General features: G+C 49.2%; 46 protein-coding genes (1 of these 46 only partly in view). 17 read left to right on the forward strand and 29 right to left on the reverse strand.

Annotation, left to right across the window (positions count from 1 at the left end):
* Positions 1–117 precede the first annotated feature (117 nt).
* On the reverse strand, positions 118–858 hold the full coding sequence (locus J3491_RS04895; RefSeq protein WP_075101483.1) for a hypothetical protein: 741 nt from the start codon (positions 856–858) through the stop codon (positions 118–120).
* A gap of 209 nt (positions 859–1,067) precedes the next feature.
* Here J3491_RS04895 and J3491_RS04900 point away from each other — a divergent pair, with 209 nt between their 5' ends.
* Positions 1,068–1,670, forward strand: a complete 603-nt coding sequence (locus J3491_RS04900; protein ID WP_207969372.1) for a LysE/ArgO family amino acid transporter — start codon at positions 1,068–1,070, stop codon at positions 1,668–1,670.
* 103 nt (positions 1,671–1,773) lie between these two features.
* On the opposite strand, the gene J3491_RS04905 is transcribed toward J3491_RS04900, so the two are convergent.
* The 4 genes from J3491_RS04905 to J3491_RS04920 form a co-directional block, all read right to left on the reverse strand.
* Positions 1,774–3,156 (reverse strand): NAD(P)-binding domain-containing protein, encoded by a 1,383-nt coding sequence (locus J3491_RS04905; protein ID WP_075101481.1) that lies wholly within the window; start codon positions 3,154–3,156, stop codon positions 1,774–1,776.
* 123 nt (positions 3,157–3,279) lie between these two features.
* On the reverse strand, positions 3,280–3,921 hold the full coding sequence (locus J3491_RS04910) for a MarC family protein (protein ID WP_075101480.1): 642 nt from the start codon (positions 3,919–3,921) through the stop codon (positions 3,280–3,282).
* Between the two features lie 139 nt (positions 3,922–4,060).
* Positions 4,061–4,939 carry a carboxylating nicotinate-nucleotide diphosphorylase gene (gene nadC / locus J3491_RS04915; RefSeq protein ID WP_207969373.1) on the reverse strand — a complete coding sequence of 293 codons (879 nt, stop codon included), beginning with the start codon at positions 4,937–4,939 and terminating at the stop codon, positions 4,061–4,063.
* 164 nt (positions 4,940–5,103) lie between these two features.
* A complete protein-coding gene (locus J3491_RS04920; protein ID WP_207969374.1) occupies positions 5,104–6,153 on the reverse strand; it encodes an NUDIX hydrolase in 1,050 nt (349 codons plus the stop codon).
* Positions 6,154–6,653: 500 nt separating this feature from the next.
* Between J3491_RS04920 and nadA the strand changes: the two genes are divergently transcribed.
* From nadA to J3491_RS04935, 3 genes are all read left to right on the forward strand, one after another.
* Positions 6,654–7,793 carry a quinolinate synthase NadA gene (nadA, locus tag J3491_RS04925; RefSeq protein WP_207969375.1) on the forward strand — a complete coding sequence of 380 codons (1,140 nt, stop codon included), beginning with the start codon at positions 6,654–6,656 and terminating at the stop codon, positions 7,791–7,793.
* Position 7,794: 1 nt separating this feature from the next.
* Positions 7,795–9,699, forward strand: a complete 1,905-nt coding sequence (gene nadB, locus J3491_RS04930; protein ID WP_207969407.1) for an L-aspartate oxidase — start codon at positions 7,795–7,797, stop codon at positions 9,697–9,699.
* Between the two features lie 132 nt (positions 9,700–9,831).
* Positions 9,832–10,734 (forward strand): phosphatidate cytidylyltransferase, encoded by a 903-nt coding sequence (locus J3491_RS04935; RefSeq protein WP_207969376.1) that lies wholly within the window; start codon positions 9,832–9,834, stop codon positions 10,732–10,734.
* Positions 10,735–10,779: 45 nt separating this feature from the next.
* Here the strand turns inward: J3491_RS04935 and J3491_RS04940 are convergent, their stop codons facing one another.
* The 3 genes from J3491_RS04940 to J3491_RS04950 form a co-directional block, all read right to left on the reverse strand.
* On the reverse strand, positions 10,780–11,604 hold the full coding sequence (locus J3491_RS04940; protein WP_207969377.1) for an SDR family NAD(P)-dependent oxidoreductase: 825 nt from the start codon (positions 11,602–11,604) through the stop codon (positions 10,780–10,782).
* A 170-nt stretch (positions 11,605–11,774) separates the two neighbouring features.
* Positions 11,775–13,019 carry a patatin-like phospholipase family protein gene (locus J3491_RS04945; protein WP_075101473.1) on the reverse strand — a complete coding sequence of 415 codons (1,245 nt, stop codon included), beginning with the start codon at positions 13,017–13,019 and terminating at the stop codon, positions 11,775–11,777.
* Entirely contained in the window at positions 13,009–15,660 is a 2,652-nt protein-coding gene (locus tag J3491_RS04950) for an alpha/beta fold hydrolase (protein ID WP_207969378.1), read from the reverse strand. Before J3491_RS04950 ends, J3491_RS04945 begins: the two co-directional genes overlap by 11 nt.
* 196 nt (positions 15,661–15,856) lie before the next feature.
* Between J3491_RS04950 and J3491_RS04955 the strand changes: the two genes are divergently transcribed.
* The gene (locus tag J3491_RS04955; RefSeq protein WP_207969379.1) at positions 15,857–16,768 is read left to right on the forward strand and encodes a LysO family transporter; all 912 of its coding nucleotides are present in this window, start codon (positions 15,857–15,859) and stop codon (positions 16,766–16,768) included.
* Positions 16,769–16,870: 102 nt separating this feature from the next.
* Here J3491_RS04955 and J3491_RS04960 read toward each other — a convergent pair whose 3' ends face one another.
* The 3 genes from J3491_RS04960 to J3491_RS04970 all read right to left on the reverse strand — a co-directional run bounded on the left by J3491_RS04960 (position 16,871) and on the right by J3491_RS04970 (position 20,578).
* On the reverse strand, positions 16,871–17,833 hold the full coding sequence (locus J3491_RS04960) for a COG2958 family protein (protein WP_207969380.1): 963 nt from the start codon (positions 17,831–17,833) through the stop codon (positions 16,871–16,873).
* Positions 17,834–17,927: 94 nt separating this feature from the next.
* Positions 17,928–19,181: an FAD-dependent oxidoreductase gene (locus J3491_RS04965; RefSeq protein WP_207969381.1), complete on the reverse strand. Its 1,254-nt coding sequence runs from the start codon at positions 19,179–19,181 to the stop codon at positions 17,928–17,930.
* Between the two features lie 101 nt (positions 19,182–19,282).
* Positions 19,283–20,578 (reverse strand): FAD-dependent monooxygenase, encoded by a 1,296-nt coding sequence (locus J3491_RS04970; RefSeq protein ID WP_424108348.1) that lies wholly within the window; start codon positions 20,576–20,578, stop codon positions 19,283–19,285.
* A 552-nt stretch (positions 20,579–21,130) separates the two neighbouring features.
* Between J3491_RS04970 and J3491_RS04975 the strand changes: the two genes are divergently transcribed.
* Both J3491_RS04975 and ybeY read left to right on the forward strand, forming a co-directional pair.
* The gene (locus tag J3491_RS04975; RefSeq protein WP_207969383.1) at positions 21,131–22,234 is read left to right on the forward strand and encodes a PhoH family protein; all 1,104 of its coding nucleotides are present in this window, start codon (positions 21,131–21,133) and stop codon (positions 22,232–22,234) included.
* A gap of 257 nt (positions 22,235–22,491) precedes the next feature.
* The gene (gene ybeY, locus J3491_RS04980; RefSeq protein WP_207969384.1) at positions 22,492–23,097 is read left to right on the forward strand and encodes an rRNA maturation RNase YbeY; all 606 of its coding nucleotides are present in this window, start codon (positions 22,492–22,494) and stop codon (positions 23,095–23,097) included.
* An 84-nt stretch (positions 23,098–23,181) separates the two neighbouring features.
* On the opposite strand, the gene J3491_RS04985 is transcribed toward ybeY, so the two are convergent.
* Complete coding sequence (locus tag J3491_RS04985) at positions 23,182–24,057, reverse strand: mechanosensitive ion channel family protein (RefSeq protein ID WP_207969385.1); 876 nt, start codon at positions 24,055–24,057, stop codon at positions 23,182–23,184.
* A gap of 122 nt (positions 24,058–24,179) precedes the next feature.
* A complete protein-coding gene (locus tag J3491_RS04990; RefSeq protein ID WP_207969386.1) occupies positions 24,180–25,067 on the reverse strand; it encodes a TonB family protein in 888 nt (295 codons plus the stop codon).
* Positions 25,068–25,448: 381 nt separating this feature from the next.
* Between J3491_RS04990 and J3491_RS04995 the strand changes: the two genes are divergently transcribed.
* Positions 25,449–26,222, forward strand: a complete 774-nt coding sequence (locus J3491_RS04995; protein ID WP_105246581.1) for a hypothetical protein — start codon at positions 25,449–25,451, stop codon at positions 26,220–26,222.
* 103 nt (positions 26,223–26,325) lie between these two features.
* Here the strand turns inward: J3491_RS04995 and J3491_RS05000 are convergent, their stop codons facing one another.
* The 14 genes from J3491_RS05000 to ndhC form a co-directional block, all read right to left on the reverse strand.
* Positions 26,326–27,144, reverse strand: coding sequence for a ferredoxin--NADP reductase (locus J3491_RS05000; protein ID WP_424108349.1), 819 nt, complete (start codon positions 27,142–27,144; stop codon positions 26,326–26,328).
* A gap of 222 nt (positions 27,145–27,366) precedes the next feature.
* Positions 27,367–28,845 (reverse strand): NADH-quinone oxidoreductase subunit N, encoded by a 1,479-nt coding sequence (locus tag J3491_RS05005; RefSeq protein ID WP_207969388.1) that lies wholly within the window; start codon positions 28,843–28,845, stop codon positions 27,367–27,369.
* Positions 28,846–28,848: 3 nt separating this feature from the next.
* On the reverse strand, positions 28,849–30,474 hold the full coding sequence (gene nuoM, locus J3491_RS05010) for an NADH-quinone oxidoreductase subunit M (RefSeq protein ID WP_075101462.1): 1,626 nt from the start codon (positions 30,472–30,474) through the stop codon (positions 28,849–28,851).
* 1 nt (position 30,475) lies between these two features.
* The gene (gene nuoL / locus J3491_RS05015) at positions 30,476–32,350 is read right to left on the reverse strand and encodes an NADH-quinone oxidoreductase subunit L (RefSeq protein WP_207969389.1); all 1,875 of its coding nucleotides are present in this window, start codon (positions 32,348–32,350) and stop codon (positions 30,476–30,478) included.
* 4 nt (positions 32,351–32,354) lie between these two features.
* Positions 32,355–32,663, reverse strand: coding sequence for an NADH-quinone oxidoreductase subunit NuoK (nuoK, locus tag J3491_RS05020; RefSeq protein WP_075101564.1), 309 nt, complete (start codon positions 32,661–32,663; stop codon positions 32,355–32,357).
* Between the two features lie 98 nt (positions 32,664–32,761).
* Positions 32,762–33,469, reverse strand: a complete 708-nt coding sequence (gene nuoJ, locus J3491_RS05025) for an NADH-quinone oxidoreductase subunit J (protein WP_207969390.1) — start codon at positions 33,467–33,469, stop codon at positions 32,762–32,764.
* On the reverse strand, positions 33,466–34,014 hold the full coding sequence (gene nuoI / locus J3491_RS05030; protein WP_198335865.1) for an NADH-quinone oxidoreductase subunit NuoI: 549 nt from the start codon (positions 34,012–34,014) through the stop codon (positions 33,466–33,468). Before nuoI ends, nuoJ begins: the two co-directional genes overlap by 4 nt.
* Before the next feature lie 55 nt (positions 34,015–34,069).
* Complete coding sequence (gene nuoH, locus J3491_RS05035; RefSeq protein WP_207969408.1) at positions 34,070–35,062, reverse strand: NADH-quinone oxidoreductase subunit NuoH; 993 nt, start codon at positions 35,060–35,062, stop codon at positions 34,070–34,072.
* A 52-nt stretch (positions 35,063–35,114) separates the two neighbouring features.
* Positions 35,115–38,186, reverse strand: coding sequence for an NADH-quinone oxidoreductase subunit NuoG (nuoG, locus tag J3491_RS05040; protein ID WP_207969391.1), 3,072 nt, complete (start codon positions 38,184–38,186; stop codon positions 35,115–35,117).
* A 10-nt stretch (positions 38,187–38,196) separates the two neighbouring features.
* The gene (gene nuoF, locus J3491_RS05045) at positions 38,197–39,621 is read right to left on the reverse strand and encodes an NADH-quinone oxidoreductase subunit NuoF (protein WP_207969392.1); all 1,425 of its coding nucleotides are present in this window, start codon (positions 39,619–39,621) and stop codon (positions 38,197–38,199) included.
* Complete coding sequence (nuoE, locus tag J3491_RS05050) at positions 39,618–40,127, reverse strand: NADH-quinone oxidoreductase subunit NuoE (protein ID WP_075101455.1); 510 nt, start codon at positions 40,125–40,127, stop codon at positions 39,618–39,620. The genes nuoF and nuoE overlap by 4 nt, the downstream gene beginning before the upstream one ends.
* Positions 40,128–40,299: 172 nt before the next feature.
* On the reverse strand, positions 40,300–42,090 hold the full coding sequence (nuoC, locus tag J3491_RS05055; protein WP_075101454.1) for an NADH-quinone oxidoreductase subunit C/D: 1,791 nt from the start codon (positions 42,088–42,090) through the stop codon (positions 40,300–40,302).
* Between the two features lie 145 nt (positions 42,091–42,235).
* On the reverse strand, positions 42,236–42,904 hold the full coding sequence (locus J3491_RS05060) for a NuoB/complex I 20 kDa subunit family protein (RefSeq protein WP_105244960.1): 669 nt from the start codon (positions 42,902–42,904) through the stop codon (positions 42,236–42,238).
* A gap of 122 nt (positions 42,905–43,026) precedes the next feature.
* Complete coding sequence (gene ndhC, locus J3491_RS05065) at positions 43,027–43,650, reverse strand: NADH-quinone oxidoreductase subunit A (RefSeq protein WP_192994816.1); 624 nt, start codon at positions 43,648–43,650, stop codon at positions 43,027–43,029.
* Positions 43,651–44,676: 1,026 nt separating this feature from the next.
* Between ndhC and J3491_RS05070 the strand changes: the two genes are divergently transcribed.
* The 6 genes from J3491_RS05070 to J3491_RS05095 all read left to right on the forward strand — a co-directional run bounded on the left by J3491_RS05070 (position 44,677) and on the right by J3491_RS05095 (position 52,096).
* On the forward strand, positions 44,677–46,710 hold the full coding sequence (locus J3491_RS05070) for a UvrD-helicase domain-containing protein (RefSeq protein ID WP_207969393.1): 2,034 nt from the start codon (positions 44,677–44,679) through the stop codon (positions 46,708–46,710).
* A gap of 163 nt (positions 46,711–46,873) precedes the next feature.
* The gene (gene mgtE, locus J3491_RS05075) at positions 46,874–48,277 is read left to right on the forward strand and encodes a magnesium transporter (protein ID WP_207969394.1); all 1,404 of its coding nucleotides are present in this window, start codon (positions 46,874–46,876) and stop codon (positions 48,275–48,277) included.
* A gap of 128 nt (positions 48,278–48,405) precedes the next feature.
* The gene (gene dut / locus J3491_RS05080; protein ID WP_207969395.1) at positions 48,406–48,870 is read left to right on the forward strand and encodes a dUTP diphosphatase; all 465 of its coding nucleotides are present in this window, start codon (positions 48,406–48,408) and stop codon (positions 48,868–48,870) included.
* A 103-nt stretch (positions 48,871–48,973) separates the two neighbouring features.
* Positions 48,974–50,872 carry a phosphohexomutase domain-containing protein gene (locus tag J3491_RS05085; RefSeq protein WP_207969396.1) on the forward strand — a complete coding sequence of 633 codons (1,899 nt, stop codon included), beginning with the start codon at positions 48,974–48,976 and terminating at the stop codon, positions 50,870–50,872.
* Between the two features lie 63 nt (positions 50,873–50,935).
* On the forward strand, positions 50,936–51,847 hold the full coding sequence (argB, locus tag J3491_RS05090; protein ID WP_075101447.1) for an acetylglutamate kinase: 912 nt from the start codon (positions 50,936–50,938) through the stop codon (positions 51,845–51,847).
* Positions 51,848–51,865: 18 nt separating this feature from the next.
* Positions 51,866–52,096, forward strand: a complete 231-nt coding sequence (locus tag J3491_RS05095) for a hypothetical protein (protein ID WP_075101446.1) — start codon at positions 51,866–51,868, stop codon at positions 52,094–52,096.
* Positions 52,097–52,161: 65 nt separating this feature from the next.
* Here J3491_RS05095 and J3491_RS05100 read toward each other — a convergent pair whose 3' ends face one another.
* Together J3491_RS05100 and J3491_RS05105 are read right to left on the reverse strand one after the other, a co-directional pair.
* Positions 52,162–52,521 (reverse strand): hypothetical protein, encoded by a 360-nt coding sequence (locus tag J3491_RS05100; RefSeq protein WP_075101445.1) that lies wholly within the window; start codon positions 52,519–52,521, stop codon positions 52,162–52,164.
* Positions 52,522–52,675: 154 nt separating this feature from the next.
* Positions 52,676–53,056: an arsenate reductase gene (locus J3491_RS05105; protein ID WP_075101444.1), complete on the reverse strand. Its 381-nt coding sequence runs from the start codon at positions 53,054–53,056 to the stop codon at positions 52,676–52,678.
* Positions 53,057–53,310: 254 nt separating this feature from the next.
* Here J3491_RS05105 and leuS point away from each other — a divergent pair, with 254 nt between their 5' ends.
* The 3 genes from leuS to J3491_RS05120 form a co-directional block, all read left to right on the forward strand.
* A complete protein-coding gene (leuS, locus tag J3491_RS05110) occupies positions 53,311–56,043 on the forward strand; it encodes a leucine--tRNA ligase (RefSeq protein ID WP_243456141.1) in 2,733 nt (910 codons plus the stop codon).
* A gap of 169 nt (positions 56,044–56,212) precedes the next feature.
* Positions 56,213–56,899 carry an LPS-assembly lipoprotein LptE gene (locus J3491_RS05115; protein ID WP_243456143.1) on the forward strand — a complete coding sequence of 229 codons (687 nt, stop codon included), beginning with the start codon at positions 56,213–56,215 and terminating at the stop codon, positions 56,897–56,899.
* Positions 56,900–56,989: 90 nt separating this feature from the next.
* Positions 56,990–57,671: the 5' portion of a DNA polymerase III subunit delta gene (locus J3491_RS05120; protein ID WP_207969398.1), read on the forward strand. Its footprint extends 410 nt past the window's final position; only the first 682 of its 1,092 coding nucleotides appear in the window; it begins with the start codon at positions 56,990–56,992; its stop codon lies beyond the right edge, outside the window.

The following is a 57,671-nucleotide window of genomic DNA, read 5'->3' on the forward strand; positions in this document are numbered from 1 at the left end:
CCTTATTTTATGGCAAGTTTTTTGGCCGTTTTTTTTGGCAAAATGGTTGGCAAGCACCGCGGTATCAATGTCGGTATCAATGAGAGCAGGTTCGCAGTCACAACCGCCGCCCTTAGCTTAGCTTTGCGTGCGGCTTTTGACATAGCGATGCGTAGAAGCAAGGCGGCTCATCACGGTGTTGTGCAATTCATCGAGCAGCTCATCAAGCTCGTAGTCAATCTCTAAAAACAAATCCGTCAGCATATCGCCTGCGCTCATCTTGCCTTGTGCTGTATGGTTTCTAGTACGGTGCGGGCTAAATCGTTGCAGCTGCTCATAATGATGCAGCGCCTCGGGGATACTCTCAGACACCAGCTTGTCGATGACAAACTGTCGCTCGTTATGCTGTTGCTGCTGCTCATCGTTGAGCTCATGACTCCACTCACGGTAGCGCTTTAGCTTACCATTGATTCTATCGAGTATCGCCACCGCCTCGATGGGCATAGCGTTTAAGGTGGCTTCATCGACCACATCTACAAGCTCAGTCATAATCGGACAACGTCCATGTTTGAGATACCATAAGGTATCAGGGTCAAAAGGGGGTCTATTAGCTGGGCGCATTTGTGCATGATTGGCCAAATAGCGGTCGGTGAGCGGTGTGGCCGAACGCGCATCACCCACTTGCGCCAATGCCGCACAGATACGGTCGGCACGCTCAGGTGGCGTCAGCGTAGTACGCGGGTTCTTGATATTGTCGTCATCTGCCTGCTCGCCGCCTTTGCTCTTTGTTTGGCACTCATAGTGACTCGCTGTCTTTTGCGCCTGTAAGGCCGCTTGCGCTGGCAGATCGTCTTGGGCTTGCCCAAATGACTGTAGCATTCTTGTCAAACTTACCACCATGACCGATCTTACCTCTCTGTTATACACGCCTCTTGTTACATACCCATTTTACAGTAAGGGGCTTTGCTTTATTGCATCGGTGCAATCAATAGCGTATCTTAACAGCTTTTTGTGATGCTGCCAGTACGCAAAATGTCAGCGCCGCTGGCACTATCCGCCCCGCTCCACCACCGATTAAGCACTTAATTATGTATGCCCCTGACTTTCTTTCTGGCTTCTTGCTTGGGCTATCGCTTATCATTGCGATAGGCTCGCAAAACGCCTTTGTACTCAAACAAGGGCTAAAGCGCGAGCACATCTTTTTTGTCTGTTTGTTTTGTGCCCTTAGCGATGCCATCTTGATATCAGCAGGCGTCGGCGGCTTTGGCGCCGTGACAGCACGCTATCCGCACATCGTCGATGTCGCAAAATTCGCCGGCGTGGTGTTTTTGCTCGGGTATGGCCTACAAAGCCTATATGCCAGTGTGCGCCTATCACAGTCACTGACCGTCGAGGGTCAAGTGGTCAGCAGCCTAAAAAAAGCGCTGCTGCTGTGCTTTGGCTTTACATGGCTCAACCCGCACGTCTATTTAGATACATTGGTGCTCGTCGGCATGGTTTCAACAGGCGCTAATAGCAAAGTGGTGTTTGCCGCTGGTGCTGTCAGCGCGTCTTTCTTTTTCTTTTTTGCGCTGGGCTATGGCGCGCGCTTACTCAAGCCGCTGTTTGCCAAACCAAAAGCTTGGAATACTTTGGATGCCCTCGTCGGTATCTTGATGCTCTATCTGGCATGGCATCTGTATCAAAGCTAATCATCAAAGCTAGTCACCAAAGATGGATGGCCTAACCTAAAAAAACCAAACCCTCACTTGAAGGTTTGGTTTTTTACAATAAACACTTATAAATAAAAACTGCTTATGAGGCTTTTTTGTGCTTTTTGGGCTGGACAAATGCCAAGTTTAAAAAATGCTCAAGCGAGTCATCTAACACATCCAGCCACGGCTCTGGCAACTCAGGCGCCAGCGTGCCCGTCAGCGTCGAGCGGTAGGCCTTTTCTCTAAAGGTCATGATATTCTCTGCTTTGTCCTTTTGCCACTGCTTTAGAATATCGCCTTGTTTTTCTACCGCAAACTCAGGATAGTCCGTCGCATCGGTCAAGTCGCGAATGTAAGCGGCTTGAAAGTCGATGGAGTCGTCGACCGTGACGCATTTGGCATAGGTTTCCAGCCATTTTTGCTCGTCGGCCTCACGCGTTGCCAAATCCGGCAGCGCCATCTCACCCATGATGACATCACGCGCATACCACGCTTGGGCGTCAAACATATTAAAGGTAAAGTACTGATCTTGCATGCCTAAATAGATAAGCTTGGGATTGGGCTGCCAAAAGATACCTTTATAAAGGTTGGCAGGGTACAAGCAATTATGCGTTTGCAAACGCAGCTCATCCGGCAAGAATGGGAAATGGAACAAGTAGCCGGTACACATAATGATGGCGTCGAAGCTCTGGCTGGTGCCATCAGCAAAATGCGCCACATCGCCTTCAAAATGCGTCACCAGTGGCACTTCTTTGATGCCCTCAGGCCACTCATAGCCAAGTGGCTGGCTGCGATAACTGATGGTTACTGATTTGGTGCCATACTTATAGCACTGCGTACCGATGTCTTCGGCGGAGTAACTGCTACCGATAAGTAAAATATCTTCGTTTTTAAACTCTAGGGCATCACGGAAGTCGTGAGCATGTAAGATACGGCCAGGGAAGGCTTCGAGACCTTCAAAGTACGGCATGTTTGGCGTCGAAAAGTGCCCTGTCGCAACCACAACATAATCAAACTCTTCGACTTCTTGCTCGTCGGTTTTATGGTTCATCACCGTGACGGTGAATTTTTGCGTGTCATCATCGAAAGCCACCCAGCGTACTGGGCATTCAAAGCGAATATATTTTTGAATGTCTTGTTTGTCGATACGGCCCATGATGTAGTCTTTTAGGACTTCACGCGGAGGGTATGAGGGGATAGGCTCACCAAAATGCTCATCAAACGAGTAGTCTGCAAACTCCAAGCATTCTTTTGGGCCATTTGACCATAGATAGCGGTACATACTGCCGTGGACGGGCTCACCATTTCTGTCTAGACCTGTGCGCCAGCTATAGTTCCACATACCGCCAATGGCGTTTTGTTTCTCATAACAAACTATCTCAGGTAAGTCTTTTACACCTGCCAAGCGCGCTGCTTCAAAGGCACGCAACTGCGCCAAACCACTTGGACCTGCTCCTAAAATAGCAATTCTTTTCTTACTCAAGATCAACTCCTGTAAAAAATAGTGAATCACTACTATAACATATTTTCATTAATGGCGTTTTTTGCCAGCGCCTTTGGTGATTAGTCACACAAACATACAGGCCGCCACGCGTCAGATAAGCGGTTATACCAAGGCAGGAAACAAGGTACGCAAACCATTGACGATGATTTCGATAGACACTGCAGCCAAGAGCATGCCCATGATGCGGCTCATGATATTTAGTCCAGTATCGCCCAGCAGCCGGCTAATACGGCCTGCCGCCATCAAGGCCAAGTAGCAAAACAAGCTGATAAACAATCCAGCGATAAGAATGGCCGAGACTTGCAAAATCCCAGAGACTTGCGAAGAGTAAATGATGACGGTGGAGATACCGCCAGGGCCGATCATCATCGGAATAGCGAGCGGCACGACAGCAGAAGCAGTACTTGGTGCCGCGTGTTTATCATACTCGACATCGAAATTTTCTTGATCGGGTTTGACGGGGTTACCTTCCCCATTCATCATGTTGAGCGCAATCAAAAACACCAAGATACCACCCGCTAGCTGAAACGAGCCGATAGAAATACCCAGCAGCTTAAGCAAGGTCTCCCCTGCCACAGTAAAAAAGCTGATGGTAATAAAAATGGTCAAGCAAGCAACACGCGCCACTTTGCGCCGATTATTCATCGAATAACCGCGGGTCAAATCCAAAAACAACGTCAATGCGCTAAATGGATTGATCAGCACCAAAAAGGCTAAGATTATCTTGATTATTTCAGTGTTCACTCAGTCTCGCTTATCTGTTGCAGCAATGATGCTAAAGTCAGGTCATCACGGCGCACAGCGATGACCTGTTAGGCGGCTAACCACCGCATAAGCGCCATTGTAGCATAGGCAGATAAGCCAATAAAATCATTAACTTTGCTTAATTTTCCGTATTATCACTGACCATAAAATCCAGACCGATATCGAGCGCGGTAGTACTGTGCGTCAGATAACCCATGGCAATAAAATCCACCCCTGTTTGGGCGACCGCTTGCACCGTCTCAGGGGTGATGCCTCCTGAGGCTTCTGTCTTGGCGCGGCCTTGGCACATAGCCACCGCTTGCGCCAAAATATCAGGCGTCATATTGTCCAGCAATACCAAGCTTGCACCGGCATCAAGTGCCTGCGCTAACTGCGCTAAGGTGTCTACTTCTACCTCAATTGGAATCAGATGACCGGCAAAGTCTTGCGCTTGCTTGATGGCAGTTGCGATATCGCCTGCAATCGCAATATGATTGTCTTTGATCAAAATCGCATCGTCCAGCCCTAAGCGATGGTTGCGCCCGCCGCCGCAGCGTACGGCGTATTTTTGTACTGTCCGTAGGCCAGGAATGGTTTTGCGCGTACAGGTGATTTGCGCAGGGTATGCAGTCACACTATCGACGATCTGCCGTGTCGCGGTCGCGATACCGCTCAGATGTGTCATAAAGTTGAGCGCGGTACGCTCAGCAGTGAGCAAATGACGCGCATTACCGCACACGGTCGCCAGCACTGTCCCCGCCTCAACCCTCTCACCATCAGCGACCTGAGCATCAAAACCAATCTGCGTATCGACCATATCAAAGGCCAATCGCGCCAAATCCATGCCACAGATAACCCCTGCTTGGCGCGCTTTAATCTGTAGCTGTGCTTGCATATCGGCTGGGATGGTTGCTTGTGAGGTGACATCGCCGCGCCTGCCTAGATCCTCTGTGAGAGCGGCCTCTACTAATGGGCGTAGCAACACCTCATTTAATGCTGGTTCTTGTTTGCCTGTCATCGGTTATCCTTATCGTTGCCCATTTGCCTGATAAATATGCCATCGCCAGTGATATCACCACAAATAGCAATCATATCACTAGCATCACGGTCCCTTATTAGACTCAAAATGAGCATAAATATAGCGTAAAGCACCCTGCCCTGCAATAAAATAATGTCATTTAATTATTTGCGTTTGGGTAGCTTGCTATCCATAAGCAGGCTTTGTAACTCGATATCGTGCCGAAAACGATACAGCTTGGCGGGACGGCCGCGCTGAGCGCTACTGCTCTCTCCTGTTTCCATCACTAGGTTTTGTGCCTCAAGCAGACGGCGAAAGTTTTGCTTATGCAGGCGCACACCTGATAACGCCTCTACGCTCTGCTGTAACTGCGATAAAGTAAACACCTCGGGCATCAAGCCAAAAATCAGCGGCCGATACTCTATTTTGGCTCGTAATCGAGAGATGGCAGTGGCGATCACGCGGCGATGATCGTAATACATCGGCTCGCCTATCAACTGCGACCAGTGTTTGGGCAGCTCGGTGGACACATTGGCTAAGTAGCTTGGCGGATAGCTTGGCGCTTCAGGTATCAACCCTGCTTCATAAAGCATCTCATAGCGCAGCAATACATGCTCGGCGACCCATTCTCTATTTTCTGGCAGCTGCTCCCGACTGGCCGCGCTGGCAACCAAGCTTGGCGGTTGTTGGCTTGTCACATGCGCTTCACCGACACCCCAACACAGCTCAATACGCTGACGTCGCCGCTGCTGGGTGATAGCATCATCTGCTTCCTCTGCCCATGCCAATAACGCTGGCACAATAAACGAGGTAATGATAGTTGGCGCGCCATCTAAGTGGTTTTCCCACGGGAAGTAATCATACCAATCTCGCCATAGCGCTTGGCTGGGCAGCTTTGGCATCTGTGTCTCCTGCACCAGCCCCAAATAACTGACATACACTAAAGCATGACCATCGACGTTGCGTCTATTGGTATCGACAAAGGTATAAAGCTGCTCTAAATACCCAAGTGGCTGCTGCGTCTGCTCCTCCACCCATTGACGCACCCCTGCTTGCAACGAGCGATGCAGCGGCATCAGTGGCCCATTGGGCAATAGCTTGCCCTGATCGACCGTTAGGACACGGGCGGTATGCTCGGTAATTGCAACGAGTACGGCAACCACTTCAGTGGTACCACTGCCTTGCTGATGCGCATGTGAATAAGACAACGTCATAAGTGTATTTATCATCCTCGGTAGAAAATCAAACGTAGTACAAAAACACGCTGAGTACAAAGACAAACTCAGTATACAATCAAAACAGCCATGCTAAAGCAGTCGTTAGCACCGTTTATCTACATAATATTACCCTCCTAGTATAGCTCGAATCTAAGACGATCACAGTCTGTCGCTGTAACATCAGCCGAGCTGCACGCCTTAATATAGTTAATGTACTTTAAACAGGTACAGCGCTACTGGTATTCATTTTCCTTGCGTGCTGTGCCTACGCCGACAGAGGCTGCGCAAAATAAATACCAGTAGCACGTGGCACAACATAGTATCTAGCATGCCAGTTTTATTTAGGATTGACTATAGTTAGAAAAATCATAAAAAAACTCTTGTTTTTATGCTCAAAATGAGCATAATTAAAACAATTTATGATTTTGCTTTAGCGAGTCATTCCAATATTACAACATATGATGTGTCACTATCGCACCAAAGGAAAGGTTGCAGCTATGAAAACTTATCCGTACGACGCCCCTACCATGAGTACCGACCAGCGCATCGCCACTCAGATGACCACCGAATACGCCAAAGCAAAAATACCTACCGAGTTGCCGCGCTCTGAGCGGCTGGCGGTTGAAGAAAACATCAAGCACTTGCTAAAAACGCATAACGCTGTGCTCGTCGCTCATTATTATGTCGATCCTTTTATTCAGGATTTGGCATTGGCGACTGGTGGCTGTGTCGGTGACTCGCTTGAGATGGCGCGCTTTGGACAAGCCCATGAAGCGCAGACCTTGGTGGTGGCTGGCGTGCGCTTTATGGGCGAGTCAGCAAAAATCCTAAGTATGGAAAAGACCGTCCTAATGCCTGACTTAGCAGCGGAATGCTCGCTTGATTTGGGCTGTCCTGCAGATGAGTTTGCCGCATTTTGCGACGCCCATCCTGAGCGTACCGTGGTGGTTTATGCCAATACCAGTGCCGCGGTCAAAGCGCGTGCCGACTGGGTGGTGACTTCCTCTGTCGGTATCGATATCGTCCGTCATCTACACGCGCAAGGTGAGCCTATTATTTGGGGGCCTGACCGTCATTTGGGCAAATATATCGCTCGTGAGACTGGCGCAGACATGCTGCTCTGGCAAGGTTCTTGTCTTGTGCACAATGAGTTTAAAGCGACCGAGCTGCTGCAATTAAAAGAAGAGCACCCTGACGCCAAAGTGCTGGTACATCCAGAGTCGCCTGATAGCGTGGTCGCGCTCGCTGATGTCGTCGGCTCGACCAGTAAGCTGCTCAGCTCGACCTATGAGATGGATGCCGAGACCTTTATCGTAGCGACCGATTTGGGCATCTTGCACGAGATGCAAAAACGCTCGCCAAACAAGCGCTTTTTGGCGGCACCGACCGCTGGTGAAAGCGCCAGCTGTAAGAGCTGCGCGTTTTGCCCGTGGATGGCGATGAATGGCCTAAAAGGTATCGAGCAGTGTCTGACGCAGCGAAGCGGTGAGATCATGTTGACGCCTGAGCTGGCAGCCGCTGCCAAAAAACCTTTACAACGCATGCTTGATTTTGCCGAAGCACAAAAGCGGCGCGTCACTGCAAGCGGTGACATTGTCAAAGACCGCACGCTCTTTGCCAATGTGGGAGCTGCCTAATATGAGTGAGGCGCATACAGCCGCTAATACAAGCACCCCTGCTGATGATGCCCATGGCGTCAGACACACAGACGTGTTGATCATTGGCGCAGGTCTTGCAGGACTGAGCACGGCGCTGGCCTTACCGCAAACACTGAACGTGACTGTATTAAGCAAAGCGGCGCTGGACCTTTGCTCCAGTCATTATGCCCAAGGCGGTATCGCGGCAAGTTTGGATGCCAAAGACTGCACCGCCGATCATATCGCTGATACGCTCATCGCTGGCGCAGGATTGTGCGAGGCAAAAAACACCACAGAGATTCTAAGCTCAGGCGAGCAAGCGGTGCAATGGCTGTACGAGCAAGGCGTGCCCTTTACTCAAATTCCTCAGCAAGAATCAAAAAGTCATATAAAAGCGGGTTTTGACCTCTCTTACTTACACTTGACCAAAGAAGGCGGCCATGGCTGCCGGCGCGTCGCTCATGCTGATGATGCCACTGGCCGACATATTATGGAAGCCCTCGTTATAAAAGCGCAAGCGGCATCCAATATCACCATCCTGCCCTATCATGAAGCGTTTCATCTGCTAAAAAATACTGACAATCGTTGCCAAGGTGCACTTGTTTTTGATCACGTTCATCAACGACAGCTAACCTTGCATAGTCGCGCGGTGGTGCTGGCCAGTGGCGGTTTAGGGCAGTTGTTTAAACGTGCCAGTGCGCCCAATGTCTGTGTCGGTGATGGCGTGATGATGGCTTGGCAAGCAGGCTGCCGCTTGGCAAATCTGGAGTTCATCCAGTTTCATCCGACAGGCTTGGCGCTTGGTGACAGTAGTTTTTTAATCTCTGAAGCCCTGCGCGGTGAAGGCGGACGGCTGTACTGCCCGCAGACAGGTAAACGCTTTATGCTAGATATTGACGCGCGCGCAGAGCTGGCACCAAGAGACATCGTTGCTCGTGCTATCGCCGAGCAAATTAACATCAATGGACTTGGCTACGTTCATCTCGATGTCAGTCACTTACCAGCGGCATTTCTCCAAGCGCACTTTCCGCAGATTTATCAGACACTATTAGACCTTGGCATCGACATCACCACCGACCCGATCCCAGTAGCCCCCACCGCGCATTATAGCTGCGGCGGCGTGGTCACTTCTGCTAATGGCTTGACCGATGTGACAGGGCTTTATGCGGCAGGAGAAGTTGCTTATACAGGCTTACACGGCGCTAATCGCTTGGCCAGTAATTCGCTGCTTGAGTGCGTGGTGGTCGGGCGCCATATCGCCGCCGATATCCCGCGCTATCTACACGCAACTAAAAAACCAGACGCCACGTCCATTTATATTAACTCAGAGCAGTCCATCTATGATATTTGGACCCCGCCGATGCTGGCAGACTATCAGCGTATTACCTTGCCATCGCCCATTGAATACCAACGCCATGCTAATGACCATCACAATGCCAATATCCACACCAGTATAAATAAGGACATTGCTGGCATAACCACCCAATTAAAAGCGTTAATGACCTCGCATCTGGGCATCACTCGTAGCGCCGAGCAGCTTGAGCAAGCGCTGGGGCAAATCTGTCAGTGGCAACAGCAGCTCGGTGGTAGAAGCTTTGATCATATAGATACTAAAAGCCAAGACCACGTCATCTCTTACCATACGCTGCCCTACGTTCAATTAACTAGGCAGTTGCAGTTAGCGGCTTTGATTATGCAGTCGGCTTATCAGCGTCATGAGAGTCGCGGCGGTCATTATAGACAAGACTATCCAAACTTAGCGAGCAAACCTTTGACCAGTATCATTGAGCCGCCCTCGCTGACCGCATTTGCTACTATTGACGATATAGACACGACAGCCCATATAACAACAGCGGATGTGCAAAAAACAACTGTACCACCTTTAGCCATGCGGGAATCTGGTTAATATCAGCTAATACCATATATTTTATCAACTATAGTTAGGATTAAAGAAGCATTTACGCTATCATAACAACTCAGCTGTAAACGTTGCGACATAACCCGCGACATAAAATGGTGGCATTTGGATCTTAAAGGTATGGCTTCTGATATCGTCTTTGTGATCGCGCTGATGGGGGTGGTTAGCGCGGTATGGGGAGCGCTGGCCATACCACGCCTGCGCAGACGCCTACCGAAGATTTATCTGATCGCACGCTCATGGTGGTTTATGCTGGCGGCGCTTTTTGGCTGCTATGCAATCGCAAAGATAGCAGATCGCCATGCCGAGCTTTTGACGTCCAGATATCCCTATCAATGGCTGCTTATTGGTTTTTTTGTGCTGATTGGTCTGCGCGGTGGCTACGAAATCAAACGGATATGGTGCCTACCTAGTAGAGCGCGACTGATCCATAAGCTGCAAAGCCGCGGCCTGCAGGCAAGCGTCACTCCCACCTCTTCTGCTGACCACACCGCTAGCGCGACCACTCCACACTACACGCGCCCAACGGGTTTAGATGGGTTATTAAGCATGGCATTTGTCGCCTTGATTGTCAGCTTAATTGCCCTCCAGCAGCTGACGTGGCAACGCGAGCAGTATGGTGTCTTATTGTTTGTCTTATTTGCCAGTCAATTTAACGATATCGCGCAGTATCTATGTGGTCGCCTACTTGGTCATCGCCTGTTTTCACGTGGCCTAGCGCCACGCATCAGCCCCAACAAAAGCATTGAAGGCGCTGTCTTTGGCAGTATGTGTGCCGCGCTACTGGCATCACTACTGGGGGTTTGGCTGACGGGGTTTGAATGGTGGCTTTGCTTGCTAGCCGCATATGGATTGGCAGTGAGCGGTATCGCAGGCGATCTGCTAGAGTCTGCGTTTAAACGTCAGCACGGTATCAAAGACACAGGTACCATGCTAGCAGGGCACGGCGGCGTATTGGACCGTATCGATAGCTTGCTGATTGGCGTGCCTATCTTTACCATCCTTTATTGGCTGCTGGGCTAAATAAAGCCTGTTGCAAAGACAGTTTTTTTACTCATTTTTCATTACTCATTGTTTTTTATCAAGCTGGCTGCGTAATACCCAGTCTAATAACGGCTTGGGCACACTGTTTAAGGCATAAATAATATAACGCATCGCCCATGGAAATATGGCAAGCTCGGTATCATCAGCGATCGCTTGCATGACATGCTGGACGGCGGTCTGTGTACTGATGATAAATGGCTTATGGCTGGCGTCACCGTCATTTAGATCACGCAGCGCTTGGGTATCGATATAGCCTGAGGCGATGCCGTTTACTTGAATATCATACGGGCGCAGTGCCAAGCGATAGGCGCTGGCCGTGGCTATCATCGCGCGTTTGCTTTTGGCATAGAGGCTGGCATAAGGATAGTTCAACGCCCCAGCGACGGAGGCAATGCAGATGAGACTTGGCTTGCCATATTGCCTCATGTCAAACGATGTCGGCTGCTGTTTTAGCCGCTCACTTGCCCACCAAAACACCTGCTCAAATGCTTGTAAGTTAATCGCTAGCATGCGCGTGCTGTCTGCCGCATTGAGCGTCCGCACCCGCTCGTTGGTATAACTGCCCGCACTATAAATCAGCCGATAAAACGTGATGGCAGATAAGCGCTGCAAAAACTCATGCGTTTGGGCGCGGTCAGTCAGATCACAGCGATAGGTGGTGATGTGCGGATATTGACGATTGATCTGCGCTATTTTTTGGCGATCATGACCCACCACACTCACATGCCAGCCCAGTTGCTGGTGATGACGTGCCAATGCCAACCCCAAACCACTGGTGCCACCGACGATGATAACGTGCGGTGCATCAGCGGTGGCAGGCTTTAAGGCGTTTGGTTTAAGATCTGTCATATCATCGGTTCGGCATAAATCGCGGTATGCGTATATCGTCAGTTCAAAATACCATCGTTATAAGTCTAAGCGCGCTACTGGGATAAATGCGGCATAGCCGCTGGCGGTATAGGCATAAGCAAAGGTATAAACACAGTACGCCTGTAAAACGGTAGCGCGAAAGTAGTCAACTATAGCGTATGCTGCCGAATATAGCTGCTCGTTCGCTGATAGCCATATTGCCACTGCGCCTGCATTTGCTGCACAAAACCATCATAATCACGATGAATCAACGCTACGGTCATTTGCTTTATACTAAAGCGCTTTTGCACGCTTTGACCTGCGAGCTGCTCGGCATTGTCAGCAAACGGCAACCAATGCAGCGGCTCGGTATGGCGAGGGCTTGCCTCTCTCTGATAGCCATGCACCTGTGCCAAACGAGCATTGGGATCAAAACCAAAGACACGCTTAATCGCTGGGGCAGCAAGCCAGGTATCATAACCCGCTTTGCTCTCGGCAAATACCGTTTGCCCCAGCTGACAGGCCAGCTCAACGGGCGTGAGGTTGATGACGCCGCCTAAGCACCAACCGAGCGCTGAAATATGGGTGGGTGGTAGATAGTACATATCGGCCATAGACGCACGTATCGCGTCCGCAAAACTCCACTGGCTCACTATCTGTACATGCGGCGGTATGCGCCCATCAGCAAACGCATGCGCAGGTGATCGTATCTTATTGTCAGTTGCGCCTTGCATGGCGGCGGCAAGCGACATCATAGTCGCCACACGCGGCGAGGCAAATAACAACTCTTGCAATACTGCTGCTGGACCCGCCGCCGTATATGAGGCAGGTGGCCACGCGCTGTCAACCCCAGAGGCTTTTTGCAGACGGCAGGCGATGATGGCAACCTCAGGTATGGCTGGCTTGGTGCTTTGAATACAATTATGACCACAGGCACTCTTGTCTCTACGCTCATTACGCTCATTGGCAACACCAGATAGCGCATCGAGCCAATACCGCTCATCATCGATACGAAACATGGCCAATTGCTGCAGCTCTGCGAGTAGCTGCTCATAGCTGGCTGGCGATGAGCGTTGCGGTTTGGCGCTTTGCTTGCTTGCTAAGCGCCAACGCTGTATGGCCTGCGTTATATAGCGCATTTTTGATCGTCTATTTGCTTCATCTGGCCTGACATGCCTGATTGCACAAATGGCGGTATACAGCTCATGACTATACAGCAGTGCTTGCAAGTCTTTTGGCTCAGGTGCAAGATGTACCAAATACGCCGAGAGGCTGCCGCCGCAAGTACCTATGATCATATCTGGCCTCAAATCATGGGCGACCAGCGCGGCATAACTGCCCAGATAATAGGCAAAGCGCGAGCCGCCTCCCGAAAACAGCTGCACGCGCTCATATGTTGTGTGCTTATTTGTCATCAAGCGGGGCGACCTTTACCGCCAGCGACACTGTAAAGATACCAAAACGATCGATACGCATGCTGACTTTTTGAAAGCCTGCCTGCCTGACCAGCTGGTCCATCTCCGCTTGGGAGCGGCAACGCATCACCCAGTCACGGCCGCGATGGTTGTTTAAGGTTTTACTGATAAACTCTTGCTCAGGGTGCCATGGTTGATTGGTATAAATTAGGTAGCCATTTGTGTTTAAGTTATCATAAATACCTGCTAATGCAGTCTCGGGTAAGCGGTTGTCAGAAAACAGCTCAAACAATCCAGAGACGATAGCGATATCAAACCCTGCATCAGATTTTGCGTTATTTGATGATGGCATATGTAGTGATGACGCGGTGGCACTATCCTCCTGCACGGCCTGCGTATAACTGGCAGGGTCAAAAGCGTCCTGCTGCCTGACCACCACTCGATCAGTGATACCTAAGCGTTCAGCTTTTGCCTGTAGCGCTTGAATATTATGCACCTCATAATCTCGCAGCTCAGCTTGTAGCCCCGTAAATTCCGTCAACAGATCAAATGCATAATAACCATGGCCACTGGCGATATCTAGCAGCTTTGGTTGATAGCGCTCAGAGCTACTTGGTTTTTTCCCTTGGGGGTTGTTGTCTTCGATAGCTGTCAGTGCGATACGCGCCAGCTCTAATATATGCTCGCGGCGGATACGAATGCCTTGCCAGCCGATGTTGTTAAGATAAAATTTATCGACCGCTTGACCAAACTTGTTTTGGCCACTAGGCTGGTTTTGATAGACATGATCGAGCGAATGCCCTGAGTCAAAGCCATGCTCAAGCCCTGTGGCAATCGCATCGCTGACATGACCAAATGTTTGCATCGCCAACCGAGTCAGCGCAAAGCTTGGATTAAATGGCTTGATGGCCAGTCGATCAACCTTGTCTTTGCTGGCGCTATGCAAATGCGCCGCCCTTAAATCCGCTGTTTGTACCGGTGTGCTAAATACCTCCTCGGCAAACGCTAGACAGTCGGCAAACACGTCGGCTTTGTTGGTCTCATGAAAGATGGCATGGTAGCTATCAGGATACAGCTGCCAGCGTTTGCTTGGGCTATTGATCGCCTCATAAAATGTCCGCTCTGCTTGCTTATCCACCACATAGTCTTTGCCAGCACACAAGACAAAGGTCGGTACGGTGATGGCCTCTGCATCATCGAGCAGACGCTGACCGGTCGCGTGCGTGTCGATCAGCAGGTCGGTTGAGATGCTGCTAGAGATCAGCGGGTCGGCATTATAGGCGTGCTGCGCGTCTTGGTCATGGGTCAATACTTGCGCTTTGACGTAGCTGCTGACGCGTGACATCAGTCCAAGCGTACGCGCTACCTTTAGCGACGGTATGGCAAAAGGCAAATACAGACGAATCTTGAGCGCAGGTGTGCCGAGTATCATGCCGCGGATGTTGGGCGCATAATCATGCACCCACGCGGCGGCGAGCACGGCACCGATACTACTGGCGACGATTAGTGTGTCGTCGATGGCGATGCCGGTTTGTCCCATCACCAGCTGAACAAAGTCATTTAAATCGCGCTCAAGCTCGGTGACGCTCTCGGCATGATCTTTGATACCGCCTGATCGGCCATTGCCGCGCGCATCCCACGCAAACACCTGATAGCCTGCCGCTGCAAACTGCTGCCCCAGCTCTGCCAGACGTCCTGAATGCTCATGACCACGATGCAACAAAATCACTTGCCGTAAGCACTGATCGGCGTCTTTTAACTGCTCAATAGGCATCGTTAGCCAATAACGGTAATAAATCGCCGTGCCATCATACGCGTTATAGCAGCTCTCGCCTTCTATCACGGCAGCTTGTAATACTTCCGTAGCCGCGCTAGGAGAGGCTGGCATATCCTGCGCCGCTGTATCATTTATATTTATAAAATCAAAAGACATGGTCTGGGACTCCAAAGTAGTATGGGCTGAGCGCGGTACAGGCGGCTGATGCTGTAGATATAGTGCGGCCATATAGCGCAGACGATTGAGGCACGTTTTTAGCAGTAGTATTTCTATTAGCATAAAAAACGGACTTGCTGAGCGATGAGACAATGATATCGGTACGCTAAGGCTTTTTGCCGCCCCAAGCACGCCCAGCACAAACGCACGGTCACTTTTGCCCAGTGGCCCTTGATTGGCTCGAGCGCCCACCGCAGCATCGCAGGCGATGGCTATCAGCTCAGTGCTGACACTCAGTATCATCAGCCCAAAGACATGACACTGCTGATGAGCCTGTTGGTCAATCACATTTTTAGATGGACAGCTTGGCTGAGCGCTATGAGGTAGCAAGCTGCTGATGAGCGCCGTATCGGCAATAATGTCACCTGCTTCATTGAGCACACCGCCCAGCGCAGATGCCTGTGCATGCTCACGCGCCATCATGCCATCGATGGCGTTGAGCGCCATACGCACAAACAGCGACGACGGTAGCAGCGCCCAAAGCGCCTGATGGTGAGCCGCAGGCTTGGCAATCACATAGGCTGTCCCTAGGCTGAGTATCACAGCAGATATCGTCACTTGATTGGCGCTGCATCCTGACTTAGCCAGTGTATCGCTTATGGGGCGCAACTGGTCTTGAAACTGAGATTTGAGCTGATAGAGCGACATAGGGCTGACCACAGAGGTTGAGTGCCTTAATGTAGCAACAAAAGTTGGTCAGGTAAAGATAAGCCAAGCATATAAAAGTACTATTCGCGGCCAGTATCGTTCTATTTTATGATGAATATCATGCGCGGATAGCCGTATTTATAAATGAATATGATACAATCTTCGGCTTGTTTAAAACCGCTGCGAGCCTGCCGACATGCAAAGCCTGATTACCCTTGTACTGGTATTAATGCCAATGTTTATTGGCTTTGCCATCCCCTCGAATCCCAAAATGACCAAGCTTGCGGATAAAGGCTTGTCGTACTTGGTGTTTATTATCTTGGCGCTCATCGGTATCGAGCTGTCACAAGTGGAAGGGCTGGGCAGTCAGATAGGTGAGATTGCTCTATATGTCACCATCTTATCGATACTGACCATTGGCAGTGGTTTGTTTGCGCTCATGCTTTTTGACCGTCTGCGCCCGTGGCATGCCAAAAAACCCAGCGTCAAATCCAAAGAGCACCGCGTCAGTATCCGCGGTAGCTTGGCACAAGTGGTTTGTGTCGTGATTGGCATGGTGATTGGTTATTTTTTACCGGCAGGTTATATGCCGCCTGAAAACACCATGACCGTCATGCTGATGATATTAATCTTACTAGTCGGTATCGGTCTCAAAGGCTCAGGCATCACCCTAAAAGAAGTACTGCTCAATAAGCGCGGGGTGGAGATGAGTATTATCTTTACCCTATCGATATTGGTAGGCGGCCTTGTCTTTGCGCTGATGTTTAGCGATGTATCGTGGACCAAAGGCTTGGCGCTGGCGTCTGGATTTGGCTGGTATTCGCTATCGGCCATCGTCATGACCGATGCTTATGGGGCGATTTGGGGCAGTGTGGCGCTGTTCAATGACTTGATACGTGAGTTTTTTGCGCTGTTATTTATTCCCGTCTTTATGCGTAAGTATCCATCAGCAGCGGTCGGCCTTGGCGGTGCGACCAGTTTAGACTTTACCTTGCCGATTATCCAACAATCTGGCGGGTTAAAAGTGGTGCCACTGGCGATTAGTTTTGGCTTTATTATTAATATTGTCTCGCCTGTACTGATGGTGGCGTTTTCGGCGTTGGGGTGATTAAATTATCGTTTAGAATATAAAAGATATAGTGAGCTTGCTGACTACAAATAAAATCTAAGCAAGCTCACACTGGTAAAAGCAGATTTAGAAAAACAAGACCTACTTGTTCACTTTATCATTCCACAAACTCTTAGTGACTCTACCTGTTTGAATATATATACCAACTTGATCAACAAATGATTCGAAGTCTTTATTCTCCTCAGTAATTCGATTCACTGATAACCAGTCTATATTGTTACGTTCTCGCGCTGGGATTAATATTTGACTATCAAATAGTGACTGAGTGTTTAGTATTAATACTCCCACACCATGTAATCCTGAGAGCATTTGCAGCTCTCCTTCTACTGCCGAATCTAGACCAGTTGCGACCAAGTAAGCATAATTAGCCCAACTAGAATTAGAAACTGCTTGAAAAAAGCTTCTACGCACATTGCTTTTATTTAAGTCTTTTTTTACCTCAAACGACCAAAGCCGCACAAAAGCATCATTACTATTACGTACGCAGTCTCGCACAACGCTAGACCAATTTTTATCTAGTGTTTCTAGAGCTACGATATCAGGATGTAACCAGTGATTTCCACCCGCACCCTGCGTATTACGTGATTTTCGTTCATCAATTCGCTTGCAAAACAACCCCTTTTCTTCTGCAAGAAACTTGATTAATAATGGATATAGGTCATGCTCACTTAAGTTAGGTGTAAGAGTACTGTCACTTTTAGACTCAGATTGAGTCTGAATTTTTAGCCCTGCAAAGGTAGCTTGTGTTATTGGCTCACTTGTAGCAATAGGCTTGTCTGACCAATAATATAGCCTCGGCCTTGGTTTATCTTGAGTAATTATATTTGGACACTTCTTTTTAGCTGCCTGTGTACGACTCCCACCAATTTCGGCAGCTAACTGAGTTACAAGTTCATTATAGTTTTTATAACGTGGATTTTTTTGCTTCTCCTCCATCTCAGCCGGATAACGACTTATAAAAAACTCTGCAAGTTCCCGAGCAGTGAAAGTGCGTTCAGGGTTCTCTCTAAGTGTTTCAATGATCATTTCTACTCTGGTTTTCATACTATCTCTTATTAAGCTTATTAATGCTATCTGTAACTACCACACTTGCATCAAGTAAAACATTTCGAATCAATCGAATTAAAAATAACCATCCCTAAACTCCACTCGCCTGCTTCGCAAACAATCGCATGAGTGGTTTTATCTTGCCAACGCGGTACATGCCTTCGCTGCGAATCTGCTGAATCGGACGCATCTGCGCAAGCGAGCCTGCAAACAGCCAATTAAGCGCCGAAAAGCTATGCATCATCAGGCTATTATGCGGTCGGCGTAAACGCTCATAGCTACGCAAAGTTTGGTTACTGCCCCACAGCTTATTGCCGCTACGCGCATAGTCGTGCATCAGCTGCTCACTTAGCGCCTTCACATCGAGCATACCCAGATTTAACCCCTGACCTGCCAGCGGATGCACACCATGGGCGGCATCGCCTATTAGCACCAAATTGTCCTGTACATAACGCTTCGCTTGCTGCGCGCTCAGTGGAAAGCTGGCGATGGACTCTATCTGCTCGATTGCGCCCAGCTCATAGTGACTAGCAGCAGCCAATTTATCAGCGATCACGCGCTCATCTTCCTCGAGCAAAGCCAGTGCGTAATTGCGCGGCAGTGTCCAGACAATGGACTGCCAATGCTGCGGATTGGCTTTATCTTCATCGGTGATATCCGCTAATGGCAACAGAGCCAGCGTGCCGGTCGGTAGCATGGCTTGGCGTGCGGTCGCTTGATGGGGTTTGGCAGTCTGAATCGCACAGCAAATCGCGGTTTGGTTATAATCAAGCGTGTCCAGCCCAATCACCGCCTGCTGACGGACAAACGAGCCACGACCATCGGCACCGACGAGCAGATGCGTATCGATAGCAGCGCCGTCCGCTAGCATCACACGGTAGCCCTGCTGCGTCCCGCGCCAGTCCATATTGACGACTTTTTGCCCTGCGATGACGGTCAGATAATCACTGACATCATCCTCAGACAGACGCTGCCACAAGGCATACTCGATGACCGCTGGTTCAACCATACTGCCAAGCAGCTCTGGCGCACTGCGGTCACTATCGCCAAATAATAGCTCGCCCATACCATTGAGTTGCCATACCTGCATCTGCGAGTAATCCGCCTTGCGCCCTGATAGCGCTACCTTTTGCCAAGCGCCTACGTCTTTTAGCAGCTCAATGCTGGCGAGGCTCAGCGCATAAACACGGGCATCACGGCGGCGTAGCACCTGTTTCCATGCAGACTCATCTCGAGCAGGACGCGCATCGATTAAGGTCACGGGCATTTTGGCCTGTGCCAGCTTTAGCGCCAGCGTCGCACCGACGATACCACCGCCGATAATGAGTGTATGGTTGTTTGTCATAAGTTAGCTCTCGATATCAGGACGTGATAAACATTTAAAAATAAATACTGCTACTGGCCAAAGTACTGATAAAAATGCTTGTATCATTTTAGTTATGGATATTACGATTTTAAGCCCATCGCATAATTTGCCACCAGCGGCTTGATATTGGGCAATTTATCAAACGCCACCAGTGCCATGTTACGCGCCAATTTGATGGCGGGATTAGGGTGGGTAAAGCCATGGACGACCGCATCACAAAAACGAATGACGCGTTTTTGGTCGGTTTGTCGGAATTTTTCGTAGCGCGTGAGCAATGCTGGACTACCGATATCCTCGCCTCGCAGCACTTGCGCACTCAGCATTTTTGCCAGTACCTGAGCATCGCGCATACACAGATTAAAGCCTTGACCTGCCACGGGATGCAAGGTGTGGGCGGCATTACCCATGATGACGCAGCGGCCAGCGACTTGTTTATCTGCCAGTACGCGCGTCAGCGGGTAGCCACCGCGGCGACCAGCGTTGACAAACGTGCCAGCACGATCGCCAAATGCTCCCTGCAACGTCGCCAAGAAATGCGCATCATCTTCTAGGTATCTTGTCTCTTCGCCTTTTGGGCAGACCCAAACCACCGAGCGTCTGTAGCCTTGTTGATATTCCTCATTGCCATCGCCTTCTGGGTCGGTCAATGGCAGCACCGCCAGTGGCCCTGCTGGACTAAAGCGCTCAATGGCGACATGGTCGTGCGGCTTATCCGTCTCTACCACTCCGACGATGGCGGTCTGCTGATAGTCATACGTCGTCGTGCCAATATCCAATAACTGGCGCACGGTAGAGTCGCGACCATCGCAAGCGACCAGTAGACTGGCCTGCAGCTGCTGCTCGTGCTCTTCTTCGCCGTAGTAGCTAAAGCTGAGCGTCACGCCATCAGGCTGCTGCTCGACAGCGATGACGTTGGCATTATCAATGATACTAATCAGCGACTCCTGCTGCGCGGCCAGTAGTAGCTTACGCCCCAGCCAAGCGTTTTCCATCACCTGCCCAAACGACTCGACTTGCTCGTCCGCCTTATTTAATTGCGCGCGGCCAAAGCTGCCTTGCTCGCTGATCTGTACCGCATCGATACGGCAGGCATGGCTTTGTAGCTCATCCCACAGCCCAATCTCTTGATAAATCTGTACGGTGCGCCGCGACAGAGCAGTGTTGCGACTGTCCAAATAATGACTGCGCGTGCGGTCATCTTGCGGGCTGATGGTTGGGTAACTGTTTTTTTCAAGTAAAGTACTTTTGATGCCGTGATGCGCTAATAGCAAGGCAAAAGATAAGCCGACGTGACCGCCGCCGGCGATCAGCACTTGCTGGTCGGTGATTGCTGCTTTTTTTTTGACAGTTGATGACGTTGCATTGGTATTTTGCATCATGCTATTCCTAATCATATTGCTTTTAATGGTGTGCTTTCTTATTTTTCAGGCGTTATTTATTAATGCCCTAGATTACCACAGTTTGCTTGAGTTTCTGTGCCCTGACACGTATGCAAAGCGTGTACTCACCTGTTTGCGGTCATATCATAAAAGACTGACATAAGGGTGAGCTACGCCACAGCATACCTCACCATTGCAGCCGTTTGCCCACCAGCCTGTGGTTGCAATCTACATACAAAAACCCCGCCATCTGGGCAGGCGATGGCTTGAATTTTAAAAACTATCTACCATAATGAAGACAAGACATTAATTTATCATCAACCCCAAAACCAATAATAATTTACCGTTATCTATATCGCTAGCAGATAGGCCTCCTGCGTGTTAAAAGGCGCGTGACACACTGCCCGCCCAGACACTTTGACGAACGATTTTTATTACCCATTTTATTTTTTATCATTTTATTTTTTATCTCTGAAGCCCGTAGCGCTCTCCATGTTGATCTCATCAGACTAGGCGATAGCAGCGGGTACACAACACAAGGATAATCGCTTGACTGATTCTATGAGCCGCCGTATAAAGTTTGAATCATTAACCCCAGCACAGCTCAAAACCGTGCTTGGTGAATACAACAACCACATGAAATACCTACAAGATCGCCTCGATATCAAGATCATTCAACGCCAAGGTGACTTTTGCCTGAGCGGTGATGTGACTGCGGTCGAGCGCGGCGAACGTATCATCTATAAGCTGGTTGACGAAGCCCAAAATACTAAAGACATTAGTGCAGAAGAGCTGCATCTTATCATTCAGTCTAGTATCTCGCGCGAGCAAGATATGGAAGATGAGCAAGAATCTGCCGATGATGAAGACGATGCAGCCGATTTGGATTCGGCAAATGATTTTACCCCTGTTAGTCTACGTACTCGTAAAGGCAAAATCATCCCACGCGGTGGCAATCAGCAGCGTTATGTAAAAAACGTGCTCAGCTCCGATGTGTCATTCGGTATTGGGCCTGCCGGTACGGGTAAAACTTATCTTGCGGTGGCCTGCGCGGTCGATATGATAGAGCGTAATGAGATCGAGCGTATTTTACTGGTTCGTCCAGCGGTAGAAGCTGGGGAGAAGCTAGGGTTTTTACCCGGTGATCTCACACAAAAGATTGACCCCTATCTGCGGCCACTCTACGATGCCCTCTATGAGATGCTTGGCTTTGAGAAGGTCGGCAAATTGATCGAGCGACAAATCATCGAGATTGCGCCGCTGGCTTATATGCGTGGCCGCACCTTAAACAACTCATTTGTCATCTTGGATGAAGCGCAAAACACCACACCTGAGCAAATGAAGATGTTTTTGACGCGTCTGGGCTTTGGCTCACGCGCGGTCATCACCGGTGACATCTCACAGGTCGACTTGCCACGCGGTACCAAATCAGGCTTGGCACAGGCGATGGATATTTTAAGCGGTATCGAAGAGATTCATATTACTAAGTTTGACTCAAAAGACGTGGTACGCCATCAGTTGGTACAAAAAATCGTCGAAGCCTATGATGTGTTTGATGAAGAGCAAATCGCGCTACAAGAAAAACGTAAGTTTGAGCGCATCAAAGAGCAAGAGCGCAGACAGGCGGTGGCAGATGCAGCCTCTAAACTGTAGCTAAACGTCGTTCAACCGTTATGTCTAACCCAAAAGACCGGATTACTAAACATAGTGATCTGGTCTTTTCATTAGGCATGTTGAACATTCAAATGTGGCGCTGGCGGCGGCTATTTTTCAGACAATACGCAGTGAAATTTTCGCAGCCTCTGTCGGCGTAGGCACAGCACGCAAGAAAAGTTTATACCAGTTCCACGTTGACATACAATCTATCTGTTTTATTTAGAATCGACTCTATCTCTCCTTAAGGTGACGCTATGAACCAATCTAACAACGATAATATAAACGCCCTAAAGATAAATAATCTAGACAAAGTTGAGCTTGATGTCAGCGCTCTTGATAGTATCGATGAGGGGTTAATCAGTCGTTACTACAGTGCAGATCGTCTATTGCCAATCATGGCTGCAACTTTGAAATATATAGATAGACGTATAGAAAACGGTCTGATGCTCCCTTATTTTACAGATATTAGCCTTGAGACGTGGCAGCACAAAATCAAAGCGCTAGATATCTATATTACCGACAAAATTGAAGGTCGTGAATTAAATCTAGAGGCGCGGGGCAAGGACTATGCGACCAATATCTTATCCTATCCAAGCGACTTACCCGTCGCTATTATTGACTTGATGCCGACCCTACCACTCGGCGAGCTGATCATCTGTCATGAAGTCGTGGTACGAGAAGCCGCCGAACAAGACAAGAGCGTCGCGCAGCATATCAGTCATTTATTGGTACACGGTATGCTGCATTTATTAGGCTTTGATCACGAGCTTGGACAAGCTGAGCAAGAGGAGATGGAAGGGTTTGAGATAGAGATTTTGGCAAGTCTCAACCTACCAAACCCCTATCTACCAAACGCTTGAATTTGACGAGATGGTTTTTGACCGAACCAATCCCTTAGAACAAGCACCGAATAACCAACCATTATTCACTCTTTAGTCGTGGGCTCAGTCTTTAGTCATGGGCAGTTTTTGCGACTGACCCATTTGATTAATCATCTGATCCAAGCCTTTGACATGGACGCTACGCTGCGGGAATGGAATCTCAATATTCTCATCATCTAAAGCGTATTTAAACTGCTCAAGCAAATCACACTGCATCGTCCACCAATCAGCATTGGTCGTCCAGACATTGAGGGTCAAATCTACCGAATTGTCGCCCAGATTGGTCACGCGTACGATAGGCTCAGGGTCGGTAAAGGCCATTGGGTTGTTTCTAGCCAAGCTCAGCATCACCTCTTTAGCAGTTTTGATATCGGCATCGTAGCCGATCCCAACCGTGATATCGACGCGGCGATTGGGCAGCGCCGTATAATTGGTCACCGCAGAGGTGGTGATATCGCCATTTGGGATGATGATATCGTGGTTGTTGATCGTGGTTAGGTGGGTGTTGATCAATGTAATCTCGGTCACCGTCCCTGTGTAGCTGCTAATCTGTACATAATCACCGCGCACAAAGGGGCGAAAAGTAACGATCATGATACCAGCGGCAAAGTTTGATAGCTGATCCTTTAACGACAGACCAATCGCGACCGCTGCACCGCCCAGTATGGCAACGACCGATGTCGTTTGGACCCCAACCTTGCTCAGCGCGGCCAACACCACTACCACCAGTAATACGCCATAAAGCAAGCGCCCTAAAAAGCTGGCCACCGTATCATCTAAATGACTGCGGCGCATAATACCATGAGCAAAGGTAACGGCCTTTTTGGCCAGCCAGCGCCCGACCACAAATATAACGATGGCAAAAGCCACTTTGATTACCAAGCTCAATGCGTTACTGGTCAAAGCAGCAACATCGACTGTAAAACCTAAAAATTCCATACTGACTCTTTTTGTTTAAGTGTATTGTGATATCTAAGCGCCGGTTCGCCTTTGCTGACAAACGGCTTTTATTTGATTTGCTGTATCGCTTATTGATACGTCGCTTATTGATACCTCATCCGCTAATACGTCACATTGACTGTATCGCTGTACTGATAAGTGCGTATCAAACGCAGCTCTACAATATCGTTCATGTCCTCGGTAAATTTGCCAAAGGGTGCCGCTTGACGCACTGACTGCTTTGCCGCTTCATCCAATATCGTCGAGCCTGAGCTCTCTAGCAAACGGATGGCTTTGACATTGCCATCACTACTGATAACCACCATCAAGCGTACGTCGCCGGTGATACCCTGCGCCCGAGCTTGCGCTGGATAATGCAGGTTGCCGACCCGCTCGACATGCTCACGAAACGTATTGATATAATCCGCTGCAGCGCCGCGCGTCGTTGAGTTACTATCGACCGTCACCACTTTTGATTTGGTCGCATAGACCTGCTGACGCTGGGACAACTGCGCCTCTAATGTCGCGATTTGTTTGCGCAGACGCTCTTCCTGCGCCATGATATCATCTTGCTCTTGCGTACTGTCATTATCAGACTCGACGGTTGCCTGTCGCCAGCTCAAGGTGGTACGCAGGTAGCTTTCTTGATAGCGCTGCTGACGGGTCTGCCGCTGCAAATTGATCACATCTTGTGTCTCGCTCATTTGCTCAGCTGACAGCGGGCTGACCTGATCAGTTTCTTGCCTGAGCTGCTCTTCTATCGTGCCGCCACCGACCTGCGAGGCGTTGGCGATAAAGTGCGCGTCCTCATTTGGCTGCATGTTGTCCGTCAAGGCCTTGGCCACATCCTGCATCATCGCTGCCGGATCTTGCCCCATAGAAAAACTGATACCAAAAATAATCAGCACATGCACACTCACAGCGATGACGATCGCCATAAGCAGACTTCTATCGCGCTTAGGAGCTTGCGCTGAAAAATGATAACTTTGTGAGTCTTTAATATAGGCCACAGTTGCTCTCAGCTTAAGGGTATGAGCGGCGCAGCACAAGTCTGCCGCTCATCTATGTATCAATGAATAGGCACCACTAAGCGGTTGACTCATGCCGTGCCGAGGCTATCATAACATGACATAGAATTGCGTCGCCAGCATAACCGCCAAACAGGCGCGCCATCCACACTGCAAACAAATCATTTACGATAAAACGCCTGTGTTCATTTTGAAGCCACGATATTTGTTATATACTGCTTTATAAATGCTATAGTCGAGATACTATAAAACAAACACCCTATCATTGGGATGCTTGCTTTCAATAATATGCAGGAACACAACAAGAAGTGCATACTTTAATAGCGCACTATAAGGATAATACGTTTGAGTGGCTTTGATAACATGAGTGATAACGTAAACAATTCAGACAGTTTTGATGAGTACTTTGAAAACATTGGCTATCGTTTTGATGAGTCATTTAGCGACGGCTGGGAGCGGCTCACCCAATCTGTTAAAAACCTTTATAACAAAACCACCGATAAGTTTGAAAACGAGCTATCGCTGCCTGTGGCGCAGCAATACGTCAACGATGCGTTGCAAAAGTTTGTCACCGACAATGTAAAGGCCATCTTAGAGCTGCGCGTTGAGATGCACGACGACTGGTTTCGCCTATACTGTACTATTGACATCTCAGGCATCTATATCGAGGTCGCCAGTAACTTTAGCTTGATTCATGTACAGCTCGATCGCAATGTGCAGCGTTTTGTCTTTGGCCAGCAGACCTATACCGATGTGCTAAACCTGCGCTGCGAGTCTTTTATCAAGCGCCAAGGTATCAAGCTTTTTATCTGGTTTTATCATCGTATCCTCAAAAAAGACCCGCTCGGCTTTATCTTATCGTATATCAACATTGCTCGTGCCAAAGATGAGGTGATCTACCTCGATATCAACCGCTGGCTAAAAAAGAACAAAAAAATCATCAGCACACTGCACAAGGTGCAGGTCAATTACGGCGAGCTTGAAGAAGAGCAGATGATCTTAAAGACCCAGATCAACTATCGTGACCTACTGGCCGCCAGTAGCAATGAAGACATCATTAGCGACGCCGATGAGCCTGAGCTGATGCAAGGCCCGATCAACCCTGTCGCAGATGCCACCGAGCCCAGTCAGGTTTGATATCCAACTATATGGGCTATCAATCGTACGTAATAGACCATTAAAACGCCGCTACTTTTCGTCTATCAAGTAGCGGCAGCTTTTATCAATACATCAATAGCTTTTACCAATAGTTCTCTACCGCGATATTGCCCTCGCCGCGGCGGTTCATCACCAGCCCTAATGTCTTTAGGGCTTCTTTGGTGTCCTCTACCATCTCCGGGTTGCCGCAGAGCATCACATGGGTGCTGTCGACATCCAGCGCAATACCCGCACGCTCTTGTAGCGTACCGTCCAATAGCAGCTTTGGCAGGCGTTCCGTCAATGCGCCATCGACGGACTCGCGGGTGACAATGGGGATAAAAATCAGCTTGGCAGGGTTGTCCACCAACGAGCCAAAGTCTGCTTGCAAGCGTTCAATCAGCTCAATATAAGCCAGCTCTTCTACCGAGCGCGCACTGTAGGCCAGTACGATATGCTCGTAGTCTTCCCATGTCTTTAGGTCTTGGAGCATCGATAAAAACGGTGCCAAGCCTGTACCTGTCGCCAATAACCATAAGTCTTTGGGCAAGGGTTTTTGGTAGCGAGCCAACGTCAAAAAGCCAAATGGCATGGTATTGAGAAGCAGCTCATCACCCACTTCTAAGTGCTGCAACTGCGAGGTAAAAGCGCCATCAGGAATGACAATAGAGAAAAACTCTAACACCTCATCAAATGGTGAGGAGACAATTGAGTAGGCACGAAATATGTCTTCGTCCAAGGCTGCTAATGCCTCGTCCTGCTGCTGATAATACTTCAGCCGACTGGGGTTGACCCCCAAACGCACAAACTGCCCTGCAGTAAACTTAAAACTATCAGGACGGCTGACTGTAAAGCTAAATAAATTGGGTGTCCACGTGGTTTTACTGAGCACCGTTACTGTCTGAATATTGTCACTCATAATAGTTAATCACTCTCGTTTTTATTAGTCGTTTTCTTTTAATACTTCTATTGATGGTTGTGTTTATTTGTTTTTAAAGGGGTCAAACCAAAAGATGCGCCAAACTTATCATAAAGCTGGCGCATCTTGGGTGGTTTACCATCACAGCGGACGTGCGGCACGATAGATTGCTGCACTGTAGCGGTTTATTTGCTACCTATCTATCAGCATATTACTATCAGTACATTACCAGATACGTGCCATGCTTGCCCACTCAATCATACTGTTTGGCAAGATACCAAAGAACAAAATAATCGCTGTGACGGCGATGACCATGATACCACCCGTGCGAATACCCCACTGTCCCGCCACATCAAACTCAATAAACTGCTTAGGACGTTTAAACAAGGTAAGCAACACGCGCAAGTAATAAAACAGACCGATGGCACTGCCTAGGATAATCATCGCAGCCAAGAACCAGTTGGTCCCTTGTACCGCTGCCAATATCGCAAACAGCTTGGTGATAAAGCCTGCGGTAAGCGGAATACCCGCCAGTGACAGCATCATAATGGTCATGACCGCTGTCAGCACGGGACGACGCCAAAACAGCCCTTGATAGTGAGTCAGCTCATCGGCCTCACCTGCCAAGCGATAAGGACTCGACATCAAGGTCACTACCCCAAAGGCACCGATAGAGGTAAAGGCGTAGACCGCCATATACATGCTAGAGATGCTATCGGCTGCGGTACCGATACTGACAATAACGATCAGCACATAACCCATATGCGCAATGGATGAATAACCCAATAAACGCTTGAGACTGGTCTGACGTACGGCTAGTAAGTTACCTACCAATATCGATAAGGTCGCCATCACCATCAGCAGTATCTGTACAGACGGCAGCGCCAATAACGCGGTATCTATTAAGAAACGCACGGCCAAAGCCATCATCGCCACTTTTGAGACAGACGCCAAAAACGTAGCGATAGGAGCTGGTGCACCCTCATAGACATCGGGGGTCCACATGTGAAAAGGAGCTGCTGAGAGTTTAAAGGCAATACCGAACAGCATCATCGCCGCCCCAAGTATCAAGAGTGGCGACTCAAACACATTACCCAATACCAAGCTGATCGGTTTGAACGCCAGCGCGCCCACCTCAGCGTAGATAAAGGCCATGCCCATCAGTAGTGTGGCCGATGCGGTCGCTGATAACACCAGATACTTCAGCCCCGACTCAAGCGAACGATTACGCATATAAGTATAGGCCAATAAGCCATATAGCGGTATCGATAGCATCTCAAGACTCATAAAGAACGCCGCCAAATGCTGGGCACTGACCATCAGCAGCGCGCCGATTGTCGATAGCAACATCAGCAGATACAGCTCATCTTTATTGTCTTTTAGGTTGGCAAGATAAGCATAAGACAGCGTACAGCACGCCAATGCACAGATAAAAATCACCACCATATTAAACTGGGCAAAATTATCGATGATAAATAACTGCTCAGCGCTAGGCGCAGCCTCGCCGCTACTGACGATACCAGCTATCTGCGCCAGCAAGGTAAATAGCCCAACGTTTAAGCCCACCACCGTAACAGTACCTGTCACCATATGTGAGCGTTTTACCGCGATGGCAATCATCACCACCAACACCGTAATCACTACGGCGATGATCGGTGCGTAAGGTAGCAATCCCATCAAATCATTCATCGTAATATCATTCATGACTTAACGTGCCTCCATTGCATCAAGCAGTTGCATGGCATCTACCTGTGTGACTTGACTGTATATATATGCATTATTGATCCACTGCATGGCGTGACTTGACGTATCGAGGAATGGCTGCGGATACAATCCTAGCCAGACCAAACCTGCTGCTAACATAAGCAGCAACGAAAGCTCACGTTTGCCCAAATCTTTTAGTCTACGCGTCGGCAGACCATGCGATTTGGTTTCGTGTATCGCCAGCGCTTCGATATTGTTTTTACCAAACAAGGCGCGGTGAATCAAAATGAGCGAGTATAGGCCTGCAAGTACCAAGCTGAACGTAGCAAAAACCACAAACACAGGATACTGAGCAAATGAGCCAAATAAGATCATAAATTCGCCAATGAAGTTACCCGTACCCGGGATACCCAATAAAGCGGCGCAAAAGAACATCAGTATCGGTGCATAGTAGCGGAACTGACCCCACATACCGCCCATCAAAGTCAGATCGCGCGTATGTAAGCGCTCATACAGCTGTCCTGCCATGATAAACAATGCCGCCGAGCTAAGCCCGTGCGCCAGCATCTGAATCATCAGGCCTTGTAAGCTGATGAGCGTCCCAGCATAGATGGCCAATACCACAAAGCCCATGTGCGAGACACTGGTATATGCCAATAGACGCTTCATATCGGTCTGCATAAAGGCGAGCCACGCCCCATAAAAGATACCAATCGTCCCTAAGGTAATGGCAATCGGTGCAAACTCTTGCGACGCGGCTGGAAACAATGGCAAGACAAAACGAATCAAACCATAGGCGGCAGTCTTAATTAAAACCCCAGCCAAATCCACCGAACCTGCTGTTGGTGCTTGAGCGTGCGCATCGGGCAACCAGCCATGGAAAGGTACAATCGGCAACTTCACCGCAAAACCGATAAAGAAGCACAGCATAATGGGATATTCCCAGCCGCCAAGCGAGGTACCGAGCAAGTCATTATAATTAAAGCTGACCACCCCAGTTTGCGCATAGCTGATGATGACCAACACCAAGATACCGATGAGCATGATTAGCCCAGACGCTTGGGTATAGATAAAGAACTTGGTCGCTGCGTACTCTTTGGTTTTGCCCACCACATCATGACCCCATAGCGCGATCAAGAAGTAGATAGGAACCAGCATCATCTCCCAAAAGAAGAAGAACAAAAACAGATCAATGGCTAAGAACACACCGATGACGCCGCCCAAGCTCCACAATAAGTTGAGATGGAAAAAACCCACACGGCGCTGAATCTCGTTCCACGAACAAGCGACAGCGGCAATACCGAGCAGCCCTGTTAGACCCACCATTAGCAGCGACAAGCCATCTAGCGCCAAATGAAAGCTGATACCAAAGCTTGGTATCCACGGCACACTAAACTCAGCGACCCATGGCACGTTTGCATCTGGCGCGATCACCTGCTTACTCATACCGCTATAGTCGCCGTACTGCCATAGCACGAGTGACAAAGCAAAGGTTATGATCATCCCGATTAAGGCGATCCAGCGCGGCAGACGCTTATTAATCCGCTCTACCAGCCAGCATAGCAACCCTGCAATAAAAGGAATTGCAATCAATGCTGGTAGCATCCACGTTTGTTGTAACTCAATCATCTTATACCACCGTTATCATTACCAGCACGAGCAATACAGCAACGCCTAAGCCAAAGCTTGCAGCGTAACCTCGAAGTGACCCTGTTTGCGTCGCAGACAATACCTTATTACCTGCTGATGCCAGCTTAGGTAAGACATACCACGTTTTATCGATAGGGTCGGCTTTTAATAAGCGGCCGATGAACAAAAAGGGTTTTACAAAAAGTAAATCGTATAGCGCATCAAAACCTAGGCCGTGATAGCACCAGTGATACAGCGCGCCGCCGACACGCGAGCGCTTAAAACTGGTAAGCAGACGACCTTTATTGACCACATATAACAGCGCGGCCAATACCAAACCTGCCAGCATCGCACCCATGGCGATATACTCTGCGGTATGCTTGGCCTCTGCTTGACCAGCCACTTCTAATAGATGCCCAACACTCTGGGGCAACACACCTTGTAGTGGCGGCGTAATCCACGCACCGACAGCGGTCGATAGTACCAAAAGCACAGTAAGCGGTAGCCAGTAGGACACCCCTGACAGCTTATGCGCATGGGTCTTTTCTTCACCAAAAAAGACAATCCAGATCATACGGAAGGTATAAATTGCCGTTAAGAATGCACCAAACACACCCATGTAAAATAGTACTAAGTGACCGGTGGCATAAGTTTCCCAAAGAATCGCTTCTTTAGAATAAAAACCAACGGTGACCCAAGGAATCGCAGCGAGTGCACCGCCACCGACGATATAACACCAAAATACCAAAGGTATCTTTTTGCGTAAGCCGCCCATCTTAAAGATGTCTTGCTCATGATGTACCGCTAGAATGACCGCACCTGATGCCAAGAACAACAGCGCCTTAAAAAAAGCATGGGTCATCAAATGAAAGATAGCCCCTTGCCATGCGCCAACGCCTAAGGCCAAAAACATATAGCCAATCTGACTCATGGTCGAATAAGCAAGGATACGCTTAATATCGGTTTGCGCCAGCGCACAAAATCCAGCGACCACGAGCGTCAACGCCCCGACGCCGCCGACCCAATACAATAAAATACCAGGGGTCAGCTCAAACAATGGATGCAGACGGGCGATTAAATACACCCCTGCGGTGACCATCGTCGCGGCGTGAATCAATGCCGATACTGGCGTCGGACCTGCCATCGCATCAGCAAGCCATGTATGTAGTGGCAGCTGGGCGGATTTACCCATCGCGCCGCCCACCAGCATCATAGTGGTCAGCATCATTATGGGGTTGTTTAGGTCAAAGACTTCGGGCGCGCGGGTGATAATCTCTTGAATATGCAGCGTGCCAAACTCGCGAAACAATAAAAACAAACCAAAGGCTAAAAACACATCACCGACCCGCGTGACCGTAAAGGCTTTCATCGCCGCGCGGCCGTTGGCTCTGTCGTGGTAATAATAACCAATCAGCAAGTACGAACAAATACCCACGCCTTCCCAGCCCAGATACAGCAAAAACAAGTTATCTGCGAGCACCAGCAACAACATACTGGCGACAAATAAGTTCATATAGCTAAAGAAGCGGGCAAAGCCGGTATCGCCTTTCATGTACCAAGCGGCAAACATATGAATCAAAAAACCGATACCCGTGATGACGCCTGTCATGGTCAATGCCAAGCCATCAAAACTCAGCCCAAAGCTCGGAGCAAAATCCCCGACCTGAAACCACGTCCACAGCGGCATCTCGATGACCGTACCTGCAGGGTGACTGGTCAAAAAAGTATAGCTGACGACGAGCGTACAAAGCGCAGATAGCAGCATGCTACCGACACCGACTATCCTCGCCACCTGCTCGGTGAGTTTATCGCGCATAAAGGCTAAGATTAAAAAGCCAATGAGCGGGAATATAAAGGTTAATGGTAATAAACTCATGACATCATCCTTTCATCTCATTGGCGCTATCGACATCGAGATGCCCACGCTTATGATAAAACCGCAATAATATTGCCAGACCGATTGAAGCTTCAGCCGCGGCCAAAGTCAAAATAAAGATAAACATAATCTGCCCATCTGGATCGACCCAGCGACTGCCTGCTACTACAAATGCCAATGCCGTCGCGTTCATCATAATCTCAAGACTCATTAGCATAAATAAAAAGTTACGTCGTACCATGACGCCGCACAGACCGATAGCAAATAAAATACCTGCCAAAATCAGTCCATGACTCATGGGTATCATACCCAGTACATTTTGCGCCTCAGCAGCTGGCTGTACTAAGCCTGCTACCTCATGGGCAAACGGCACGTTTGACACATCTTGTGCCACGCTCGCTGCTAGTACCATCAGTCTGACTCCTTGCGCGTGACTCGTTGTACACCTACTTGCTTACCGACATAGTCATGCGGGTCAACATCTTTGTATTCATAAGGCTCCGCCATCTGTGCTGCATGGCTATCGTCGTTATCATATGATTTGATACTGCCGACAGCTGGCTGCACGTCTTGGCTACCATTGCCGATGACCTCATCATCTTTCGTCTCTTTGCCCAAGTGGTAGGCGGCAACCAAAGCGGCTAGCAGCAGTAGCGCCGCCACCTCGATGAGCATAACGTACTTGGTAAAGAGCACCGTACCGACTGCTTTGGCAGAGATGGTGGTACCACCAATCATCGCCGCGTCATCATGCCCCATACCTATCATCGCATACAGCACAACGCCGATGATAACCGTCAGGCCGGTCGGCAGCGCCCACGTGCCAGCATCGAGCCAGCGCTCTTCGCGCTCATCATTACTCATGCCCAAGTTGAGCATCATAATGACAAAGACGAACAGCACCATGATAGCGCCAGCATAGACGACGATCTCTAGCGCCCCTGCAAACGGTGCACCTAAGACAAAGAAAATACCTGAGATGGCGAGCAAAGACACAATCATCGACAAGATGGCATGTACTGGATTGGCCTGCGTCACCACACGCAGGCTGGCAAATATCGCCACAGCAGCCAGCGCATAAAACCCTGCCAGCTCAGGGCTGTTTAAAATAGTCATCATGGTAGCAAGCTCCTTAGATCAATCGGTGCCGCTTCGTTTTGAGCAGCGCCTTTTGGTTTTTCCGCTACCGCCATACCGGTCACACGATAATAGTTATAATCAGGATATTTGCCTGGACCTGAGATGAGCAAATGCTCTTTTTCATAGACCAAGTTTTGGCGCTTATACTCGCCCAGCTCAAAATCTGGCGTCAGCTGAATCGCTGTCGTCGGACAGGCTTCTTCGCACATTCCGCAAAAGATACAGCGCGAAAAGTTAATACGAAAAAACTCTGGATACCAGCGTCCATCGTCACGCTCGGCTTTTTGTAGTGAGATACAGCCTACTGGGCAGGCGACGGCGCATAGGTTACACGCCACACAGCGCTCATCACCATCAGGGTCACGCGTCAGCACAATACGCCCACGAAAGCGTGGCGGCACTGGCACTGGCTCTTCAGGATAAAGAATGGTGTCACGTGGCCTAAGCGCATGACTGTTGACCATCCACATGCTGCGGACAATGGTAAAGATACCAATGACGGTCTTTTTTATGGTAGTAAACATGGGATTATTATCCTTATCAGCTTTACCCTAGTTCATCAATGATGGCTAGTAATGATTACAACGTTGGGGAAAAGATCAAAATGACTGCAGCAGTAACGATTAAGTTAATCAGCGTCACTGGCAGGCAGACTTTCCAGCCAAAGTTCATCACCTGATCATAGCGCGGACGCATGAGTGAGCCTCGAGCCAAAACAAATAGGGTCATAAAAAACAGCGTCTTAATCATGAACCAAAAAGCTGGTGGAATAAATGGAATATCTAAATTAAACGGCGCAAGCCAACCGCCGAAGAACAGACAGGTCATCAAGGCTGAAATCAGGACGACGTTGACATACTCACCAATAAAGAACATACCGAACTTCATGCCTGAATACTCGACATGATACCCTTCGGCAAGTTCTTGCTCGGCTTCTGGCTGGTCAAATGGATGCCTGTGGGTCACCGCCACACCAGCGACCACAAAGGTCAAAAATCCAAAAAACTGCGGAATGATATACCAGCCATCGATTTGTGACTCAACGATTTCGCGCAAATTAAACGAGCCGGTCAAGGCCACCACGCCCATCAATGATAAGCCTAAAAACACCTCATAACTGATGGTTTGTGCCGCCGAGCGTAGGCCGCCCAATAGCGAGAATTTGTTGGCAGACGCCCAGCCACCAAACATTACCGCATAGACGGCAATACCTGCCATGGCAAAAAAGAACAAAATACCGATATCCCAATCAGCCACCCCAAGGGTCGGCGAGACAGGGATAATGGCAAATGAGGCCAATGCGGTAAACATCGCGACCGCAGGTGCCAAGGTAAACATAAACTTATCGGTGAAATTTGGTGTCCAGTCTTCTTTAAAGAAGATTTTGAGCATATCAGCGACCAGCTGCAAGGAGCCAAACGGCCCGACACGGTTGGGGCCATAACGATCTTGCCATAAGGCCAGCATGCGGCGCTCATAGACAATCATCAACGCCGCCACGATAACGACCACCAAAAATATGACCAGTGCTTGCACCACCATAAATAAAACGGACCAAGTATCAAAGCTCATACTACTGGCCAAAAAGCTTGGCACATCAGGGATAATACGGGTAACTTGCATATTACACCTCCTGTGTGGTGGTCGGCGCGGTGCCAGTTGGCGCAGCGCGGTTGGTGGTATCGTCAGCGCTATCCGCCATATCACCCCTCATTGTCACGGGTGCATCGACTTTACGGACTGAGGCTGGCATCGAAGGGTGAATGATGCTCACCTGCCCGACAGGATAACCAATACAGCCTTCTGCTAGATAACCGACAACCTGTACTGGCAGGGTGATTTGCTGTTTGTCAATCTCGATTGCTAAGTAATCACCAGCGGCAATATTCCAGTCTTTGGCATCGTCCATACCGATACGCCATGCCGCAACCGGCAGCTGCTCGGCGACGATAGGACTGCGCGATGCCATCATTGAGCTGGCATAGATATTATAGATAGGCACCAGTTTGGCTTGTCCTTGCTGTATATCGGTCGTGGTCGCAGACAGTGCGTCTGGTGCGACGTACTGACGTGTCGGTAGGCGCTCGAGCATATCGAACAAACGCACGCCTGGGTCACCGTTTTTTAGATGACCACCGACTTTGTCTTGATATTTGTTCCATGCTTGCGGCGAGTTCCAGCCAGCAGCATGAGCAAAAGGAATCATCGAGCTTGGTGTTTGTTTGCCCGTGTAGCCTTCCATAGAGAAGGTCAAGCCTGTATCTAAGTCTTTTGGCTGCATCGGCTCATGTACTGAGATCGGCGCACGCATGGCGGTACGACCTGAATAGCGGCGCGGCTGACGAGCAATTTTTAGACCCGTAATACGGTAATCAGCATCAGGCGCAGCGCCTTTGATACCAGCAAGTTTAGGGTGTGTGGCAATCAACGCATTGATAACATCATCAAGCTGTGTCCAATCGACATCACGGCCTTCGATACTGCTATGCACCGCATGCAACCAGCGCCAGCCTTCTTTAATGCTGCTCATCGGATGATAATATTCATTATCATAAACTTGGAAGAAGCGCTGCGCACGGCCCTCAGCAGATATGAGCGTACCGTCCGCTTCGGCAAAACTGGCGGCTGGCAAGACGATGTCGACGTCTTTGTGCCAATCAAGCAACTGATGATCAAGGGCAATGACAGTCTTATCAGCGAGTAACTGCGTCAACTTATTGGCATCAATGGCATCGGTCAGCTGGTTTTCTGCAACCACCACCACATCAAAGTCAGTGGCTAGTAGCTCTTCAACCGACTGTCCACCAAGCATACAAACGCCCATGCTATTGGCATCAGGCACCGTTAAATAAATACCTGCTTGTGCTTGATAGTTTTTATTGACTTCTTTTAGCTCATGGCTGTCTGCAGGCTCACGATTGATATCTTCTTGAGCCGCTTTATCTGTACCGGTTTGTGGTTTTTCAGGCTTGGCCGCCAGCTCTTTGTTTTCTTCTGGCTGATCATCCGCCGCCTGCGCTTGAGCTGCTGTGACCTTGGCATTGTGGGCATCGACTTTTTGCTGCTCGGTCGCTTTGATTGCCGCACGTTTTTGCGTGAGCGCCTGAGTAATCTGCGCCGCTGCTTCTATCAGTGCGGTAGAAGATAAGCTGCTACCCGACACCACCAGCGGCTGATCGGCTTGAATCAAATCATAAGCGATTTGCTGCGCGAGTGCCTGCATCGCATCGGTCTCGCGCTCGGCAGTATCGGCTTGCGGCGCTACAATCTGCGTCAAATCATCTGCCAGACCTGCAATCTCATCAGCAACTTTAAAACCAAGTTTAACAATGTCTTCAGGAGTCGCTACCACGCTGGCTTTGCTGATGTCTTCTAGCTTGGTTTGGGTCACATCAATGACATAGACTGGGCTTAACGCGTCTTGCGCGATACGCTTGACAGGCTCGGCAAGCCAGGGCTGCGTTTGCAGCGCCGCTGCCATTTTTAGGCCTTTGTTTTTTGCCGCTTGACGTACCGATAGCGCCACACGTGATGAAGTTTGGGTGATGTCTTCGCCCAACACCAGCACAGCATCATGCGCCTCGATATCAGTCATGCTAGGATTATAGATACCTTCAGTGCTGAGCACTTCGATACATTTATTGACCAATGCTTGCTGCTGGTGATTGAGGCCGGTTGAAAAGTTATCAAATCCAACCAGATTTTTTAGCGCAAAGTTGGTCTCAAGACTGGCACGCGGTGAGCCAATACCGATGACTTTTTTGTCTTTGATGCGTTTGATGGTTTCATCAAGCGCGTAGTCAATATTGATTTTGACGTGTTTGTCATTGATACGCTCAAGCGCTTGGGTTGGACGATCAGCGCGGTTGACATAGCCATAACCAAAGCGGCCACGGTCACATAAGAAATAGCGGTTTACGTCACCGTTGTAGCGGTTTTCGATACGGCGCAGCTCGCCATAACGCTCACCCGGTGAGATATTACAGCCCGCCGAGCAGCCATGACAGATGCTGGGCGCATACTGCATGTCCCATTTACGATTGTAGCGATCAGAGTGCGTTTTGTCAGTGAATACCCCAGTTGGGCACACTTCGGTTAAGTTGCCTGAAAATTCGCTTTCGAACTGACCGTCTTTATCACGGCCAAAATACACACGGTTGTTTGAGCCATAAACACCCAAATCCTCGCCGCCTGCGTAGTCTTTATAAAAACGCACACAGCGATAGCACGCTATACAGCGGTTCATCTCGTGGGCGATAAATGGTCCAAGGTCTTGGTTATGATGCGTGCGTTTGGTAAAGCGATAGCGACGACGACTATGACCTGACATATAAGTCATGTCTTGCAAGTGACAATGCCCGCCTTCCTCACAGGTTGGACAATCATGCGGATGGTTGGTCATGAGTAGCTCAACCATCGACTTGCGAAATGCTTTGGCTTCGTCATCAGTCACAGAAATATACATGTCATCGCCAGGAGCGACCATGCAAGACATCACCAGACGACCGCGGCCTGCTTCCATATCGTCTTTGTTTTGGAACTGCTTGACTGCGCACTGACGGCACGAGCCGACCGAGCCAAGGGCTGGATGATAACAAAAATACGGCACATCAATGCCGAGTGATAAGCAGGCTTGCAGCAAGTTATCGCTGCTATCTACTTCGACAGTGGTACCATCAATATGTATGACTGCCATGCCGCTCTCCTTATTTCACTTCTGGCTGTTGGTTGGCTGCCGCATCAATAACATCGACACCAACCGCCTGCGCGATTTTTTGATCAAACTCAGGACGAAAATATTTAATCGCACTCATCAGTGGCTCCATCGCACCAGGCGCATGGGCACAGAATGTTTTGCCGATCCACAAGTCACGGGTGAGGCCTTCTAGTTTTTCGACATCGCCGACTTGTCCCTCACCATCATTGATGGCGGTGAGCAGCTTGACACCCCACGGCAGACCATCACGGCATGGCGTGCACCAACCGCATGACTCACGCTGAAAGAAAATCTCAAGATTGCGCAGCAGCGGCACCATGTCCTGCGCTTCATCGACGACCATAATCAGCCCAGTACCCATACGGCTACCGGCTTTTTGAATGGTGTCAAAATCCATCACCACGTCCAAATGCTCTGTGGTCAAGAAGTCGGTCGAGGCACCACCAGGCAACCATGCTTTGAGTGTTTTGCCATCTTTCATGCCGCCAGCCAACTCTTCGATGATCTCGCGAGCAGTATAGCCAAATGGCAGCTCCCATAAACCTGGGTCATTGACCAATCCTGAGCAGCCAAAAAGCTTAGTACCCGGGGTTTCGCTTTTGCCTTTGATTTTCGATAGTGACTGATACCACTCGACACCATGATTGAGAATCGCAGGCATATTATTTAACGTCTCGACGTTATTGACCACCGTCGGTCTGCCCCACGCCCCAGAGATTTGCGGAAACGGCGGCTTAGTACGAGGGTTGGCGCGGCGACCTTCTAGGCAATTGATCAAGGCGGTTTCTTCACCGCAGATATAGCGGCCAGCACCCGTATGTACATGCAGATTAAAGCTAAAATCTGAGCCAAGAATGTTGTCGCCCATCAGATTATTGGCTAGACATTCTTCAATAGCCGCAACCAAACGCTCAGCAGCCAATATATATTCACCGCGGATAAAGATATAACCATCGGTGGCACCAATCGCATGAGCGGTGATGAGCATACCTTCGATAAGCTGAAACGGTAGGCGCTCCATCAATAAACGGTCTTTAAAGGTGCCCGGCTCCATCTCATCAGCATTACAGATGAGATAACGTGGCAAGCCATCTGGCGGCGACATAAACGACCATTTCAGACCGGCGTTAAAGCCTGCACCGCCGCGTCCTCTGACATTGGCCGCCTTGATCATATTGCCGACTTCTTTTGGTGATTTGGACAATGCCTTTTTTAAACCCGTAAAGCCTTGTAGAGACTCATAAGTCGCTAAATCCAAAACGGCATCATGATGCGCCAAACGCCAAGTCAATGGTTTGGTTTCGCTGGTGGCGGTCGCCTTATCACCATAAATTGGTATACGCTGTTCATTTAGTTGGCTTGGCGCTTTACCTTGACCGCGACGAGCAATCTGCTCTGAAATCGTTAAACTCATGCGTATAGCTCCAATAATTGCGCAACCTCAGATGGCTGGACAGGACCATAAGTGTCTTCGTCTATCAGCACCGCAGGGCCTTTATCACAGTTACCCAAGCAGCAAATCGGTAATAGCGTAAAACGGCCATCAGCTGTGGTCTGCCCATACTCAATACCCAGCTGTGATCGAATTTCAGCCGATAGCGCCTCATAACCTGTTAGATAGCAGGCCACTGAGTCACAAATCAGGATGACGTGACGGCCGACAGGCTGACGATAAATACGGTTAAAGAAAGTCGCAACGCCGTCCATATCCGACATCGGAATGTCTAATATATTGGCGATGGCATTGACCTGCGCATCATCGACCCAGCCGTTGCGCTTTTGCACGATTTTTAGCGCATCTAGCGAGGCGGCGCGCGCATGGGGATAGTGATGCATATATTCATGAATGGCAGCAATTTCCTCAGGGGTGAGGATGCTGGCCACATCTACTTTTGGCATTTTGTCGGAAACAATTTTCATAATCTTCTATCTTTCCTCACTCATCATGCTAAGCACCTAGCCACTACAGCCTTATCATCGCTGACATAAAAACACTGTATGATATTGACAGGTGATCGCATTTTGGCGTGCCATCAGGCAATAATATATTGATTGACTTATCTTAAAAAAACACTCATCTCAAATCACAGCGCTAGCGGTCACAGTCTGCCATCACAATATCAATCGATGCCAGATACATAATGGCATCAGAGACCAAGGAGCCATTAATCACTGACGGCATCTGCTGCAAATGAGCAAATGTCGGGGTGCGAATACGAGTGCGATAACTCATCGTGGCTTTGTCAGACGTGATGTAATAGCTGTTGAGGCCCTTGGTTGCTTCCACGATGGTGGCACACTCACCCGCTGGCATCACAGGGCCCCAAGAGACAGAGATGAAGTGGTTAATCAGCGTTTCAATGTCATTTAGCGTACGGTCCTTTGGCGGTGGTACCGCTAGCGGATGGTCGGCCTTGTACGGGCCTTGCGGCATGTTGTCCATACACTGGCGGATAATACGCAGCGACTGGCGCATCTCTTCGACTTTTACCATACAACGATCATAAGCATCACCGTTGTAGCCGATGGGCACTTCAAAGTCAAAATTCTCATAGCCCATGTATGGACGCGCCTTACGCAGATCAAAGTCCACCCCTGTCGCGCGTAGACCGGCACCGGTGACACCCCAAGCCAAAGCCTGCTTGGCATTGTACTGTGCCACGCCTTGAGTACGGCCCTTAAGTACGCTGTTTTGTAGTGCCGCTTTGACATACTCATCCAAACGCTTGGGCATCCACTCCAAAAACTCACGTACCAAGCGCTGCCAGCCACGCGGCAAGTCAGCAGCCGTACCGCCAATACGGAACCACGCTGGATGCATACGGTAGCCGGTGACGGCTTCGATGACATCATAGGCTTTTTGGCGGTCGGTAAACATATAAAATACCGGCGTCATGCCACCGGCATCCTGAATAAAGGTACCGACATACAATAGGTTGTTGGTAATACGGAAAAATTCGCTCATCATCACGCGGATAGTCTCAGCGCGCGGCGGTATCTTAATACCAGCGAGCTTTTCCACCGACATGATGTAGGGCAGTTCATTCATCACCCCGCCCAGATAATCGATACGGTCGGTATAAGGGATAAATGAGTGCCACGTCTGACGCTCAGCCATCTTTTCTGCACCGCGGTGGTGATAGCCAATATCAGGGATACAATCGACGACCTCCTCGCCATCGAGCTGTAGTACCAAACGAAAGGCACCGTGCGCTGAGGGGTGGTTAGGACCGATGTTCAAAAACATAAAGTCTTCATCGCGGCCCGAGCGCTTCATACCCCACTCTTCTGGAACAAAACGCAGGTTTTCTTGCTCGTATTGTTGTTTTGCCGCGTTTAGGAAATACGGCGTAAATTCAGTGGCGCGCGCGTGATACTCTTTGCGCAGTGGATGGCCTTCCCAGTATTTCGGCAATAAGATGCGCGTCAAATGTGGATGGCCACTAAAGACAATCCCAAACATATCCCAGACTTCGCGCTCATACCAGTTGGCATTTGGCCAAATCTGCGTGGCGCTCGGCAGCGTCAAATCGTCTTCATCTAGCGCCACTTTGATACGCACATCACTATTGCGCTCAAGCGACATCAAATGATAAAACACCGTAAAGTCGCTATCTGGCAGACCTGCACGGTGCTGGCGCAACCGCTCATCTATCGCCGATAAGTCAAATAGCATGACATAGGGCTTGGGCAATTTGCGCAAGAATAACAATATCTCAAGCAAATCTGCGCGCGCCACCCACACCGTTGGAATCTCATCAACCGTATGCTGCACCACAAACTTGCCAGCATATTTATGGGTAAGCTCTTGGATGACTGCTGGAGCAGGCTTGCTCTTAGGACCCCTATTATTAGGATCTGTGTTTTCGACTACCGTGACCATGAATGATGTATTCCTTCATTAATCATAACTAAACGATGTTAATCATAACCGAACTGTGATGGGCGTACGCGTACTGAGCACGTCTACGAATTATTAACGATAAAACCCTAGCCAGACTACATAACCGCTGGCGCTAACAGCGCGCTTAGATACTGTCTGGGCTGCGCAGGTTTTTTACCGCGATACGGTCTGCCTGTTTGCGATCGCGCTCAGGCGTCATTTGCGGCTGGTAGATACCCTGCTCATTGACATGGACACCCAGCGGACGGCGCTCTTTGGTAATAGACTCTTGTAGCAGCATCAGCCCCTGAATCAGCGCTTCTGGACGCGGCGGACAACCTGGCACATAAACGTCGACAGGGATAATCTTATCCACGCCCTGTACGACAGAGTAGATATCATACATACCGCCTGAGTTGGCGCAGGCACCCATTGATATGACCCACTTTGGCTCTAGCATTTGCTCATAAAGACGCTGGATAACAGGGGCCATTTTGACAAAACAAGTCCCAGCAACGATCATCACATCGGCTTGACGCGGCGAGGCGCGAATGACTTCGGCACCAAAGCGCGACAAGTCATGAACCGCAGTTAACGTGGTGGCATATTCGACATAACAGCAAGAGGTACCAAAGTTAAATGGCCAAAGCGAGTGCTTGCGACCCCAGTTTGCTGTTGAATGGACAAGGTCTTCGAGACGACCCATAAAGACGTTTTTATTGACTTCATCTTCGATAGGGTCATTGACCGTTTGACTGGTCTGAGCAGGATAGGTATCTGCATCAGGGTTGGCTTTTGTTAATGTGTATTTCATAACATACAACCTTTATATGGGGCACTGCAGGACAATCATCTTGCCACCGCGCGCGCCCATTATTCATAAGTGTTCATTGATATACCATCATAAACCCTAAGGTTTTGTACAGCTTGACCGTCTTAACGCTCAACACTGTCTTTTTGCGCAGACGTGGCAAAATCCACGGAAGTCACATTGCCCGTGGTATTGATATGATCGATATTTTGTAGATGGCGACGATTGGTCTCGATATTGTTTGAGACATTGATCTGCCCTGATGACTGCGCTGGGACTTTACCTGTTGGATCGACCATCAGCTCGTGCGCGCCATCAAAACGGGTGATGTCTGCCAAATTAAAACCAGCAGGCGCTGCATGTAGACGAGGTTTTTTGCGGCGCTTGTCCGCTGGTGCCCAGTTCATCGCGCCCAGACTCAGCTCATATATCAGACCGATGATTAAGATTGTGATAAAGATGGCGGCGGCAGCAAACCCTAACCAGCCGGCTTCGCGCACTGAAACGGCATACGCATAAAGATAAAGCGCTTCTAAATCGAAAATCACAAAGAAAATCGCCACCAAATAAAATTTAGCAGACAGACGAATACGGGCGTTGCCTGCTCCGACAACACCCGCTTCAAACACTTCTTCTTTTTGTGAGCCTTGAGAGCGACCGCCAAGCAAACGCGGCACGACCAGCATAAAAACAACTAGCCCAATGGCGGCTAAGATAAAAGCAATTGCTGACCAATTAAAAGCAGACATGATAATACGTGCTCCTCACCCAATCGAGTGTCAAGCGCCGCGCAGAGACTGACCAACTAGGATCGGTGAGCGGCAGGCTTGACGCAGACGAAAACACAAAGCGACTGTCATTGAGCCACTGTATTTAAGTAACGACTAAATAACCATATTAGGTACTGTGCTGGTAATAGCCAATTATCAAGTGTATTGACGACGATGTCAGACATGACCAACTGTAGAGGTTCCGCTAGACATACGGAGCAAGCTGGTCGTCTAACCCCGCTTGTAACAACGTAAGATCAACTTATTAAATCAATATCATATCGCACTGCTTACTTAATTGATTTAATAACTCATTACACGTAGTCAACAATGGACGAGACAACTGGCATAAATTATTTACGTACTATACGCATTTCAGTGCCTAAAAGCTAGTTTTTAACTGTATTGAACGGTCACTTTCTCTATAAAAAAAATATGTTTTTTTTACTATAAATTATGATATAGACATTACCTTATATTAACCCCAAATCCATAACTTTTACTTATGACTGATATCATATCATTATTGAGCAAAACCACTTGGCTTTACTCGGCATCTCTGCGCGTCCATCTCCTCCCCAAAGTCGTTGTTTTTGCTTTATAATACCTCACCGAATTTTAATGATGTCTCGCCATTGGCACAAAGACACCTTTGGCAGCGTCTCAATCATCTTTGGTAATGATAAACCTACCGCACGATATCTGATGAAAAATATCTGATAGAAAATCTTAGCCTATATTGGCGATATTTGTTTGTCCCTCTTCGATGACAGTGATGGTTTATTTTTATCCAGCGGCTGTCGGTACTGTGTTTATACCGCTATAGTCAGTTCACTATAAAATGTTAATGTTATAGCAAGGCTGATAGAAGTTTTTGCAGCCTCTGTCTGCAGCGGCACAGCACGCCAGAAAATTTTTATCGGCCTTGCTGATCAATAAATGCATGATGCTTTTATTTAGAACCGACTATATTTTATCTTTTGCTTTTGTCTTACAGGTCACGTTATGAGTCAACTCAATCCCAAACAATCCGAGGCCATGCTCTACGTCTCAGGCCCACTACTGGTGCTGGCGGGTGCCGGCTCTGGTAAGACATCAGTGATCACCCGCAAGATTGCGTATCTAATTGAAGAGTGCAACATGCCAGCGGAGCGTATCACCGCGGTGACCTTTACCAACAAGGCGGCGCGCGAGATGAAGGCGCGTGTCAGCAAGCTACTCCCTAGCGACAAGATGCGCGGTCTGACGGTCTCAACCTTTCACCAATTTGGTCTGCAGTTTTTGCGTTATGAGCTGATGCATACGCCGCTCAAGGGCAACTTTTCTATCATGGACAGCGACGACAGTAAGCGCCTGCTGATGGAGCTGATGATGCGCGACAACCTAAGCGGTGCTGAGAGTCGTGAGCTGGTTGGCAAAGCCATCAAGATGATCTCAGACTGGAAAAACGACTTGATTGAGCCAGATAAGGCGATGGAGACGTTGGACGATCCAGAGGACATGATTTTTGCCACGCTATATGGTTTATATGAGCGCAATCTGCGTGCGTATAACGCTGTGGATTTTGATGATTTGATCGTCTTGCCAACCAAGATACTGCGTGAAAACAGGGAGCTGCGCGACAAATGGCAAAACCGCATTCGCTATTTATTGGTCGATGAATATCAAGATACCAACACCGCCCAGTACGAGATGATCAAATACTTGGTCGGGCCGCAAGGTCGCTTTACCGTGGTCGGCGATGACGACCAGTCGATCTATGCGTGGCGCGGTGCCAAACCTGAAAACATGGCACTGCTCAAAGAAGATTTTCCCAAACTAAAAATCGTCATGCTCGAGCAAAACTACCGCTCGACCACCCGTATTTTGACCTCAGCCAACGCGGTGATTCTTAACAACGAGCATTTATTTGAAAAAAAGCTCTGGTCGGATAAAGGCCAAGGCGAAAAAATCCGCATCATCAACTGCCGTAATGACGATGACGAGGCCGAGCGCGTCGCCAAAGAAATCGTCACACACAAGCTGCGCTTTGGCAATGAGTGGGAGCAATACGCGGTGCTTTATCGCAGCAACTTTCAGGCGCGTATGCTCGAGGCACAACTGCGCCAATTGCAAGTACCCTATAAGCTCTCTGGCGGTCAGTCGTTTTTTGCGCGCAGTGAAATCAAAGACATCATGGGTTATTTGCGCCTGATATTGAACCCAGAAGACGACAGTGCGTTTTTGCGTATCATCAACACGCCCAAACGCGGTATGGGGCCTGCAACGCTTGAGAAGTTAGGCTTATTTGCCCAAGAGCATAGTATCTCCCTACTCGCCTCTTGTACCCATGCAGGCCTTTCGCACGTATTGCCATCCAAAGCCTATGGTACGATAAAGGAGTTTGGCGAGTTTATCGAGCACTATACCCGCGAGCTGGATCAGCACCCTGACCCAGTCCCCATCGTGCGCCAGATGATTGATGAGACAGGCTATATCGACTTTGTCCGTAGCGACGCCAAGACGCCGCAGCAAGAAAAAAACCGCCTTGACAATATCGACATGCTCTACACCAGTATTCAGTCGCTGATCAACCGCGCAGAAGACGATGAAGATCGCACCATTGATACCATCATTCGCAAACTGGTATTACTCGATATGCTCGAGCAGCAGCAAGAAGAAGAAAACACCAATAAAGTCAATCTGATGACCCTGCACGCGGCCAAAGGCTTGGAGTTTGATTTTGTCTATATCATGGGGTTAGAAGAAGAGATGCTGCCGCATCGTAACTCTATCATCAGTGAGACCATCGAAGAAGAGAGGCGTTTGATGTACGTGGGCATCACCCGTGCGCGCCGTGAGCTGACGCTGACGCTGGCAACCCAGCGCCGTGCTGGTGGACAAATGCGCGTCACCTCCGAGTCGCGGTTTTTAGATGAGCTGCCAGAGGATCATATCGACTGGCCTGCCAAAGCCAAAAAGAAAAAAGCCAGCAAAGACCCTGAAAAAGTCGCTGATGAATACTTGGCCAATATTCGGGCATTATTGGGCAATCGTTAACGGTCACTAAACGTTCAGCCTTCATCGCCCGTCCCCGTCTTTGTTATCATAAGGGCACAGCACAGAAAACATCGACATGGCTGAGTGATGAGACAACTACCGAGTGAATTGAAGACATGCCCTAGTACCTGTCCTAGCATTTGTAAAAAACATTGGAACCTTTATGCCTACGCCACCGCCTGAACAAGAACGACCATCGACCCTGCAAGGAGATTACAATCCTGCAGAGTATAGCGCTGAGTACAAGCTGCTGTATCTACAAGGTCTGGTGGCTGACAGGGCATTTGAGGACATTACCACGTTTTTAGACAAGCAATCAGAATATGAAATTGCCAGCTTACTTGAGTCTTTTCCAACACAAAACCGCCTGCTGATTTGGGAGCAAGTACCCGATAACATCAAAGGTGAGGTGCTGGCCGAGCTAGAAGTCGATACGCGCCAGCCGTTGATGGAAAACATCTCATCCAAAGAGATATCACTGTTTACACAAGACCTAGATGCCCAAGACATCTCAGAGATTTTGGACACGGTGACCGACAGCGTCCGCACCTCGGTGATGGCGACGCTGGACGAAGATATCCGTGTGCAGGTCAATAAGCTCGACACCTATGCCGATTGGGAAGTCGGTAGCTATATGGACCCTGATCTCATTCAGGTCAGAGACGACATTACGCTGGCTGAGGTACAAGAATGGCTGCGCGACAATGACGATCTACTCGATGACGAAAGCCAAGAGCTGTTGGTCGTCGATCAAAGCCAGCAATTGCTTGGGCTGCTAAGCTTGGTGGATTTGATCAAACATGATCAAACCACTTTGGTCTCAGTGCTTATCGACCCTGCCGTCACCATCAATGATCGCTTCGACATCACCGATGCGGCGGCGATTTTTCGCTCAGAAGACATTCGTTTTGCCCCCGTCATCAACAGCCATGGCGAGCTGGTCGGTCAATTAAATGGCGAGGACATCATGGAGATTATCCAAGATGATGTCGATAGCACCATGAAAAACCTCGCAGGTGTCAGCCAAGATGAGGAGCTGTTTGCTCCTATCTTGACCAGCGCCAAAAGCCGTAGTATCTGGCTTGGTATCAATCTGTGTACCGCGCTATTAGCGGCGGCGGTCATCGGTCAGTTTGAGGCGGTGTTGGCAAAAGTGGTGGCGCTGGCGATTTTAATGCCCGTGGTTGCCAGTATGGGCGGTATCGCTGGCTCGCAAACCTTAACAGTCGTCATTCGTGGTATGGCGATGGGTCAAATTGGTGGCTCCAACCGTTTATGGCTACTGAACAAAGAGCTGTGGGTCGGCGCGATAAACGGTATGATATGGGCAATAATCATGGCGTTTATCGCCCAATTGTGGTTTCATGATATCAAGATCAGTGCGGTCATTGGCTTGGCAATCGCCATCAATATGACTGCGGCCAATGTCTCAGGCATTAGCATTCCTTTACTCCTAAAACGCATGAATATCGATCCTGCTCTATCAGCGTCGGTGATTTTGACCACCGTCACTGATATTGTCGGTTTTATGTCGTTTTTGGGCCTAGCAAGTGTGCTGATACTATGAGTGAGCACCAAAGCTGTCATGTAGTAATCATTGACTTTTTTGTTTTTACAAAGCCAATCGGCTTCGCCTAAATCAGGCATTTTTTTGAATTTAATTTACAACCTATCCAATCGTTGAGTGAGTGCGTTATGCAAGCTGTACAAGTAAAAGTGTTAAACCCAAAAATCGTTGAAGACAAGGCTTTTTCTTTGCCGACACGTGCGACCGATGGTAGTGCTGGTATTGATTTGCGCGCTTGTATCGATGCGCCTTTGACCATCAAAGCCGGGGAAACACATCTTGTCGGTACAGGTCTGGCTGTGTATATCGAGGACCCTAATTATGCTGGGATGATTCTGCCGCGCTCAGGGCTGGGTCATAAGCACGGTATTGTTTTGGGGAATTTGGTAGGTTTGATCGATGCCGACTACCAAGGCGAGCTGATGGTCAGTATCTGGAATCGTAGCGCTGAGGATTTTGTATTAAACCCAGCAGAGCGTATGGCGCAGTATATTGTCGTCCCTGTCGCTCGTCCTGAGTTTACCGTGGTGTCAGAGTTTAGTGAGACCAGTGCGCGCGGCGCAGGCGGTTTTGGTCATTCAGGTCGCCAGTAGACCGACTTGCTTTTTTGACTATTTAATGACTGTCTCTTGAATTGAAGACAAGCCCTAGAAAACCTCTACTATTTTAACCATCACGCCATAAGGAGAGTAAGCGATGCCATCTTTTGCTGCGCAGCAATCCTTATTTCGTGCTTATGATATTCGCGGGCCGCGTCAGCATTTTACCACCGATTTTATTCAGGCGTTGGGGCACGCTTTTGCCCATCTGTATCAAACCGCCGAATACCGAGACACCAGCGCTGATATAGATGCTTTGGCAAATGTCGAGCGGTCAAATATCAGTCAGTCAAACACGGATCAGCACAGCATCAATCAGCAGCATATCCTTCCCAATACCATAAACAACACCAATAAACAAAGCATCGTCGTCATCGGCTACGATGTGCGCTGCAGCAGTGATGACATCGCACATACCTTAGCGACTATCTTGGCACAGCATGGCCTACATGTCATTCAGCTCGGTTTGGTGACCACACCGATGATGGCATATTGGGCAGCGCAATATCAGGGACATGGCATCATGGTGACCGCCAGTCACTCGGCCAAAAATATACTAGGCATAAAATGGCTGGTAAACCATCAGTCCCCTAGCTGTGCTGAAATTCAGGCGCTCTATCAGCAGCTAGCGCCTCCTGATACGCCGCTTGCTCTGACTGCAGCGATAGGTTCGATGGGTCATCTGCCAACGGAGCAAGTGAGTCATGGCTATATCGATGCCATTTATCATGTTTTTATCCAGCTATACCCTCTACACCCTATAAGTCTATACCCTATAAGTGGTGAGCAGGCCTGTGATAAAGCATCGCACCATCACGGACAATACAGCGCAGCCCAGCAGCCATGCAGCGACTGGCGCCATGCTGCGCCCAAGCTTGAGCTGACGGTAGTGATCGACTGTATGCATGGGGCGACCAGTCACATCGCTCAGCCTTTATTTCAGCGTTTTTGTCAGAGCGTTATCATGCTTAACAATACAGCAGACGGTCATTTTCCCTTAGGCAACCCCGATCCTACTGAGCCAAGTCGGCTCAAACAGTTGCAGCAAGCGGTCACCACGCACAAAGCCGATATCGGACTGGCGTTCGATGGCGATGGTGATAGGCTGATGGTCGTCGATGAAAATGGCAAGACAGTGATGCCGGATCATCTGTTGTATCTACTGGCAAAATCCGCGCTCTGCGATAGCGCGCCTAACCCAGCTTCAACCGCGGTGCCTCAAGTACTGTTTGATATTAAGTGCTCTCACCATCTGCCTGCATTGCTGGCCGAGCTGGGCGCTGAGCCTATCGTGAGCCGGACGGGGAGCAGTCTGATGCGCCAGCAGATGCAGCATACCGATAGCCGCATTGTCTTTGCAGGCGAGCTATCAGGGCATTTTATTTTTAATGACAAGCATTTTATCGCTTATGATGATGCCATGTACGCGGCTTTACGGCTATTGCATGGATTGGCCGCTCAGCCGGACGATGTTACCCAAACCTCCTTAGCAGCTATCACCCAAAGCCTGCCTACGCTGGTCAGTACCGCCGATCATTATCTGCCAATACCGTATGCCCTCACGCGCGAGCGCTCTATCGTGACGCAGCTACAGGTTTTTTGTCAGTATATACAGCAGCTCATGGATGCGGCCCGCGAGCAGTCAGATATAGCAGATTCTCAAGAAGATTGCTTGGTCAATCCCGCCTGCAGCCACGCAGTTGTTAATGAACGCTCGTCTTGTAATTGTATAGCGCAACAGCCCGCTATCACCTTAGCGCAGGCGCGGCAGTTATTGCCTATCGGCACGAGACTGAGCTGTATCGACGGTGTGCGCTTGGATTTTGCGCATGGTTTTGGCGTATTGCGGCAGTCCAATACCAGTCATCACCTGACCGCGCGCTTTGCAGGTGATAGTCTTGACGATTTAAAAGAAGTACAAAACAGATTTGCCGCTTTGTGCCGACCCTTTGATCAAAGACTGGCAGAGCAAATCATCGCGATTGCTGCTGAATAACTTATCACCCCCACTTTTTTGGCTTATATTTTTTACCCTGTACCTTTACCGTAGGAGTTTGTAATGACGCTTAATCTAGACGATGCCAAAATCACCGCTGAAGTATTGACCACGGCCTTGCCTTATATTCAGCGCTTTGTCGATAAGATCATCGTGGTCAAATACGGCGGTAACGCCATGACTGACCCTGCGCTTGAGAGCTCCTTTGCCCGTGATATCGTCTTACTCAAAACCGTTGGCATGCATCCTGTCGTCGTTCATGGCGGCGGCCCGCAGGTGGACAACCTGCTAAAAGAGTTGGGGCGGCAGTCTGATCGCATCGATGGCATGCGTGTCACTGACAAAAGCACCATGGATGTCGTCGAGATGGTACTAGGCGGCAGCGTCAACAAATCTATCGTCAGTCTCATCAACAAACACGGCGGCCGCGCTATCGGCCTAACTGGTAAAGATGCCAACTTAATCCAAGCAAAAAAACTGATGATGGACAAAATAGGTACCGATGGAGTCGCTGTACCTGTGGATTTGGGGTTTGTCGGTGATGTGGTGAGCGTCAACAAAGACGTGATAAATATGCTTATTGCCTCCGACTTCATCCCTGTCATCGCCCCACTTGGCGTCGATAGCGAAGGGCATACTTATAATATCAATGCCGACTTGGTGGCCGGTAAAGTGGCGGAGTTTTTGCAAGCAGAAAAACTCATGCTCTTGACCAACATCAAAGGCGTCTTGGGCCGTGATGGTAAAGTGGTGACGGGCCTGACACCAAAAACTGTCGATAGTCTGATCGCAGATGGCACCATTTCAGGCGGTATGATTCCTAAAATAGGATGCGCGCTCGATGCGGTACGTGGCGGCGTCAAAAGCGCCGTCATCGTCGATGGCCGTGTGCCGCATGCAACCTTGCTTGAGATCTTTACCAACGAAGGTGTCGGTACTTTGATTAGCCGTGACCTTGATGCGGCCATGCTTTAACTTCTTGAGGAGTCGATCATGCCGCTGTGGCTGTGGTGCCTACTGTTTGTTTTAGAGAGTCTATATTGCTGGTGGATTATTGGCTACGGCGGTGCGCGCTGGATAGAAGGCTGGAAGTCGTTCTTTATGATTGAGTGGTTTGCGCTTGATTGGACAGCAGAGCAAATTCGTCTTTACGTGCTCATTATTTGGTGCTTCAGTGTGATTTGGTTTGTCGTAGGTATTATAAAACCCGAGCTTAGACTCTAAGCTTGGGCTTTTTAACTGTCTATCAATTTTATGGCCCATCAACATTCATTCAAACAATGATGAATTTAATAAGCACAGAACTCAACAGAACTATGGTAACTATTACCATAAACCTTCATATAGTGATTGCCTTTGCTCTCAGTAATATAAGACGTTTCATTATCATAGCGGTCACCGTCCAATCGACCACTTGGCCCTGAGACGTAAGCCATATTGATGCGATCATCGCCGACATTACGAATCACTAAATTCTGGTCTGCTGCAAGCCATAAACGAAACACTTTGCCATCTTTGATATTGCCTGTAAAGTTACCGCAATAGCTGTCTTTTGCAAAGGTTACTTTAGTTGATGAGTCTGCCGCCTGTACGCTTGTGGCCATTATAGGTGCTGCTGCAAGCGTAGCCATCAGTAATAATTTTTTCATCATTCTATCCTCGAACATTAGGGTCTATTGAACATTCAGATATCGTGCTGGTAGCACATCTGAATATTCAATAGACCTTATAAATTAGTAAACTTAATTCTACCTATGAGAGCATAGTTTATAATTTGTCAAAGTGACAGCTTTTTTATAAAAATTATTTATAAATAACCGCCTCAAACTCAGATTCATTAAAGCCGCACAACAATATTGGCTGACCTTGATTTTTATCGTCAATCTGACCTTCCACAATCGGACGCTTAATCATGCTGGTATTTTCTACCAGCAAATCTATCGCTTTATCTACACTGTCAGCAGCGGCTTGTTTTTGCTCATCGGTCAGCTTGCGCCATGTGGTACCACGCTTATTGAGCACTTTATCAATACCTAGCGCATCTACCCAACGCTGAACGCTTGGTTTGTCGATGCCTTGTTTTTTATAATCATGAAAATCATAGCTGACACCCAACTGATCAAGCTTAGTAAACGCTTTTTTCATGGTGCTACAAGATTTGATGCCATAAACAGTGATGCTCATAAAAACTCCCAATCCATAATCATTAGTCGCTGTATTATACCGAAGCCGGTTAATTTTTGGTTTGTTAAACAAAAACCTCCTGTCGCTACTATGATGCCTTTCCCCCAACTTGCCAACCTGTCGTCGTGACAGCGCGCAAACGCGTCATCATACCATCGCAATTTTCGCCAAATTACGCTATGCTATGGCATTATTTTGTTTTACCCAATTTATCTGTAATCATCTTATCTGTAATCATCAATTTCGAGCCGACTATGAGCAACGCCGTGACAGCAGAAACTGCTAATACCAATCAGACCAACAATACTTCCATAGACCCTACCCAATACCAACCGCAGCTGATCGAAGCGGCACAACAAGCCAAGTGGGCAACGGACAAACGCTATGAAGTGAGTAATGAGCCAAGCGACAAGCCAAGTCGCTATATGCTGTCGATGTTTCCGTACCCAAGTGGCAAGCTGCACATGGGACACGTGCGTAACTATACCATCTCTGATGTACTCAGCCGTTATTATCGCCTCAAAGGCTTTGATGTCATGCAGCCAATGGGCTGGGATGGCTTTGGCCTGCCAGCAGAAAACGCCGCCATCGCCAACCAAACACCGCCTGCTGCTTGGACATTTGCCAACATCGACAACATGCGCGCCCAGCTAAAATTGCTCGGTCTCTCTATCGACTGGTCACGTGAGTTTGCCACTTGTAGCCCTGAGTATTATCAGTGGGAGCAGTGGTTGTTTTTGCAGCTCTACAAAAAAGGCTTGGTCTACAAGAAACTCTCTACCGTCAACTGGGATCCGGTCGACAACACCGTCCTTGCCAACGAGCAAGTCATCGATGGCAAAGGCTGGCGTAGTGGCGCGCCCGTTGAAAAGCGCGACATCCCGATGTATTACTTTAACATCACTGATTATGCCGATGAGCTGCTCGATGATTTAGACCAGCTAGAGGGTCATTGGCCATCTGAAGTTCTGACCATGCAGCGCAACTGGATCGGCCGTAGCGCGGGTATGGAAGTACACTTCCCTTATGAGCTGAGCGGCGAGCGCAACACCTTAGAAGTGTTTACCACTCGCCCTGATACCTTGATGGGCGTCACTTATGTCGCCGTTGCCGCTGAGCATCCGTTAGCGCAGTACGCCTCTGAGCAGGATGACGCCATCGCTCAGTTTTGTGCACTGTGCAAAAAAGGCTCGGTCGCCGAAGCGGATCTGGCCAAAGCCGAAAAAATCGGTATGGATACAGGCCTGACCGTGACCCATCCTCTCACTGGTGAAGAAGTCCCTGTGTGGGTCGCCAACTATGTCTTGATGAGCTACGGCTCAGGCGCAGTGATGGCGGTACCAGCGCACGATGAGCGCGATTATGAGTTTGCGACCAAATACAGCCTACCTATCAAGCAAGTCATCCAGTCGCCTGCAGACTTTGAAGCATCCGTCCTTGCTGCTGCTCAAGCGGACGGCTCTGAGCCAAATCTTGCTTATACTGAGCGCAACATCTTGGTGAACTCAGGCGAATTTGACGGCTTGGATTTTGATCAAGCGTTTGAGGCAATGCTTGCCAAACTTGAGCCCCAACAGCTTGCGAAGAAAAAAATCCAGTATCGTCTGCGTGACTGGGGCGTCTCGCGTCAGCGCTATTGGGGCTGCCCTATCCCAATGATCAACTGTGAGCACTGCGGCACGGTGCCTGTCGAAGAGCAAGACCTACCTGTCGTACTGCCAACGGATGTCGTCCCTGATGGCCGCGGCAACCCGCTCAAAAGCATGCCAGAGTTTGTCAATACCACTTGTCCAAAGTGCGGCAACCCAGCTGAGCGCGAGACGGATACCTTTGACACCTTCGTTGAGTCGAGCTGGTACTACGCACGCTTTGCCAGTCCAAACGACACGCAAAACATGGTCAATAAATCTGCCGCCAATAAATGGCTGCCTGTCGATCAATACATCGGCGGTGTCGAGCACGCGGTCATGCATCTACTTTATGCGCGTTTCTTCCATAAGCTCATGCGCGACGAAAACTTGGTATCAGGCAATGAGCCATTTGCCAACTTGATGACGCAAGGCATGGTGCTTGCGGGCACTTTTTACCGCCGCAACGCTGATGGCAGCACCACTTACTACTTCACCGAAGATGTCGATATCGACTACAACGAGCGCGGTCAGCCAGTTAAAGCGATTTTAAAATCTGATGGACGGCCTGTCACCATCGGCAAAATAGAAAAAATGTCCAAATCAAAAAACAACGGCGTCGATCCACAAATCACCATCGATAAATATGGCGCGGATACCGTACGTTTGTACACGCTGTTTACCGCCCCTGCCGACCAGACGCTTGAGTGGTCAGATGACGCGCTAAAAGGCCCTTATAACTTCGTCAAAAAAGTATGGCGCATCGCAACCGACCATATGCAAGCCCTAGCGGCTGCAAGTCTAAGCCCTGATGCATTAAATAAAGCCACGCTCAATAACGAAGCATTAAACACAGAGCACCTTAGCAAAGCGGCGAAAAACTTACGCCGTAAGACTCACGAAACCATCGCCAAGATTGACAGTGACCTAGGCGAGCGCTTGGCGCTAAACACGCCAGTCTCAAGCCTTATGGAGCTTGCCAATGAGCTGACTGGTTTTAAAGCCAGCAGTGAGCAAGACCTGCAAGTACAGCACGAAGCATTGATTGATTTATTAATCATGCTATCTGCCTACGCACCGCACGTCGGCGAGCACTTGCTTGAGCAGCTGGGTGTCGATACGGTCAACTTAAGCTACCCTGCTGTCGACGAGCGCGCACTGGTACAAGACACCATCACCATGGTGGTGCAGGTCAATGGTAAGATGCGCGGCAAAATGGATGTCGCCCCCAACAGCGACCCTGAGCAGCTAAAAGCGCAAGCACGCGCACTTGAGGGTGTGGCCAAGTTTTTGACAGGGGACATCAAAAAAGAGATCGTCGTGCCCAATAAGCTGGTCAATATCGTGGTCGCAGGCTAGTACATCGTCTTTAGCTAGGCGCTACCCGCTAGCGCTATTAGGCGATGCGTCTTTATTACCTTAGGGCCTGTCCTCACCTCCATCGATAGCGGCCTTTACTGCTTCACTAGGCCAAAGACGAGGATTTGAGGGCACCTCCCAAGCTTTTTATCATTAAAGGATAGCGATTATGTCGTATAAGCACCGAGCAGTACCGTCACAATCATCGACCAGCGGACGAAAACTTGCGACAGCGTTACTGGCTGCTTTGCCGATGATGACCGTGCTCGGTGCCACCACCGCACTGAGTGGCTGCGGCTTTCAGCTGCGCGGTTATGAAACGCCGATGCTGCTCGATGTGGCCAAAACAGCGGTCATTATCGAAGATGATCGCACGTCGTTTCCGCTCAAGCTGCCATTGACTCAGCGCCTAAAAACCCTAGGCGCGGAAGTCATGAGCAATATGACCTTAGATGATGTGGCACGTAACAATCGACAAGCACATGCAGAGCCCATCGCCGTCATCGATATCAGCAATGTGCGATTTAAGCGTTATGAGCTGGTTGGGGTTTTGACAGAAATCCGTTTGGTGCTCTCAGCCGATGTCAGTTATCAGACCTTTGAAAATGGCAAACCTGTGATACTCAAAAACGCCATCCAAGTCGATCGCAGCTATCAGTACAACGAAGCCTCGGTCAGCACTGACGATCAGCAAGGCGATCAGATTCGTGATTGGCTCTATGAGCGCTTGGCACGCCGTATCACGGATCAATACGTCGCCATCTCCTTACCCAAAGTGCCACCTTCTAATAAGCAGGCAGTACCCATGATAAACAGCGCCACTGCACCCACCGTGATGGTGCCAAACGCCCAGTAATTTTATAAGTCTGTAGGAATGCTTCGCCATTCTTCATGATCATGTAATGCCGCTCTTTTCTTCTTTTTTTAACCTGTGTATCATCAGCCTATGCAAGATACTTTTATCCAAGCCTATCCAAAACTACTACAACCCGCGGCGGCAGTAGCTGGCTTGTGGCTGGCACACGGTGATGAGCCGTTACTCAGTCAATGGCTTATCGATGCCATGCGTCCGCACTGGCGCGCGCAAAACTATGCCATCAAACGTATCGAGCTGGTGTCAGTCAAAAGCTGGCAAGATGTGCTATCCGAGCTTGGCAGTCAGTCGTTGTTTGACGATGCCAGTGCGCTGATTGTGACAGGCAATCACAAACCTGATAAAGCCGTCATTGCCGCGCTCGAACGTTTTGCTATCGAGGCACAAGCAGGCACGCACAGTCACAGCCTGCTATGGCTTACGCCTAAGCAAGACAAGCGCAGCCAGAGCAGCAAATGGTTTGCGCCGTTTGCTCAGTACGGTCATGTGATTGATTGCAACTTGTACAATGAGCAGCAACGTCAGCAGTTATTACAGATACAGGCCCAGCAGTTTGGCCTCACGCTGTCACAAGAAGCATGGCAGCTGCTGATGTCGCATACCGAGCACCATCTGCTAAGCGCCTATCAAACCTTATGGCGGCTCTCTTATCTGTTTGCGCCGCAGCTCGCACCTGCGGCAACTCCTCATCAACAATCAGCCAGCACCTCTACCAGCTCAACTGATGGCAAAGCTCCTACCGAAAACGTCGCAT

This window comes from Psychrobacter halodurans, from assembly GCF_017498075.1.
GTDB classification, from domain to species: domain Bacteria; phylum Pseudomonadota; class Gammaproteobacteria; order Pseudomonadales; family Moraxellaceae; genus Psychrobacter; species Psychrobacter celer.

Bases quoted from the DNA above. Each gene is read 5' to 3' on its own strand.
- nuoJ (WP_207969390.1), bottom strand. From the start codon at position 33,469: ATGATGACTATTTTAAACAGCCCTGAGCTGGCAGGGTTTTATGCGCTG.
- J3491_RS04960 (WP_207969380.1), bottom strand. From the start codon at position 17,833: ATGAAAACCAGAGTAGAAATGATCATTGAAACACTTAGAGAGAACCCT.
- nuoI (WP_198335865.1), bottom strand. From the start codon at position 34,014: ATGTTTACTACCATAAAAAAGACCGTCATTGGTATCTTTACCATTGTC.
- J3491_RS05070 (WP_207969393.1), top strand. From the start codon at position 44,677: ATGAGTCAACTCAATCCCAAACAATCCGAGGCCATGCTCTACGTCTCA.
- J3491_RS05105 (WP_075101444.1), bottom strand. From the start codon at position 53,056: ATGAGCATCACTGTTTATGGCATCAAATCTTGTAGCACCATGAAAAAA.
- J3491_RS04895 (WP_075101483.1), bottom strand. From the start codon at position 858: ATGCTACAGTCATTTGGGCAAGCCCAAGACGATCTGCCAGCGCAAGCG.
- J3491_RS04950 (WP_207969378.1), bottom strand. From the start codon at position 15,660: ATGTCGCTCTATCAGCTCAAATCTCAGTTTCAAGACCAGTTGCGCCCC.
- leuS (WP_243456141.1), top strand. From the start codon at position 53,311: ATGAGCAACGCCGTGACAGCAGAAACTGCTAATACCAATCAGACCAAC.
- J3491_RS05100 (WP_075101445.1), bottom strand. From the start codon at position 52,521: ATGAAAAAATTATTACTGATGGCTACGCTTGCAGCAGCACCTATAATG.
- J3491_RS04920 (WP_207969374.1), bottom strand. From the start codon at position 6,153: ATGACGTTGTCTTATTCACATGCGCATCAGCAAGGCAGTGGTACCACT.
- mgtE (WP_207969394.1), top strand. From the start codon at position 46,874: ATGCCTACGCCACCGCCTGAACAAGAACGACCATCGACCCTGCAAGGA.
- argB (WP_075101447.1), top strand. From the start codon at position 50,936: ATGACGCTTAATCTAGACGATGCCAAAATCACCGCTGAAGTATTGACC.
- nuoL (WP_207969389.1), bottom strand. From the start codon at position 32,350: ATGAGTTTATTACCATTAACCTTTATATTCCCGCTCATTGGCTTTTTA.
- ndhC (WP_192994816.1), bottom strand. From the start codon at position 43,650: ATGTCTGCTTTTAATTGGTCAGCAATTGCTTTTATCTTAGCCGCCATT.
- nadA (WP_207969375.1), top strand. From the start codon at position 6,654: ATGAAAACTTATCCGTACGACGCCCCTACCATGAGTACCGACCAGCGC.
- nadB (WP_207969407.1), top strand. From the start codon at position 7,795: ATGAGTGAGGCGCATACAGCCGCTAATACAAGCACCCCTGCTGATGAT.
- nuoF (WP_207969392.1), bottom strand. From the start codon at position 39,621: ATGAGTTTAACGATTTCAGAGCAGATTGCTCGTCGCGGTCAAGGTAAA.
- J3491_RS05005 (WP_207969388.1), bottom strand. From the start codon at position 28,845: ATGAATGATATTACGATGAATGATTTGATGGGATTGCTACCTTACGCA.
- J3491_RS04900 (WP_207969372.1), top strand. From the start codon at position 1,068: ATGTATGCCCCTGACTTTCTTTCTGGCTTCTTGCTTGGGCTATCGCTT.
- nuoE (WP_075101455.1), bottom strand. From the start codon at position 40,127: ATGAAAATTGTTTCCGACAAAATGCCAAAAGTAGATGTGGCCAGCATC.
- nuoM (WP_075101462.1), bottom strand. From the start codon at position 30,474: ATGATTGAGTTACAACAAACGTGGATGCTACCAGCATTGATTGCAATT.
- J3491_RS04995 (WP_105246581.1), top strand. From the start codon at position 25,449: ATGAGTGATAACGTAAACAATTCAGACAGTTTTGATGAGTACTTTGAA.
- dut (WP_207969395.1), top strand. From the start codon at position 48,406: ATGCAAGCTGTACAAGTAAAAGTGTTAAACCCAAAAATCGTTGAAGAC.
- nuoC (WP_075101454.1), bottom strand. From the start codon at position 42,090: ATGGTCACGGTAGTCGAAAACACAGATCCTAATAATAGGGGTCCTAAG.
- J3491_RS04945 (WP_075101473.1), bottom strand. From the start codon at position 13,019: ATGACAAATAAGCACACAACATATGAGCGCGTGCAGCTGTTTTCGGGA.
- nadC (WP_207969373.1), bottom strand. From the start codon at position 4,939: ATGACAGGCAAACAAGAACCAGCATTAAATGAGGTGTTGCTACGCCCA.
- nuoH (WP_207969408.1), bottom strand. From the start codon at position 35,062: ATGAGCTTTGATACTTGGTCCGTTTTATTTATGGTGGTGCAAGCACTG.
- J3491_RS05085 (WP_207969396.1), top strand. From the start codon at position 48,974: ATGCCATCTTTTGCTGCGCAGCAATCCTTATTTCGTGCTTATGATATT.
- J3491_RS04940 (WP_207969377.1), bottom strand. From the start codon at position 11,604: ATGACAGATCTTAAACCAAACGCCTTAAAGCCTGCCACCGCTGATGCA.
- J3491_RS04955 (WP_207969379.1), top strand. From the start codon at position 15,857: ATGCAAAGCCTGATTACCCTTGTACTGGTATTAATGCCAATGTTTATT.
- J3491_RS04970 (WP_424108348.1), bottom strand. From the start codon at position 20,578: ATGCAAAATACCAATGCAACGTCATCAACTGTCAAAAAAAAAGCAGCA.
- J3491_RS04965 (WP_207969381.1), bottom strand. From the start codon at position 19,181: ATGACAAACAACCATACACTCATTATCGGCGGTGGTATCGTCGGTGCG.
- J3491_RS05115 (WP_243456143.1), top strand. From the start codon at position 56,213: ATGTCGTATAAGCACCGAGCAGTACCGTCACAATCATCGACCAGCGGA.
- J3491_RS04935 (WP_207969376.1), top strand. From the start codon at position 9,832: ATGGCTTCTGATATCGTCTTTGTGATCGCGCTGATGGGGGTGGTTAGC.
- J3491_RS04985 (WP_207969385.1), bottom strand. From the start codon at position 24,057: ATGGAATTTTTAGGTTTTACAGTCGATGTTGCTGCTTTGACCAGTAAC.
- ybeY (WP_207969384.1), top strand. From the start codon at position 22,492: ATGAACCAATCTAACAACGATAATATAAACGCCCTAAAGATAAATAAT.
- J3491_RS05095 (WP_075101446.1), top strand. From the start codon at position 51,866: ATGCCGCTGTGGCTGTGGTGCCTACTGTTTGTTTTAGAGAGTCTATAT.
- J3491_RS05060 (WP_105244960.1), bottom strand. From the start codon at position 42,904: ATGAAATACACATTAACAAAAGCCAACCCTGATGCAGATACCTATCCT.
- nuoG (WP_207969391.1), bottom strand. From the start codon at position 38,186: ATGGCAGTCATACATATTGATGGTACCACTGTCGAAGTAGATAGCAGC.